General features: G+C 59.1%; 58 protein-coding genes, 1 tRNA gene and 1 pseudogene (2 of these 60 cut by a window edge). 30 read left to right on the plus strand and 30 right to left on the minus strand.

The window, feature by feature from the left end:
- The 4 genes from gcvT to ACLH1U_RS07360 form a co-directional block, all read left to right on the plus strand.
- On the plus strand, positions 1 to 174 hold the 3' end of the coding sequence (gene gcvT, locus ACLH1U_RS07345) for a glycine cleavage system aminomethyltransferase GcvT (RefSeq protein ID WP_169319587.1). It extends 921 nt beyond the left edge of the window; the window shows 174 of its 1,095 coding nt (coding positions 922-1,095); its start codon lies off the left edge, out of view; the stop codon is at positions 172 to 174.
- Positions 175 to 198: 24 nt separating this feature from the next.
- Positions 199 to 588: a glycine cleavage system protein GcvH gene (gene gcvH / locus ACLH1U_RS07350; RefSeq protein WP_023290979.1), complete on the plus strand. Its 390-nt coding sequence runs from the start codon at positions 199 to 201 to the stop codon at positions 586 to 588.
- Positions 589 to 733: 145 nt separating this feature from the next.
- Positions 734 to 3,607, plus strand: coding sequence for an aminomethyl-transferring glycine dehydrogenase (gene gcvP / locus ACLH1U_RS07355; RefSeq protein WP_023290978.1), 2,874 nt, complete (start codon positions 734 to 736; stop codon positions 3,605 to 3,607).
- 61 nt (positions 3,608 to 3,668) lie between these two features.
- Complete coding sequence (locus ACLH1U_RS07360) at positions 3,669 to 4,412, plus strand: SDR family oxidoreductase (protein WP_023290977.1); 744 nt, start codon at positions 3,669 to 3,671, stop codon at positions 4,410 to 4,412.
- 116 nt (positions 4,413 to 4,528) lie between these two features.
- Here the strand turns inward: ACLH1U_RS07360 and ACLH1U_RS07365 are convergent, their stop codons facing one another.
- The 6 genes from ACLH1U_RS07365 to ACLH1U_RS07390 all read right to left on the minus strand — a co-directional run bounded on the left by ACLH1U_RS07365 (position 4,529) and on the right by ACLH1U_RS07390 (position 10,458).
- Entirely contained in the window at positions 4,529 to 5,032 is a 504-nt protein-coding gene (locus ACLH1U_RS07365; protein ID WP_032454037.1) for a protein disulfide oxidoreductase, read from the minus strand.
- Complete coding sequence (locus ACLH1U_RS07370) at positions 5,022 to 5,633, minus strand: DsbA family protein (RefSeq protein WP_023290975.1); 612 nt, start codon at positions 5,631 to 5,633, stop codon at positions 5,022 to 5,024. Before ACLH1U_RS07370 ends, ACLH1U_RS07365 begins: the two co-directional genes overlap by 11 nt.
- A gap of 1 nt (position 5,634) precedes the next feature.
- Positions 5,635 to 7,644 (minus strand): protein-disulfide reductase DsbD family protein, encoded by a 2,010-nt coding sequence (locus ACLH1U_RS07375; RefSeq protein WP_411299158.1) that lies wholly within the window; start codon positions 7,642 to 7,644, stop codon positions 5,635 to 5,637.
- A 49-nt stretch (positions 7,645 to 7,693) separates the two neighbouring features.
- Positions 7,694 to 8,053: a hypothetical protein gene (locus ACLH1U_RS07380; RefSeq protein ID WP_023290973.1), complete on the minus strand. Its 360-nt coding sequence runs from the start codon at positions 8,051 to 8,053 to the stop codon at positions 7,694 to 7,696.
- A 124-nt stretch (positions 8,054 to 8,177) separates the two neighbouring features.
- On the minus strand, positions 8,178 to 9,611 hold the full coding sequence (locus ACLH1U_RS07385; protein WP_411299159.1) for a 6-phospho-beta-glucosidase: 1,434 nt from the start codon (positions 9,609 to 9,611) through the stop codon (positions 8,178 to 8,180).
- A 118-nt stretch (positions 9,612 to 9,729) separates the two neighbouring features.
- Positions 9,730 to 10,458 carry a MurR/RpiR family transcriptional regulator gene (locus ACLH1U_RS07390; RefSeq protein ID WP_032454033.1) on the minus strand — a complete coding sequence of 243 codons (729 nt, stop codon included), beginning with the start codon at positions 10,456 to 10,458 and terminating at the stop codon, positions 9,730 to 9,732.
- A 50-nt stretch (positions 10,459 to 10,508) separates the two neighbouring features.
- Here ACLH1U_RS07390 and yqfB point away from each other — a divergent pair, with 50 nt between their 5' ends.
- Together yqfB and trhA are read left to right on the plus strand one after the other, a co-directional pair.
- Positions 10,509 to 10,820: a N(4)-acetylcytidine aminohydrolase gene (gene yqfB / locus ACLH1U_RS07395; RefSeq protein WP_411299160.1), complete on the plus strand. Its 312-nt coding sequence runs from the start codon at positions 10,509 to 10,511 to the stop codon at positions 10,818 to 10,820.
- 163 nt (positions 10,821 to 10,983) lie between these two features.
- Complete coding sequence (gene trhA, locus ACLH1U_RS07400) at positions 10,984 to 11,643, plus strand: PAQR family membrane homeostasis protein TrhA (protein WP_008806429.1); 660 nt, start codon at positions 10,984 to 10,986, stop codon at positions 11,641 to 11,643.
- Between the two features lie 155 nt (positions 11,644 to 11,798).
- Here trhA and ygfZ read toward each other — a convergent pair whose 3' ends face one another.
- Complete coding sequence (ygfZ, locus tag ACLH1U_RS07405) at positions 11,799 to 12,782, minus strand: tRNA-modifying protein YgfZ (protein WP_023290969.1); 984 nt, start codon at positions 12,780 to 12,782, stop codon at positions 11,799 to 11,801.
- A gap of 245 nt (positions 12,783 to 13,027) precedes the next feature.
- Here ygfZ and sdhE point away from each other — a divergent pair, with 245 nt between their 5' ends.
- Together sdhE and ACLH1U_RS07415 are read left to right on the plus strand one after the other, a co-directional pair.
- On the plus strand, positions 13,028 to 13,294 hold the full coding sequence (gene sdhE, locus ACLH1U_RS07410) for an FAD assembly factor SdhE (RefSeq protein ID WP_002916312.1): 267 nt from the start codon (positions 13,028 to 13,030) through the stop codon (positions 13,292 to 13,294).
- Positions 13,275 to 13,685, plus strand: a complete 411-nt coding sequence (locus ACLH1U_RS07415; RefSeq protein ID WP_023290968.1) for a protein YgfX — start codon at positions 13,275 to 13,277, stop codon at positions 13,683 to 13,685. The genes sdhE and ACLH1U_RS07415 overlap by 20 nt, the downstream gene beginning before the upstream one ends.
- 6 nt (positions 13,686 to 13,691) lie before the next feature.
- On the opposite strand, the gene fldB is transcribed toward ACLH1U_RS07415, so the two are convergent.
- Positions 13,692 to 14,213 (minus strand): flavodoxin FldB, encoded by a 522-nt coding sequence (fldB, locus tag ACLH1U_RS07420; RefSeq protein ID WP_004205324.1) that lies wholly within the window; start codon positions 14,211 to 14,213, stop codon positions 13,692 to 13,694.
- A gap of 100 nt (positions 14,214 to 14,313) precedes the next feature.
- On the opposite strand from fldB, the gene xerD reads away from it, so the two are divergent.
- The 5 genes from xerD (at position 14,314) to lysS (ending at position 20,396) form a co-directional block, all read left to right on the plus strand.
- Complete coding sequence (gene xerD, locus ACLH1U_RS07425; protein WP_004144729.1) at positions 14,314 to 15,210, plus strand: site-specific tyrosine recombinase XerD; 897 nt, start codon at positions 14,314 to 14,316, stop codon at positions 15,208 to 15,210.
- A gap of 22 nt (positions 15,211 to 15,232) precedes the next feature.
- A complete protein-coding gene (dsbC, locus tag ACLH1U_RS07430) occupies positions 15,233 to 15,946 on the plus strand; it encodes a bifunctional protein-disulfide isomerase/oxidoreductase DsbC (RefSeq protein WP_002916301.1) in 714 nt (237 codons plus the stop codon).
- A gap of 5 nt (positions 15,947 to 15,951) precedes the next feature.
- Positions 15,952 to 17,685, plus strand: coding sequence for a single-stranded-DNA-specific exonuclease RecJ (recJ, locus tag ACLH1U_RS07435; RefSeq protein WP_032454029.1), 1,734 nt, complete (start codon positions 15,952 to 15,954; stop codon positions 17,683 to 17,685).
- 85 nt (positions 17,686 to 17,770) lie between these two features.
- Positions 17,771 to 18,869, plus strand: a protein-coding gene (gene prfB / locus ACLH1U_RS07440) for a peptide chain release factor 2 (protein WP_101862173.1) whose coding sequence is annotated in 2 segments (ribosomal slippage) — positions 17,771 to 17,845 and positions 17,847 to 18,869 — 1,098 coding nt in all. Because the reading frame shifts where the segments join, the coding sequence is not laid out codon by codon here.
- Between the two features lie 9 nt (positions 18,870 to 18,878).
- Positions 18,879 to 20,396, plus strand: coding sequence for a lysine--tRNA ligase (gene lysS / locus ACLH1U_RS07445; RefSeq protein ID WP_008806422.1), 1,518 nt, complete (start codon positions 18,879 to 18,881; stop codon positions 20,394 to 20,396).
- Between the two features lie 204 nt (positions 20,397 to 20,600).
- Here the strand turns inward: lysS and idi are convergent, their stop codons facing one another.
- The gene (idi, locus tag ACLH1U_RS07450; RefSeq protein WP_032454025.1) at positions 20,601 to 21,155 is read right to left on the minus strand and encodes an isopentenyl-diphosphate Delta-isomerase; all 555 of its coding nucleotides are present in this window, start codon (positions 21,153 to 21,155) and stop codon (positions 20,601 to 20,603) included.
- A 315-nt stretch (positions 21,156 to 21,470) separates the two neighbouring features.
- Here idi and actS point away from each other — a divergent pair, with 315 nt between their 5' ends.
- Both actS and ACLH1U_RS07460 read left to right on the plus strand, forming a co-directional pair.
- Complete coding sequence (gene actS / locus ACLH1U_RS07455; RefSeq protein WP_023290963.1) at positions 21,471 to 22,184, plus strand: amidase activator ActS; 714 nt, start codon at positions 21,471 to 21,473, stop codon at positions 22,182 to 22,184.
- A gap of 80 nt (positions 22,185 to 22,264) precedes the next feature.
- Positions 22,265 to 22,338 (plus strand) — tRNA-Gly (locus ACLH1U_RS07460).
- 167 nt (positions 22,339 to 22,505) lie between these two features.
- Here ACLH1U_RS07460 and ACLH1U_RS07465 read toward each other — a convergent pair.
- On the minus strand, positions 22,506 to 23,894 hold the full coding sequence (locus ACLH1U_RS07465) for an MFS transporter (RefSeq protein ID WP_411299195.1): 1,389 nt from the start codon (positions 23,892 to 23,894) through the stop codon (positions 22,506 to 22,508).
- A gap of 129 nt (positions 23,895 to 24,023) precedes the next feature.
- On the opposite strand from ACLH1U_RS07465, the gene ACLH1U_RS07470 reads away from it, so the two are divergent.
- A complete protein-coding gene (locus ACLH1U_RS07470) occupies positions 24,024 to 24,953 on the plus strand; it encodes a LysR family transcriptional regulator (protein ID WP_101862168.1) in 930 nt (309 codons plus the stop codon).
- A gap of 351 nt (positions 24,954 to 25,304) precedes the next feature.
- Here the strand turns inward: ACLH1U_RS07470 and ACLH1U_RS07475 are convergent.
- Positions 25,305 to 26,006: pseudogene (locus tag ACLH1U_RS07475) on the minus strand (carboxymuconolactone decarboxylase family protein); the annotation flags it as partial.
- 203 nt (positions 26,007 to 26,209) lie between these two features.
- Between ACLH1U_RS07475 and ACLH1U_RS07480 the strand changes: the two are divergent.
- Entirely contained in the window at positions 26,210 to 26,473 is a 264-nt protein-coding gene (locus ACLH1U_RS07480; RefSeq protein WP_101862167.1) for a hypothetical protein, read from the plus strand.
- 3 nt (positions 26,474 to 26,476) lie between these two features.
- Here ACLH1U_RS07480 and ACLH1U_RS07485 read toward each other — a convergent pair whose 3' ends face one another.
- Positions 26,477 to 27,049, minus strand: a complete 573-nt coding sequence (locus tag ACLH1U_RS07485; RefSeq protein WP_085551383.1) for a DUF1349 domain-containing protein — start codon at positions 27,047 to 27,049, stop codon at positions 26,477 to 26,479.
- A gap of 18 nt (positions 27,050 to 27,067) precedes the next feature.
- On the minus strand, positions 27,068 to 27,361 hold the full coding sequence (locus ACLH1U_RS07490) for a YciI family protein (RefSeq protein ID WP_048298243.1): 294 nt from the start codon (positions 27,359 to 27,361) through the stop codon (positions 27,068 to 27,070).
- A gap of 216 nt (positions 27,362 to 27,577) precedes the next feature.
- On the opposite strand from ACLH1U_RS07490, the gene ACLH1U_RS07495 reads away from it, so the two are divergent.
- From ACLH1U_RS07495 to ACLH1U_RS07515, 5 genes are all read left to right on the plus strand, one after another.
- A complete protein-coding gene (locus ACLH1U_RS07495; protein ID WP_032454019.1) occupies positions 27,578 to 27,907 on the plus strand; it encodes a metalloregulator ArsR/SmtB family transcription factor in 330 nt (109 codons plus the stop codon).
- A 52-nt stretch (positions 27,908 to 27,959) separates the two neighbouring features.
- The gene (locus ACLH1U_RS07500; protein ID WP_072420566.1) at positions 27,960 to 29,252 is read left to right on the plus strand and encodes an arsenic transporter; all 1,293 of its coding nucleotides are present in this window, start codon (positions 27,960 to 27,962) and stop codon (positions 29,250 to 29,252) included.
- A 9-nt stretch (positions 29,253 to 29,261) separates the two neighbouring features.
- Positions 29,262 to 29,684, plus strand: coding sequence for a glutaredoxin-dependent arsenate reductase (arsC, locus tag ACLH1U_RS07505; RefSeq protein WP_032454017.1), 423 nt, complete (start codon positions 29,262 to 29,264; stop codon positions 29,682 to 29,684).
- A gap of 473 nt (positions 29,685 to 30,157) precedes the next feature.
- Positions 30,158 to 31,711, plus strand: coding sequence for a peptide MFS transporter (locus ACLH1U_RS07510; protein WP_032454016.1), 1,554 nt, complete (start codon positions 30,158 to 30,160; stop codon positions 31,709 to 31,711).
- Between the two features lie 184 nt (positions 31,712 to 31,895).
- Positions 31,896 to 32,195, plus strand: a complete 300-nt coding sequence (locus ACLH1U_RS07515; protein WP_004205347.1) for a DUF1889 family protein — start codon at positions 31,896 to 31,898, stop codon at positions 32,193 to 32,195.
- Positions 32,196 to 32,445: 250 nt separating this feature from the next.
- Here ACLH1U_RS07515 and ACLH1U_RS07520 read toward each other — a convergent pair whose 3' ends face one another.
- Genes ACLH1U_RS07520 through ACLH1U_RS07535 form a run of 4 tightly spaced genes read right to left on the minus strand, consistent with a single transcriptional unit; the run spans position 32,446 to position 37,145 of the window.
- Positions 32,446 to 33,894 (minus strand): MdtP family multidrug efflux transporter outer membrane subunit, encoded by a 1,449-nt coding sequence (locus ACLH1U_RS07520; protein WP_032454015.1) that lies wholly within the window; start codon positions 33,892 to 33,894, stop codon positions 32,446 to 32,448.
- Entirely contained in the window at positions 33,891 to 35,828 is a 1,938-nt protein-coding gene (gene mdtO / locus ACLH1U_RS07525; protein ID WP_048298233.1) for a multidrug efflux transporter permease subunit MdtO, read from the minus strand. Before mdtO ends, ACLH1U_RS07520 begins: the two co-directional genes overlap by 4 nt.
- A gap of 12 nt (positions 35,829 to 35,840) precedes the next feature.
- Positions 35,841 to 36,866 (minus strand): multidrug transporter subunit MdtN, encoded by a 1,026-nt coding sequence (gene mdtN / locus ACLH1U_RS07530; RefSeq protein ID WP_023290946.1) that lies wholly within the window; start codon positions 36,864 to 36,866, stop codon positions 35,841 to 35,843.
- Between the two features lie 6 nt (positions 36,867 to 36,872).
- Positions 36,873 to 37,145 carry a YtcA family lipoprotein gene (locus tag ACLH1U_RS07535; RefSeq protein WP_032454006.1) on the minus strand — a complete coding sequence of 91 codons (273 nt, stop codon included), beginning with the start codon at positions 37,143 to 37,145 and terminating at the stop codon, positions 36,873 to 36,875.
- A 224-nt stretch (positions 37,146 to 37,369) separates the two neighbouring features.
- On the opposite strand from ACLH1U_RS07535, the gene yjdI reads away from it, so the two are divergent.
- Positions 37,370 to 37,600 carry a 4Fe-4S mono-cluster protein YjdI gene (gene yjdI / locus ACLH1U_RS07540; protein WP_004205354.1) on the plus strand — a complete coding sequence of 77 codons (231 nt, stop codon included), beginning with the start codon at positions 37,370 to 37,372 and terminating at the stop codon, positions 37,598 to 37,600.
- Positions 37,601 to 37,611: 11 nt separating this feature from the next.
- Positions 37,612 to 37,884: a GNAT family N-acetyltransferase gene (locus ACLH1U_RS07545; RefSeq protein WP_105490971.1), complete on the plus strand. Its 273-nt coding sequence runs from the start codon at positions 37,612 to 37,614 to the stop codon at positions 37,882 to 37,884.
- Positions 37,885 to 37,940: 56 nt separating this feature from the next.
- On the opposite strand, the gene ACLH1U_RS07550 is transcribed toward ACLH1U_RS07545, so the two are convergent.
- From ACLH1U_RS07550 to fimB, 10 genes are all read right to left on the minus strand, one after another.
- Positions 37,941 to 38,156, minus strand: a complete 216-nt coding sequence (locus ACLH1U_RS07550) for a hypothetical protein (protein WP_368764148.1) — start codon at positions 38,154 to 38,156, stop codon at positions 37,941 to 37,943.
- Entirely contained in the window at positions 38,153 to 39,058 is a 906-nt protein-coding gene (locus tag ACLH1U_RS07555; protein ID WP_275256842.1) for a fimbrial protein, read from the minus strand. The genes ACLH1U_RS07550 and ACLH1U_RS07555 overlap by 4 nt, the downstream gene beginning before the upstream one ends.
- Positions 39,059 to 39,075: 17 nt before the next feature.
- A complete protein-coding gene (locus tag ACLH1U_RS07560) occupies positions 39,076 to 39,561 on the minus strand; it encodes a fimbrial protein (RefSeq protein WP_072199039.1) in 486 nt (161 codons plus the stop codon).
- Positions 39,562 to 39,588: 27 nt separating this feature from the next.
- A complete protein-coding gene (locus ACLH1U_RS07565; RefSeq protein ID WP_023290941.1) occupies positions 39,589 to 40,116 on the minus strand; it encodes a fimbrial protein in 528 nt (175 codons plus the stop codon).
- A 10-nt stretch (positions 40,117 to 40,126) separates the two neighbouring features.
- Positions 40,127 to 42,739, minus strand: a complete 2,613-nt coding sequence (locus tag ACLH1U_RS07570; RefSeq protein WP_121936590.1) for a fimbrial biogenesis usher protein — start codon at positions 42,737 to 42,739, stop codon at positions 40,127 to 40,129.
- An 81-nt stretch (positions 42,740 to 42,820) separates the two neighbouring features.
- Entirely contained in the window at positions 42,821 to 43,504 is a 684-nt protein-coding gene (locus tag ACLH1U_RS07575; RefSeq protein ID WP_369821209.1) for a fimbria/pilus periplasmic chaperone, read from the minus strand.
- 70 nt (positions 43,505 to 43,574) lie between these two features.
- On the minus strand, positions 43,575 to 44,111 hold the full coding sequence (locus ACLH1U_RS07580) for a fimbrial protein (RefSeq protein ID WP_049013341.1): 537 nt from the start codon (positions 44,109 to 44,111) through the stop codon (positions 43,575 to 43,577).
- 71 nt (positions 44,112 to 44,182) lie between these two features.
- Positions 44,183 to 44,731 (minus strand): type 1 fimbrial major subunit FimA, encoded by a 549-nt coding sequence (gene fimA, locus ACLH1U_RS07585; RefSeq protein ID WP_004205364.1) that lies wholly within the window; start codon positions 44,729 to 44,731, stop codon positions 44,183 to 44,185.
- Between the two features lie 479 nt (positions 44,732 to 45,210).
- Complete coding sequence (fimE, locus tag ACLH1U_RS07590; protein ID WP_032454002.1) at positions 45,211 to 45,819, minus strand: type 1 fimbria switch DNA invertase FimE; 609 nt, start codon at positions 45,817 to 45,819, stop codon at positions 45,211 to 45,213.
- 453 nt (positions 45,820 to 46,272) lie between these two features.
- Positions 46,273 to 46,878 (minus strand): type 1 fimbria switch DNA invertase FimB, encoded by a 606-nt coding sequence (fimB, locus tag ACLH1U_RS07595; protein WP_023290937.1) that lies wholly within the window; start codon positions 46,876 to 46,878, stop codon positions 46,273 to 46,275.
- A 168-nt stretch (positions 46,879 to 47,046) separates the two neighbouring features.
- On the opposite strand from fimB, the gene ACLH1U_RS07600 reads away from it, so the two are divergent.
- Positions 47,047 to 47,307, plus strand: coding sequence for a hypothetical protein (locus ACLH1U_RS07600; protein WP_032428979.1), 261 nt, complete (start codon positions 47,047 to 47,049; stop codon positions 47,305 to 47,307).
- A 348-nt stretch (positions 47,308 to 47,655) separates the two neighbouring features.
- Here ACLH1U_RS07600 and ACLH1U_RS07605 read toward each other — a convergent pair whose 3' ends face one another.
- Complete coding sequence (locus ACLH1U_RS07605; protein ID WP_180265212.1) at positions 47,656 to 47,901, minus strand: hypothetical protein; 246 nt, start codon at positions 47,899 to 47,901, stop codon at positions 47,656 to 47,658.
- A 399-nt stretch (positions 47,902 to 48,300) separates the two neighbouring features.
- Between ACLH1U_RS07605 and ACLH1U_RS07610 the strand changes: the two genes are divergently transcribed.
- A complete protein-coding gene (locus tag ACLH1U_RS07610) occupies positions 48,301 to 49,257 on the plus strand; it encodes a nickel/cobalt transporter (protein ID WP_044524643.1) in 957 nt (318 codons plus the stop codon).
- On the opposite strand, the gene ACLH1U_RS07615 is transcribed toward ACLH1U_RS07610, so the two are convergent.
- On the minus strand, positions 49,254 to 49,760 hold the full coding sequence (locus ACLH1U_RS07615; RefSeq protein ID WP_023290934.1) for a MarR family winged helix-turn-helix transcriptional regulator: 507 nt from the start codon (positions 49,758 to 49,760) through the stop codon (positions 49,254 to 49,256). The two genes, ACLH1U_RS07610 and ACLH1U_RS07615, sit on opposite strands and share 4 nt — an antisense overlap.
- Positions 49,761 to 49,841: 81 nt before the next feature.
- Here ACLH1U_RS07615 and ACLH1U_RS07620 point away from each other — a divergent pair, with 81 nt between their 5' ends.
- Complete coding sequence (locus ACLH1U_RS07620; RefSeq protein WP_023290933.1) at positions 49,842 to 50,738, plus strand: EamA family transporter; 897 nt, start codon at positions 49,842 to 49,844, stop codon at positions 50,736 to 50,738.
- 95 nt (positions 50,739 to 50,833) lie between these two features.
- Here ACLH1U_RS07620 and ACLH1U_RS07625 read toward each other — a convergent pair whose 3' ends face one another.
- Positions 50,834 to 51,043 (minus strand): DUF1471 domain-containing protein, encoded by a 210-nt coding sequence (locus ACLH1U_RS07625; protein WP_002916131.1) that lies wholly within the window; start codon positions 51,041 to 51,043, stop codon positions 50,834 to 50,836.
- Positions 51,044 to 51,748: 705 nt separating this feature from the next.
- On the opposite strand from ACLH1U_RS07625, the gene mrkA reads away from it, so the two are divergent.
- The 3 genes from mrkA to mrkC form a co-directional block, all read left to right on the plus strand.
- Positions 51,749 to 52,357, plus strand: a complete 609-nt coding sequence (mrkA, locus tag ACLH1U_RS07630; protein ID WP_000756959.1) for a type 3 fimbria major subunit MrkA — start codon at positions 51,749 to 51,751, stop codon at positions 52,355 to 52,357.
- Between the two features lie 95 nt (positions 52,358 to 52,452).
- Complete coding sequence (gene mrkB, locus ACLH1U_RS07635) at positions 52,453 to 53,154, plus strand: type 3 fimbria chaperone MrkB (protein ID WP_023290932.1); 702 nt, start codon at positions 52,453 to 52,455, stop codon at positions 53,152 to 53,154.
- Between the two features lie 11 nt (positions 53,155 to 53,165).
- Positions 53,166 to 54,931, plus strand: the 5' portion of a protein-coding gene (gene mrkC / locus ACLH1U_RS07640) for a type 3 fimbria usher protein MrkC (RefSeq protein WP_411299161.1). 721 nt of this gene lie beyond the right edge of the window; only the first 1,766 of its 2,487 coding nucleotides appear in the window; it begins with the start codon at positions 53,166 to 53,168; the stop codon falls past the right edge of the window.

The raw sequence follows: 54,931 nt of genomic DNA on the forward strand, positions 1-54,931 counted from the left end.
AAAGAAGGCATTATCACCAGCGGCACCTTCTCGCCGACCCTGGGCTACAGTATCGCGCTGGCTCGCGTGCCGGCCGGGATAGGCGACACCGCGGTGGTGCAAATTCGTAACCGTGAAATGCCGGTAAAAGTGACTAAACCTGGTTTTGTACGCAATGGCAAAGCCATTGTGTGATTTCCCTTTTTTGGAGATGAATTGATGAGCAACGTACCAGCAGAACTGAAATACAGCAAAGAACACGAGTGGCTGCGTAAAGAAGCGGACGGCACCTATACCGTCGGGATCACCGAGCATGCGCAGGAGCTGCTGGGCGATATGGTATTCGTTGATCTGCCGGAAGTGGGCGCCACCGTTGAAGCGGGCGCCGATTGCGCGGTTGCCGAATCCGTGAAGGCGGCTTCCGATATTTATGCCCCGATCAGCGGTGAAATCGTTGCCGTTAACGAAGAGCTGAACGACTCGCCGGAACTGGTCAACAGCGACCCGTACACCGACGGCTGGATCTTCAAAATCAAAGCCAGCGATGAAGCGCAGGTTGCCGCGCTGCTGGATGCGACCGCCTATGAAGCTCTGTTAGAAGACGAATAAATACGTTTCATCCTTCACGCTGCAGGGGCGTTGGCTTCCTGCCGCGCGAATGATTTTGCGTATTCCGGCCCGGTAAGCATCAGCGTTTGCCGGGCAAACCAGTCAGACAATCACGATTCACCGCACGTTTCAGGAACCATCGCTCATGACTCAGACTTTAAGTCAGCTTGAAAACCGCGACGCCTTTATCGAACGTCACATTGGCCCGGACGCTCAGCAGCAGCAAGAGATGCTGAAGACCGTCGGCGCGGATTCGCTTAACGCCCTGATCGGCCAGATTGTGCCGCAGGATATCCAGCTGGCGACCCCACCGCAGGTGGGCGACGCGACAACCGAATTCGCCGCGCTGGCAGAGCTGAAGGCGATCGCCGGTCGCAACAAGCGCTTCAAGTCTTACATCGGCATGGGCTACACCGCCGTGCAGCTGCCGCCGGTTATTCAGCGCAACATGCTGGAAAATCCGGGCTGGTATACCGCCTATACCCCTTACCAGCCGGAAGTCTCCCAGGGCCGTCTGGAATCGCTGCTCAACTTCCAGCAGGTTACGCTGGATCTCACCGGGCTGGATATCGCTTCCGCTTCGCTGCTCGATGAAGCGACCGCCGCCGCCGAAGCGATGGCAATGGCCAAACGCGTCAGCAAACTGAAAAACGCCAACCGTTTCTTCGTCGCCGCCGATGTCCATCCGCAAACCCTGGACGTGGTGCGCACTCGTGCGGAAACCTTCGGTTTCGACGTGATCGTCGATGACGCCGACAAAGTGCTCGATCACCAGGATGTCTTCGGCGTGCTGCTGCAGCAGGTGGGCACCACCGGCGAAATCCACGATTACAGCAAACTGATCGCCGAGCTGAAAGCGCGCAAAGTGATTGTCAGCGTCGCTGCCGACTTTATGGCGCTGGTGCTGCTGACGGCGCCGGGCAAGCAGGGCGCGGATATCGTCTTCGGCTCCGCCCAACGCTTCGGCGTGCCGATGGGCTATGGCGGCCCGCACGCGGCCTTCTTCGCGGCGAAAGATGAATTCAAACGTTCCATGCCGGGCCGGATTATCGGCGTATCGAAAGATGCGGCGGGGAATACCGCGCTGCGCATGGCGATGCAGACTCGCGAACAGCATATCCGCCGCGAGAAAGCGAACTCCAATATTTGTACCTCGCAGGTGCTGCTGGCCAACATCGCCAGCCTGTACGCGGTATTCCACGGCCCGGCGGGTCTGAAACGTATCGCAGGCCGCATTCATCGTCTGACCGACATTCTGGCCGATGGCCTGCAGAAGAAAGGGCTGAAGCTGCGTCATGCCCACTACTTTGACACCCTGTGCGTGGAAGTGGCGGATAAAGCCGCGGTGCTGGCGCGTGCCGAAGCCCTGCAGATTAACCTGCGCAGCGATATTCACGGCGCGGTGGGCATTACGCTCGATGAAGCGACCACCCGCGAAGACGTGCTCAACCTGTTCCGCGCCATCGTCGGCGACGATCATGGTCTGGATATCGATACCCTGGATAAAGACGTGGCGCTGGACAGCCGCTCCATCCCGGCGGCGATGCTGCGCGACGATGCGATCCTCACCCATCCGGTGTTCAACCGCTACCATAGCGAGACCGAGATGATGCGCTACATGCACGCCCTGGAGCGTAAAGATCTGGCGCTGAACCAGGCGATGATCCCGCTGGGTTCCTGCACCATGAAGCTGAACGCCGCGGCGGAGATGATCCCCATCACCTGGCCGGAGTTTGCTGAGCTGCACCCGTTCTGCCCGGTAGAGCAGGCGGAAGGGTATCATCAGATGATCGCTCAGCTCTCCGACTGGCTGGTGAAACTGACCGGCTATGACGCCGTCTGCATGCAGCCGAACTCCGGCGCGCAAGGCGAATATGCTGGCCTGCTGGCGATTCGCCACTACCACGAGAGCCGCAACGAAGGCCATCGCGATATCTGCCTGATCCCAAGCTCCGCGCACGGCACCAACCCGGCTTCCGCGCAGATGGCGGGTATGCAGGTGGTGGTGGTCGCGTGCGACAAAAACGGCAACATCGATCTCGCCGACCTGCGTGAAAAAGCAGAGCAGGCGGGGGCGAATCTCTCCTGCATCATGGTCACCTATCCGTCGACCCACGGCGTATATGAAGAGACCATTCGCGAAGTGTGCGAGATCGTGCACCAGTTCGGCGGCCAGGTTTACCTTGACGGCGCCAACATGAACGCCCAGGTCGGGATCACCTCTCCGGGCTTTATCGGCGCTGACGTTTCGCACCTCAACCTGCATAAAACGTTCTGCATTCCGCACGGCGGCGGCGGCCCGGGTATGGGCCCAATCGGCGTGAAAGCGCACCTGGCGCCGTTCGTGCCGGGTCACAGCGTGGTGCAGATTGAAGGGATGCTGACCCGTCAGGGCGCGGTTTCCGCTGCGCCGTTCGGCAGCGCGTCCATCCTGCCGATCAGCTGGATGTATATCCGTATGATGGGCGCGGAAGGGCTGAAGCAGGCGAGCCAGAATGCGATCCTTAACGCCAACTACATCGCTACCCGTCTGAAAGACGCCTACCCGGTGCTCTACACCGGTCGCGATGGTCGCGTGGCGCACGAATGTATTCTCGATATTCGTCCGCTGAAAGAAGAGACCGGCATTAGCGAGCTGGATATCGCCAAGCGCCTGATCGACTTTGGCTTCCATGCGCCGACCATGTCCTTCCCGGTTGCCGGTACGCTGATGGTTGAGCCGACGGAATCGGAAAGCAAGGTGGAGCTGGACCGCTTTATCGACGCGATGCTGGCGATCCGCGCGGAAATCGACCGCGTCAAAGCCGGTGAATGGCCGCTGGAAGACAACCCGCTGGTGAACGCGCCGCATACCCAAGGTGAGATCGTTGGGGAATGGAACCATCCGTACAGCCGCGAGCTGGCGGTATTCCCGGCGGGTCTGCACAACAAATACTGGCCGACGGTGAAACGCCTGGACGACGTGTACGGCGACCGTAATCTGTTCTGCTCCTGCGTGCCGATGAGCGAATATCAGTAACATGCGGAATTAGCTATACTTTTAAAGGCGCTGCGGCGCCTTTACTTTTTGGGAGAGAAGCATGGGGATAGCACTGATTAGCGGCGCGAGCCGCGGAATAGGCCGGGCGACGGCGCTGCTGCTGGCGCAGGAAGGGTATACTGTCGCGGTCAATTATCATCACAATATTAACGCTGCCACCGAGGTGGTGAATACCATTGTTGCCGCCGGCGGCAAAGCCACGGCGCTGCGGGCGGATATCAGTGATGAAGCGCAGGTGATGGCGATGTTTGAGGCGATTGACCGCATGGGCGAGCCGCTGACGGCGCTGGTCAACAACGCCGGGATCCTCTTTACCCAGTGTACGGTGGAGAGCCTGAGCGCCGAGCGCATTAACCGCGTGCTGGCGACCAACGTGACCGGCTATTTCCTCTGCTGCCGCGAGGCGGTCAAGCGCATGGCGCATCAGCATGGCGGCAAGGGCGGGGCGATAGTTAACGTGTCGTCGGCGGCGTCGCGCCTTGGTTCGCCGGGAGAATATGTAGATTACGCCGCGTCGAAAGGGGCGGTGGATACCCTGACCACCGGGCTGGCGCTGGAGGTGGCGGCGCAGGGGATCCGGGTAAATGGCGTGCGCCCTGGGCTGATTTATACCGAGATGCACGCCTCCGGCGGCGAACCGGGGCGCGTGGATCGGGTGAAGCATTCGCTGCCGATGCGGCGCGGCGGTCAGCCGGAAGAGGTCGCTCAGGCCATTGCCTGGCTGCTGAGCGACAAAGCGTCCTATGTGACGGGCAGTTTCCTCGAACTGGCGGGCGGGAAATAACCCGCTGATGTCAATTGCCCGGCGGCGCTGCGTTTGCCGGGCAGGGGGGTAAGGCGAACGGTAGGCCGGGTAAGGCGTAGCCGTGACCCGGCATAAAGCCCGGTAAAGTGGCTGGCCTACCAGGAGGCCAGCCACAGCCGTAGACGCATTCCCCAGCCGCTGGTCCAGCCGGTGGTGACCGACTTCACCTCGCCTCGATAAATCACCACCAGCGTTGGCGTCACCCGAATGTCCCACTGCCGCGCCAGCTGGCCGCTCGGGTCATTCACCGTCGGCAGCGCCAGTTTCTTTCTGGCAAGCCACGTCTCCAGCGCGGCGTTATCGCCGGATCGCAGGGCCACGGTCAGCACATTGCCGCCATCGGCGGCAAGCGATGCCACCGACGGCGTGGTGTAGCGACAGACCCCGCACCAGGTGGCCCAGACGTACAGCAGCAGCGGCTTTTGCTGGCTCATGGCGTTCAGATCCACCGCCCTGCCGTCGAGGGTGTGCAGCGATGTGGCGCTGACGTTTTGCGGCAGCGCGGGCTGGCGAAAATAATCCACCGCCAGGCCCACCGCCGCGCCAATCAGCAGCCACACCGCCAGCTCACGCAGCCAGCGCCTGAGCTTACTGGCCACGGGCTTTCGCCAGCTGCTCTTTCACCAGCCCCTCCAGTTCGTCAGCAGGGATCGCCCCGGCGACCATCTGATCGCCGATGATGGTCGCCGGCGTGCCCTGAATATTCAGCACCTGCGACAAAATCAGGTTCATCTTCAGCGAATCCATGGTCTTGTCATCAAGACTGACGCTGTCGGTGGCGGTTTTCTTCTGCGCCGCGGCGATGCTGGCGTCATCGTGATAGCCTTTTTTCGCCATCAGCCGCTGATGCAGCGCCCAGAACTTATCGGGCTGCTGGCGCCAGGTAGAGAGCGCCGCTTTGGCGGCATTGACCGAACTTTGCCCCTTGAACGGCAGCAGCTTCACGATCAGCTGGATGTCCGGGTTATCGTGGACGATTTTTTCCAGCATCGGATCAAACTGTTTACAGTAAGGACAGTTGTAATCGGTAAACGAGACGATCGTCAGCTTCGGCGCTTTGGCGCCGGTGCGCGGGCTGTTCGGATCGTTAAACAGCAGCTGCGCCAGCTGGTCATTACCGTTTGCTGGTGGTTCTTCCGCCGGGGCGGCGAAGCTGAAGGCGGATACGCACAGCAGCAATAAGGCGGTGATAGCTCTCATGTTAGTTTCCTTTGGCGGCGGACAGGGTGGCGAGGAGGTGGTCGCGATCTAACAGCGCAGGCAGGATCTCTCCCTGCGGCAATCCCGGTCCGTAAATCTGGTTAAACGGCACCGCGGCGCTGCCGCGGTCGGTTAAAAACTGACTAATCGTGGCGGAGGGGCGGCTCCAGTCGCCGCGCAGGGCGACCACGTCCGGCGCTAACAGCGCCTGCTGGACGTCATCGCGCAGCAGCACGTTGTATTTATTGGCTTTACAGGTCACGCACCAGTCGGCGGTGACATCAATAAACACCCGCTTATGTTCCGCCAGGGCGCTGGCGATAGCCTGCTCGCTGAGCGGCTGCCAGTTAACCCGGTCGCGGCGCGGGCCCTCGCCGTCAGGCCGGGAGACAAAGGCGACGGCGCCGGCCACCACGATGGCCAGAGCCCCTGCGCGCAGCGCGGTCCGCCAGCGGTAGCGCCAGGCGGTGGCCAGCAGCAGGGCTACGGTCAGTATCACCAGCAGGGTAAGCACCGGGGTACGGCCGATGTGGATCGTCAGCAGGCTGACCAGCCATAGCGCCGAGCCAAGCATCATCACCCCCAGCGCCACCCGCAGATGATTCATCCAGCGGCCTGGGCGCGGAAGGCGTTGCGCCAGCCCCGGCCAGGCGACGATCAGCAGCCACGGCAGGCTCATGCCGACCCCCATGGCGAAGAAAATCCCCCACAGCAGCGGCAGCGGCGCCACCAGCGCCACCGACACGGCGGTGCCGAGGAACGGCGCGGTGCAGGGCGTCGCCAGCAGAGTGGCGAAGGCGCCCTGCCAGAAATGGCCCATTAAGCCGTTGCCGCCTCGGGTGGCGAGGAAGGTGCTGGCGGCGGAGGAGAGGCGGATTTCGAACAGCCCCAGCAGACTGGCGCTGAACAGGACCATCACCAGCGCCATGGCGCCGATAAACCACGGGTTCTGGAACTGGATCCCCCAGCCGAGCGCCTGATTACCCAGGCGTAGCGCGGTCATCATCAGCGCCAGCGCCAGGAACGAGACGACGATCCCGCACGCCGAGGCGAGGAACTGTCGGCGCACCGCGCCGCGTTCGCGATGTTCGGTTTGCACCAGCGAGCCGAGCTTCATCGCCAGCACCGGCAGGACGCAGGGCATTACATTGAGGATAAGCCCCCCGGCCAGCGCCATCAGCAGCACCCAGCCTAACGCCGCTCCCGGCGCGGCGCTGCCTGCGCTGATAGCGAGCTGGCTTTCCTGCGCCTGGCCGCTATCCGCCAGCACCAGCGACAACGTTTTACCGCGTAGATCCGGCGCCGCTTCGCCCCAGCTATCGGTGATCGGCACGCTGGCGGTCAGCGTATCGCCGCGGGTGGTAAAGCTCGGCTTGCCGAAATCGACATCCTCCATGCCGTCGATAAACAGCGCTGGCTGCTGCCAGCCGGCATCACGGCGGGCGGTCACCGTCAGTTTGCCGCTGACGTAGCTGGCGCTCAGCTGCGAAGTCAGGCCATCGCGCAGCGGCAGCGTGCCCATCGCACGGGTGTAATCGTAGGCAAAACCCTCCCCTGGCGGGGCCGTCATATCCAGCGAAAAGGGATAATCAGTGAGAATGCAGACATTGCTGCAGGTGGATAATGTCAGTACGCCGCTGAGCGTCGGCGGTATCTTCCCGCGCAGGGTCATCGGGAAGCTGACGTCGCCGTGATACCCCTGAGTGGAAATGCCCGCAACGTCGAAACGCTGCGGCGTCGGCCAGCGCCAGTCAACCGCCAGCGGCGTGCCCCAGGCGATAGCCGGCGCGATGCCGCCTTCCCCTGGCGAGCGCCAGTAGGTTTTCCAGCCTTTTTCCAGCGCCACGTCTAAAAGCAGGCGGGTATCGCCATTGCTCTCGGTTTGCGCCCGCAGGCGCACGCTGGCGTGTTGATTATCGGCGGCGCGTAGCCAGCCGCTGTCGGCGGCCTGGCTGACGGGCAGCCATAGCCAAAGCAGGCAGACCAGTAGTCGCCTGAATAACATAGACATAAATTTGCTCCATAAATGATGAATTAACCTGAACTGTCAGGAAAATCACTCACTCACGGAAGACGCATAATCGCAGATGCACCCGCAATCGGGGCGGGGAGATAACGCGGGGAGGCCACTGGCGTTCGATACGCGGCGGGATCGCCGCCAGCACCGCCAGCAGCAGGGTGATAGCCAACAGCGCCCCTTCGAACAGCATCGGCGGGACGGCCATCAGCGACTTGGCGCTGAGCTCGCACGGCGTGACCGGCGCGTCGGCCTTATCCTGGGTTTGCTGTAGCGACGGGCTGTCGGCAGCGAGGTTCATGACCAGCGCGTGCATCCCGGCCATTCGCTGGGCGGTGCAGACCAGCACCACCAGACAGGCCAGGAGGACAAAAAGAATGGCTTTGCGTTGTCGCTTAATCATGAGCGCCTCAAATATTCACGAGGCCTATCTTATCGGGCGAACGCGTTTTGGCAATGGTAAAGCTGTAAAGAAGTGTCTGGCGGATAAGCGATTTGCCCTCCCCCGGCCGGGAGAGGGCAGTCAATTACAGATTCTCACCGTTGCTGGCGATGACCTCTTTGTACCAGTTGAAGCTCTTCTTGCGCGAGCGGGACATATCGCCGGTGCCGTCGTCGTGTTTGTTGACGTAGATGAAGCCGTAGCGTTTGCTGTACTGGCCGGTGGTGAAGGAGACGCAGTCGATGCAGCCCCACGGGGTATAGCCCATCAGATCGACGCCGTCGTAGGTGACGGCTTTCATCATCTCTTCGACGTGGGCGCGCAGGTAGTCAATGCGGTAGTCATCGTTGATGCTGCCGTCGGCTTCGACTTTGTCGTAGGCGCCAAAGCCGTTCTCGACGATAAACAGCGGCTTCTGGTAGCGCTCATACAATTCACACAGGGAATAGCGCAGACCGACCGGGTCAATCTGCCAGCCCCAGTCGGAGGCTTTGACGTGCGGATTCGGCACGCTGCCTTCGAAGCCGGAAATGGCGTCGCCGGTACCGCCTTCGGCTTTCACCGCGTTGGTCATGTAGTAGCTGAAGCCAAGATAAGCGCAGGTGCCTTCGCGCAGGATCTGCGCGTCGCCATCTTCCATCTTGATGTTGAAGCCGCGGCGCTCCCACTCATTCAGCACATAGCTCGGATAGTAACCGCGGAGCTGAACGTCGGTAAAGACGTAGCGCTCGCGCATCGACTCCTGAGCAAACATCACATCTTCCGGTTTGCAGGAGTAAGGGTAGAGGGCGACCATCGCCAGCATGCAGCCGACCTGCATGTCCGGGTTAATACCACGCGCCGCTTTCACCGCCAGCGCGCTGGCGACGAACTGATGGTGCAGCACCTGGTACATGGTCTCTTCCGGGTTGTCATGCTCGGTATAAACTACCCCGGAGCAGCAGTAGCCGAACAGCGGCGCGCGCCAGTTACGCTGGTTATTGATCTCGTTGAAGGTCATCCAGTATTTCACTTTGTGCTTATAGCGCTCGAAGACCACTTCGGCGAAGCGCACAAAGAAATCGACCACTTTACGGTTGGTCCAGCCGCCGTACTGCTGCACCAGGTGCAGGGGCATCTCGAAGTGGGAGAGGGTGATCACCGGCTCGATGTTGTACTTCAGCAGCTCGTCGAACATGTCGTCGTAGAACTTCAGCCCCTCTTCATTCGGCTGGGTCTCGTCGCCCTGCGGGAAGATGCGGGTCCAGGCGATAGAGGTACGGAAGCATTTGAAGCCCATCTCGGCGAACAGTTTGATGTCTTCTTTGTAGCGGCCGTAGAAATCCACCGCTTCGTGGTTGGGGTAATATTTGTCGGCTTCAACCTGGTGGGTGATTTCACGCGGCACGCCGTGCGCCCCGCCGGTCAGCACGTCGCAGATGCTCGGGCCTTTGCCGCCCTGATCCCAGCCGCCTTCAACCTGATGCGCGGCAACCGCGCCGCCCCATAAAAAATCTTTCGGAAGGGTTAATTTTTTCATCCTGGCTAATCTCTCTAATAACTATTGCTCTCGAGTCTAGCAAAGTGAAATTGAATGTCACGATATAACAAATTACGCCAAACGTAATATGTTACATCGAAAAAACAGGCTGTTATTTTTAGCTGATTTTGCGCGCTAATTTACGTCCGAGCGTTTCGAGAATATAGATCACTGGAATTTGCGTCGTAATATCGTAGACACCGCCAATGCGCGTCTGCGGCACGTGCCAGGAGAGATTGAAATCGGCCAGTTTGGCCAGCCGAGAGTGTTCGTGACTGGTAATGGACATCACCTTGCAGCGGTGCAGGCTGAACTGGCTGGCGAAGCGCAGGATCTCTTCCGTCTCGCCGGAGACGGAAAGCACGATTGCCAGCGCGTTACGGGCCATATCGTTAGTCACCGGAAAATAGGGGTCATCAATATGATTACTAAATTTCCCGACGTTGGAGAAGAAGCGGGCGCCATATTTCGCCAGCGCGCCCGAGGTGCCTGCGCCGACGAAAATAATACGTTCGGAGGCGAGAATAATATCGACGGCCTGCTCGAGTAATTCATCGAACTCGTCATTATTAACGCTTTTAAAAAAGCTCATGATTTCGCTGGCGCCGATATTTGCCTGTTGAGGCTCGTTCTGCTCAAGATATAATTTAAAGCGCACGCGAAATTCAGAGTAGCCCTCGCACTGCAGTTTGCGGCAGAAGCGCAACACGGTGGTGGTGGAGACGCCGGCGGCTTCGGCCAGTTCGCGGATGGTCATGTACATCACTTTGTCACGATTCTTAATGACGTAGTGGTAGACCATCATCTCAAGATTATTGAGACTGGCGACAGCGGCGTGGGAGAACATACTCACAGTGGCGAACTCACAATTCATAATGACCAGGACGGAATTATATCATGCAGGCTAATGACATTACCTTTTTTCAGCGCTTTCAGGAGGACATCCTCGCCGGGCGCAAAACGATCACCATTCGCGATGCGGCGGAGTCGCACTTTAAGCCCGGCGATGTGCTGCGCGTCGGGCGCTATGAAGACAACGGCTATTTTTGCACCATCGCCGTGACCGCGACCTCGACGGTGACTCTCGACACGCTGACCGACCAGCATGCTCAACAGGAGAATATGACCCTCGGGCAGCTGCGTCAGGTCATCAGCGACATCTATCCTGGCGAGAACCAGTTTTATGTCATTGAATTCAAAAAACTTTAAGACAATCAGGAACAGCTGTGAGTTGAAATAAAATTGTAACTTTATGATTTTAATGTGTTTACAAATATACATCGTTTTATTTTAGCTAACAGGTGTTCACTGGAATCATTCTCAGTTACCCTAAGTGGGCAATGAAAGCGTTCTTGTTTTCACGGAGTCAAATATGGTGCGCAAACCATTAATCACTCAGGGATATTCTCTGGCAGAGGAAGTTGCCAACAGCATCAGTCACGGGATCGGGCTGGTGTTCGGTATCGTCGGCCTCGTGCTCTTGCTGGTGCAGGCGGTGGACACTAACGCCAGCGCGACGGCGATCACCAGCTACAGTCTGTACGGCGGCAGCATGATTATGCTGTTTCTCGCCTCCACGCTCTATCACGCGATCCCGCATCAGCGGGCGAAACAGTGGCTGAAAAAGTTCGACCACTGCGCCATCTACTTGTTAATCGCCGGGACCTATACGCCGTTTTTGCTGGTAGGGTTGAACTCGCCGCTGGCGAAGGGGTTGATGATCGTCATCTGGAGCCTGGCGCTGCTGGGGATCCTGTTTAAGCTGACCATCGCGCACCGCTTTAAAATCCTGTCGCTGGTGACCTATCTGACCATGGGCTGGCTGTCGCTTATCGTGGTCTATCAGCTGGCGGTAAAGCTGGCGGTGGGCGGCGTGACGCTGCTGGCGGTCGGCGGGGTGGTGTACTCGCTCGGGGTCATCTTCTACGTCTGCAAACGCATTCCCTATAACCACGCTATCTGGCATGGCTTCGTGCTCGGCGGCAGCGTGTGTCACTTCCTGGCGATCTATCTGTACGTCGGCCAGTCCTGATAAACATCCCACGGTGGCGCTGCGCTTACCGTGGCTACGGTTATCTGCGGCCTGGTAATCCCACGGTGGCGCTACGCTTACCGTGGCTACGGTATTTGCAGTCAAGTAGCCCGGCTAAGGCGCGAGCGCCGCAAGCCGGGAGTCATAACGCTTTATTACGCGTCTTCCAGCGAATAGGGCAGCGGTTCGATGCGCAGGCTGCCGGCATCGTCGCGCACGCGGAACACGCTGTCCGGCTCCATATCGTTATTCATCACCACCTGCACCAGCAGCTGGCCATCATCCAGCTGAACCGCCGCAAGCACCGTACCGGTGCGGCGCCAGTTTTCGCCCATCTTCAGCTCCAGATCTTCTCCGGCCTCCGGCACCCGGCTGGCGGTACCTGACAGCGTCCACAGCGCGCGCTTATTGGCGCCGCGGAATTTCGCCCTGGCGACCATTTCCTGGCCGGTATAGCACCCTTTTTTGAAGCTGATACCGCCCAGCGCCTGCAGGTTGGTGGCCTGCGGAATGAACTGCCCGCTGTTGGCGCTGTCGATAACCGGCAGACCGGCTTCAATATTCAGCGCCAGCCACTGCTGGCTGTTGTTGAGCTGCGCTTCGCCGCGCAGCGCGTCGGTGACGCGATTGGCGGTGTCGACATCGGTCACCAGCAGGAAGCGTTCGCCCGGGTGTTCAAACCACAGCAGGCTGGTGGCGCCTTCGCTAATCACCGGCGTCGCGGCGTCGGGCAGGGCGGCGAACAGCGGCGCCAGCGCGGCGCGCGCCTGGAAGCCGGCCACCCCCAGCAGAACCAGATCGTCGTTGGCGGCGATGGTGACTTTGGAGAAGACGGCATATTTTTTCAGCTCGGTCAGCTGCGCGTCGCGCAGGCTGCGGCGCTCAATCCACGCGAAGCCGCCGTCGCGGCGGAATACGCGCAGGTTGCTCCACATCTTGCCTTTGGCGTCACAGTGGGCGGCAAGCAGATGCTGGGCATCGGTGAGACTGCTCACATCGGCGGTAATCTGCCCCTGCAGATATTTTTCGCTGTCCGGTCCGCTAATTGTCGCCAGCGCCCAGTCATCCAGGGTCATCAGCGTTAACGGCAGACGAGCGGAAGAGGAAGGCTGACGCGGAGGAAAAGGTGTAAAAGCCATAGTCATATCCTGAATCGCTTAACGCAGTGTGTGTGACCAATGGTAAAAGAGCTATAGTGCATTGCAAGCGCTTTCAACAGGCCATTTGTGCGCTGACGTTTGGCGACGGCCTGACGCGGGAAAACAATAAGCCCATCATTATTTTATGGTTTTTATGGAAGGATGCTCGCATTCAGCGATATTCCTGTAAAGTTACGGCAGAAAACGGGTTAAACTAACCTATATTTTGCTGCTGGAAGGTCAACATGGACATTAACAATAAAGCACGTATCCACTGGGCATGCCGCCGCGGGATGCGCGAACTCGACATCTCCATCATGCCGTTCTTTGAGTATGAGTACGATACCCTCAGCGACGCTGACAAACAGCTGTTCATTCGCCTGCTGGAAAATGACGATCCGGATCTGTTCAACTGGCTGATGAACCACGGCAAACCGGCCGATGCGGAGCTGCAGCGGATGGTAACCTTAATTCAGACACGGAATCGGGAACGTGGTCCTGTGGCAATCTGATCTCCGTATCTCCTGGCGCGCGCAGTGGTTTTCCCTGCTGCTCCACGGCGTTGTGGCGGCGCTGGTGCTGCTGGTTCCCTGGCCGTTAAGCTACACCCCGATCTGGCTGCTGCTGCTGTCGCTGGTGGTCTTTGACTGTGTGCGCAGCCAGCGACGGATCCATGCCCGTCGCGGGGAGATAAAACTGCTCACCGATTCCCGGCTGCGCTGGCAAAACGCCGAATGGGAGATCCTCGGGACGCCGTGGGTCATCAACAGCGGTATGCTGCTGCGTTTGCGCCATGTCGATACCCGACGCGGTCAGCATCTGTGGCTGGCGGCGGACAGCATGGATCCCGGAGAGTGGCGGGATCTGCGCCGGCTGGTGCTGCAAAAACCGGCGCAGGAGTAAGCGGCGTCAGGAGAAGTGTTCGGCCATTTCGCCGAGGATCTGCTCGCACCAGCTCTGGATGCGCTCGTCGCTCAGGTCGTACTGGTTGGTTTCATCCAGCGCCAGGCCAACGAACAGTTGGCCATCAGCGATCACCGGTTTCGGGCTGGTGAACTCATAGCCTTCGGTTGGCCAGTAGCCGACAAACTTCACGCCTTTGGTCGCCAGCTTGTCATGCAGCATGCCCAGCGCGTCAAGGAACCATTCGCCATAGCCCAGCTGATCGCCCATGCCGTACAGCGCGACGATTTTGCCCTCCAGGTCCAGGGTGTCCAACTGGTCCCAAACCGCTTCCCAGTCTTCCTGAATTTCGCCGAAATCCCAGGTCGGGATGCCGAGGATCAGTACATCGTACTGGCTCATCAGGGCGGGGGAGTCATCTTTCAGATTGTGCAACGTCACCAGCTCAGGGCCGATGATATCGCGGATTTTCTCCGCGGCCATTTCGGTGTAGCAGGTACTGGAGCCGTAAAACAGACCTATATTCATCGCGTAAACATCTCGATTCTTGCTGTGAATGGCGGGCAGTGTACCAGAAAGGCGTCCTCTTAAGGCATAATGAGAGCGTTTAACGAACAAAGAGGCCGATGTGAAACAGGATCTGGCACTAATCGAACAGTTTCTCGATGCCCTTTGGCTGGAGCGCAATCTGGCGGAGAATACGCTCAGCGCCTACCGTCGCGATTTGACGATGCTGGTGGAGTGGCTGCACCATCGCGGCCTGTCGCTGGCAAGCGTCGGCAGCGACGACCTGCAGGCGCTGCTGGCCGAGCGGCAGTCCGGCGGCTATAAAGCCACCAGCACCGCGCGCCTGCTGAGCGCCGTGCGTCGTTTCTTCCAGCATCTGTACCGGGAAAAAATTCGCCCGGACGACCCCAGCGCGCTGCTGGCCTCGCCGAAGCTGCCGCAGCGGCTGCCGAAGGATCTCAGTGAGGCGCAGGTTGAGCGTCTGCTGCAGGCCCCGCTGGTGGAGCAGCCGCTGGAGTTGCGCGACAAAGCGATGCTGGAGGTGCTGTATGCCACCGGCCTGCGCGTCTCGGAGCTGGTGGGGCTGACGATGAGCGACATCAGCCTGCGACAGGGCGTGCTGCGGGTGGTGGGCAAAGGCAACAAAGAGCGGCTGGTGCCGCTGGGGGAAGAGGCGGTACTGTGGGTGGAAAATTACCTCGAGTATGGTCGCCCCTGGCTGCTGAACGGCGTGGCGTCGGATGTCTTATTTCCCAGCCAGCGCGCCCAGCAGATGACGCGTCAGACCTTCTGGCACCGGATTAAACACTATGCCGTGCTGGCGGGGATCGACAGCGAAAAGCTCTCCCCGCACGTGTTGCGCCATGCGTTCGCCACGCATTTGCTCAATCATGGCGCCGACCTGCGCGTGGTGCAGATGCTGTTAGGACACAGCGATCTCTCCACCACGCAGATCTACACCCACGTGGCGACCGAGCGTCTGCGACAACTTCATCAACAGCACCACCCGCGGGCGTGAGTGCTGAACAAAAGGACTGAGTATGAAAAAAGGTTTATTGATGTTCACCCTGCTGGCGGCTTCCCTTTCCGGGGCGGCGCATGCCGATAGCGCGGCAATTAAACAGTCGCTGGCGAAGCTGGGTGTGCAGAGCACCGATATTCAACCGTCGCCGGTTTCCGGGATGAGCACGGTGCTGACCGACAGCGGCGTACTGTATGTCACCGACGACGGCAAGCACATCATCCAGGGGCCGATGTACGACGTGAGCGGCGCGCAGCCGGTCAATGTCACTAACCAGCTGCTGCTGGGTAAACTGAACGCGCTGAGCAACGAAATGATTGTCTACAAAGCGCCGAAGGAGCAGCACGTCATTACCGTCTTCACCGACATCACCTGCGGTTATTGCCACAAGCTGCATGAGCAGATGAGCGACTACAACGCGCTGGGGATCACCGTGCGCTATCTCGCCTTCCCGCGCCAGGGACTGCAGAGCCAGGCGGAGCAGGATATGAAGGCCATCTGGTGCGCGAAAGATCGCAACAAAGCGCTGGATGACGCTATGAACGGCAAGGGCGTGCAGCCGGCGAGCTGCAGCGTGGATATCGCTAAACACTACACCCTTGGCGTGCAGATGGGCGTCAACGGTACCCCGGCGATGGTCCTCAGTAACGGCATGGTGCTGCCGGGCTATCAGGGGCCGAAAGAGCTGAAGGCGTTCCTCGACGAGCATAAAAAACAGACAAGCGGTAACTGATTCGCGTGAAACAACAGATACAACTACGCCGCCGCGAGGCGGTTGACGGCGTCGATTTACCCGCCGATCTGCCGCCGCTGCTGCAGCGGCTGTATGCCAGCCGCGGGGTGCGCAGCGCCCAGGAGCTGGAGCGCAGCGTCAAAGGCATGCTGCCGTGGACGCAGCTCACCGGCGTTGAAAAAGCGGTCGGGATGCTGCACGACGCTTTCCAGAAAGGGTTGCACATTGTCGTAGTCGGCGATTTTGACGCCGACGGCGCCACCAGCACCGCGCTCAGCGTGCTGGCCCTGCGCGCGCTGGGCTACGGCAACGTCTCCTACCTGGTGCCGAACCGTTTTGAAGACGGCTACGGCTTGAGCCCGGAAGTGGTCGATCAGGCCCACGCCCGCGGCGCGCAGATGATCATGACCGTCGACAACGGGATCTCGTCCCATGCCGGCGTCGATCATGCCCATGCGCTGGGGATCCCGGTGCTGGTAACCGATCACCACCTGCCGGGGGAGACGCTACCGGCGGCGGAGGCCATCGTTAACCCTAACCTGCGCGATTGCGACTTTCCGTCGAAATCGCTGGCCGGGGTCGGGGTGGCGTTCTATCTGATGCTGGCGCTGCGCACCTTTCTGCGTGATAACGGCTGGTTCGATGCCCGCGGCATCGCCGCGCCGAACCTTGCCGAGCTGCTGGATCTGGTGGCGCTTGGCACCGTTGCCGACGTCGTGCCGCTGGATGCTAACAATCGTATTCTCACCTGGCAGGGGTTAAGCCGCATTCGCGCTGGCAAATGTCGGCCCGGCATTAAGGCGCTGCTGGAGATTGCCAACCGCGATCCGCAAAAGCTGGCGGCCAGCGACCTCGGTTTTGCCCTCGGGCCGCGCCTGAACGCGGCGGGGCGGCTGGACGACATGTCGGTCGGCGTCGCGCTGCTGCTGTGCGATAACATTGGCGAAGCGCGCGTGTTAGCCAATGAGCTTGACGCGCTCAACCAGACGCGCAAAGAGATCGAGCAGGGGATGCAGGCGGAAGCGCTAACGCTCTGTCAGCAGCTGGAACGCAGTAGCGATACCCTGCCCGGCGGGCTGGCGATGTACCATCCGCAGTGGCACCAGGGGGTGGTCGGCATCCTCGCCTCGCGAATTAAGGAACGTTTCCACCGGCCGGTGATCGCCTTTGCGCCCACCGGCGACGGCACGCTGAAAGGCTCCGGCCGCTCCATACAGGGGCTGCATATGCGCGATGCGCTGGAGCGTCTCGATACGCTCTATCCGGGGCTGATCCTGAAGTTCGGCGGCCACGCGATGGCGGCAGGATTATCGCTGGAAGAGGCGCGCTTTGAGGAGTTTCAGCAGCGCTTTGGCGAGCTGGTGACCGAGTGGCTGGATCCCGCGCTGTTACAGGGCGAGGTCGTTTCCGACGGGCCGCTGGCGGCGGCGGAGATGAGCATGGAAGTGGCGCAGATGCTGCGCGATGCCGGGCCGTGGGGACAGATGTTCCCGGAACCGCTGTTTGACGGCCGTTTCCGCCTGCTGCAGCAGCGGCTGGTGGGTGAGCGTCACCTGAAGGTGATGGTCGAACCGGTTGACGGCGGCCCGCTGCTGGACGGTATCGCCTTCAACGTGGATACTTCCATCTGGCCCGACAACGGCGTGCGTGAAGTCCAGTTAGCCTACAAGCTCGACATCAATGAGTTCCGCGGCAACCGCAGCCTGCAGCTGATCATCGATCACCTCTGGCCAAATTGACAACAGTGTATGAATAAGGGCGCGAATCCGGTAGAATTCCGCTCTTATCACCGCATTTTGACAAATCCATTAAAAGAAACCGACCATGTTTGAAATAAATCCGGTAAAAAACCGCATTCAGGACCTCACGGAGCGCTCCGACGTTCTTAGGGGGTATCTTTGACTACGATGCCAAGAAAGAGCGTCTCGAAGAAGTAAACGCCGAGCTGGAACAGCCGGACGTCTGGAACGAACCTGAACGCGCTCAGGCGCTGGGTAAAGAGCGTTCTTCCCTGGAAGCCATCGTAGATACCCTGGATCAGATGTCCCAGGGGCTGGAAGACGTTGCCGGCCTGCTGGATCTGGCCGTGGAAGCGGACGACGAAGAGACCTTCAACGAAGCCGTCGCCGAGCTGGATACGCTGGAAGAGAAGCTGGCGCAGCTTGAGTTCCGCCGCATGTTCTCCGGTGAATACGACAACGCCGATTGCTACCTCGATATTCAGGCAGGCTCCGGCGGCACCGAAGCCCAGGACTGGGCCAGCATGCTGATGCGCATGTACCTGCGCTGGGCGGAAGCGCGCGGCTTTAAGACCGAGATCATCGAAGAGTCCGAAGGTGAAGTCGCGGGCATTAAATCCGTGACCATCAAGATCATTGGCGATTACGCTTACGGCTGGCTGCGTACCGAAACCGGCGTTCATCGTCTGGTGCGTAAGAGCCCGTTCGATTCCGGCGGCCGCCGTCATACCTCCTTTAGCTCTGCGTTCGTTTACCCGGAAGTTGAAGACGATATCGATATCGAAATTAACCCGGCCGACCTGCGCATCGACGTTTACCGCGCCTCCGGCGCCGGTGGGCAGCACGTTAACCGTACAGAATCCGCGGTGCGTATTACCCACATCCCGACCGGGTTGGTGACGCAGTGCCAGAACGACCGTTCGCAGCACAAGAACAAAGACCAGGCCATGAAGCAGATGAAAGCGAAGCTTTATGAGCTGGAGATGCAGAAGAAAAATGCCGAGAAGCAGGCGATGGAAGACAACAAGTCCGATATCGGCTGGGGCAGCCAGATCCGCTCTTACGTGTTGGATGACTCGCGTATTAAAGATCTGCGTACCGGGGTGGAAACCCGCAACACTCAGGCGGTGCTCGACGGCAGCCTGGACCAATTTATCGAAGCAAGTTTGAAAGCAGGGTTATGAGGAACCAACATGTCTGAACAACAAGCACAGGGCGCTGACGCGGCAATTGACCTTAATAATGAACTGAAAACCCGTCGCGAGAAGCTGGCTGCGCTGCGTGAGCAGGGCGTCGCTTTCCCGAACGATTTCCGTCGTGACCATACCTCTGACCAACTGCACGCTGACTTCGATGCCAAAGAAAACGAAGAGCTGGAAGCGCTGAACGTTGAAGTGGCCGTGGCTGGCCGCATGATGACCCGCCGTATCATGGGTAAAGCGTCCTTCGTCACCCTGCAGGACGTTGGCGGTCGCATCCAGCTGTACGTAGCGCGCGATGACCTGGCGGAAGGCGTTTACAACGACCAGTTCAAAAAATGGGATCTCGGTGACATCATCGCCGCCCGCGGTAAGCTGTTCAAGACCAAAACCGGTGAGCTGTCTATCCACTGCACCGAGCTGCGTCTGCTGACCAAAGCCCTGCGCCCGTTACCGGACAAGTTCCATGGCCTGCAGGATCAGGAAGCGCGCTATCGTCAGCGTTACCTCGACCTGATCTCCAACGATGAATCGCGCAACACCTTTAAAGTGCGTTCGCAGATCCTGGCGGGTATCCGTCAGTTCATGGTTGGCCGCGGCTTTATGGAAGTGGAAACCCCGATGATGCAGGTGATCCCGGGCGGCGCCTCCGCGCGTCCGTTCATCACCCATCATAACGCGCTGGATCTGGACATGTACCTGCGTATCGCGCCGGAACTGTACCTCAAGCGCCTGGTCGTGGGCGGTTTCGAACGCGTCTTCGAGATCAACCGTAACTTCCGTAACGAAGGGATCTCCGTTCGTCATAACCCAGAGTTCACCATGATGGAACTCTACATGGCCTATGCGGACTATAAAGATCTGATCGAGCTGACCGAATCCCTGTTCCGCACCCTGGCGCAGGACATTCTCGGCAACACCGAAGTGCCTTACGGCGACCAGGTGTTCGACTTCGGCAAGCCGTTTGAAAAACTGACCATGCGCGAAGCGATCAAGAAATACCGTCCGGAAACCGAGATGGCGGATCTGGATAACTTCGATTCCGCGAAAGCGATCGCTGAGTCTATCGGCATCAAAGTGGAGAAAAGCTGGGGTCTGGGCCGTATCGTGACCGAGATCTTCGAAGAAGTGGCGGAAGCGCACCTGATCCAGCCGACCTTCATCACCGAATACCCGGCGGAAGTTTCTCCGCTGGCGCGCCGTAACGACGTCAACCCGGAAATCACCGACCGCTTTGAATTCTTCATCGGCGGCCGTGAGATCGGTAACGGCTTTAGCGAGCTGAACGACGCCGAAGATCAGGCGCAGCGCTTCCAGGACCAGGTTGATGCGAAAGCCGCGGGCGACGACGAAGCGATGTTCTACGATGAAGACTACGTGACCGCGCTGGAGCACGGCCTGCCGCCGACCGCCGGTCTGGGTATTGGTATCGACCGCATGGTGATGCTGTTCACCAACAGCCACACCATCCGCGACGTGATCCTGTTCCCGGCAATGCGTCCGCAGAAATAATCGCGTCTTGTGAAATGCAAAAACCCGGCTTGCCGGGTTTTTTTATGTCTGACGTGAGGCCTGAAGGCTGGCGTAGCGCGGCTGGCGGCGTAAATGCCTTAACCGGGCTACGCAACAGCGCAGAACCGTAGGCCTGTGCAAGCGTAGCGCCGCCAGGCATTAATGACAGGCACAGGGCTGCGCCTGGCCTGGAGAATAGTCAGCTTACCCGCGCACACGCGCAACAAAGTCGGTCAGCGCCTGGCGAGCGTCCCGATTTTCCGCTTCCAGCACCATCCACGGGCTAAACGCCCACGGCGTGGCGGCCAGCGCGCTTAACATCGTTGCCAGGTCAACCCACTGATAATCCATGACTTCATCGTCGTTAGGCAGCACTTCGCTCACCACGCGCGCGGCATACACCGGGCATACTTCGTTCTCAACGATGCCGTTCGGGGCGACCGCCCGGTAGCGGAAGGCCGGGTGAACCGGCACGATGTCGGCGATCTCCACGCCGAGTTCGAAGCGACAGCGGCGCGTGACGGCCTGCTCGAAGGTCTCGCCCTGCTGGGGGTGTCCGCAGACGGAGTTGGTCCACACCCCGGGCCAGGCTTTTTTGCCCAGCGAACGGCGGGTGACCAGCAACTGCCCCTGCTGATTAAACAACCAGCAGGAAAACGCGAGATGTAAAGGGGTATCAAGCGTGTGGGCGGCATACTTCTCCAGCATACCGGCAGGTTGATCCTGCTCATCCAGTAAAATGACGTGTTCCCCGGCCATGACGACTCCTGAAAATAAAAAATGACCCGGCACAAACCCGCCGGGTCATGTACTCAGGCCTCTAGGGTAGCCCATAAATGGGAGAAAGGCATTACCAAAACAAGCCCTGGAGTCCGCTCTGTGAGCGGCAACGCGTCATGGCGGGTAAGTCCACCACGACGTGCGGCTCCAGCAGCAATTGCTGTCCGTCGCGGGCCGGATGCGATGGCGGGGGGCTATTGGTTTCGCCATCAGGGATGACGCCCTGCGCCGCGGACTGGTATGATATTCGCCCTGGTTGCGAGGTAAGTGGTTGTGTTAAGTGCAGGATGCCTGATGATGAAACGCGTTTTTATGACACTGATGCTGGTGGTAAGCCTGGCGCTGGCCGGCTGCTCCAGCAACTCCGATTCCGGTACGACCTACACCGTCAAACGCGGTGATACCCTGTATGGCATCTCCCGCACCACCGGCACCAGCGTTCGCGATCTGGCCCGCCTGAATAACATCTCCCCGCCTTACACCATTGAGGTGGGGCAGAAGCTGAAGCTTAACGGCAGCAGTTCAACGAAGACAACGAAGAAAAAATCTTCCTCCACGCGCACGGCGGCGGTCACGCCTTCGTCCGCGGTACCTCAGTCCTCCTGGCCGCCGGTGGGACAGCGCTGCTGGCGCTGGCCGACCAGCGGCAAAGTGGTCCTGCCTTATTCCACCGCCGATGGCGGCAATAAAGGCATTGATATCGCCGGGACTCGCGGCCAGCCCGTGTACGCCGCCGGGGCGGGCAAGGTGGTCTACGTCGGCAACCAGCTGCGCGGCTACGGCAACCTGATCATGATTAAGCACAGCGAGGATTACATCACCGCCTATGCCCACAACGATAAGCTGATGGTGAATAACGGCCAGAGCGTGAAGGCCGGCCAGCAAATCGCCACCATGGGCAGTACGGATGCCGACTCAGTGCGTCTGCATTTCCAGATCCGCTATCGGGCGACGGCCATCGATCCGCTGCGCTACCTGCCGCCGCAGGGCAGTAAGCCTAAGTGCTAAAAGGTTATTTTATCGCCAGTCAGCATCCGGCGGGCTTGTCACAGGGTGCGTAAGGGCTATAATGCTTTTCGCACCTCTTCGCGGGCGTAGTTCAATGGTAGAACGAGAGCTTCCCAAGCTCTATACGAGGGTTCGATTCCCTTCGCCCGCTCCAAACTCAAGTCTTCTGACGTCTACCCAACTCAATTTTCCCTTGATAAATAAGAAGTTATAGCATTCTGTTAGTCTATTGAACTCCGACGGAGGACTCCTCTTTGGTTGCGGGATCGGCGTTTTGCGTTGCTGGCGCTGGAGTAGTAGCGTTTAGTGATATTTTCGCACTTATCCTGTTTCCGCAGGATGAGTGATTTTACGCAACCGGCTCGCGCTGACGACGACCGATACCGCAGAGGCCGCGGCGGCGCTCCACAGCGCAACATGAATTGACCTTTCATCTGCTGCCAGCAGAACGCCTACGGCGGCGGCTCCCAGGCACTGCCCGAAAGTGCGCATAATGGATAAAACACCGGACGCATAACTCGCGTGCTCACGAATAACGTTTGAGAGCATTTCTCGGTTATTGGGACTCTGAAAGCAGCCAAACCCTATTCCGCACACCAGACTTCGCAGGCAGATATCCCACATTGAAGGGCAGGCGGGTAACGTCGCCAGCAGGATCAAACCGACGACAAAAATCACCAGCCCCAGGGTGGATATCGCCGGGGCTGATATCGTGTCCGCCCAACGGCCTGCATGCGGCGCAATCAGCACGATCCCTAACGGCCACGGCGTAAACAGCAGGGCAGACACTACCGGACTGTAGCCGTATTCGCTCTGAAACAGGAAGGGTAGCGCAATAAAGGTGATCCCCTGGCTGACAAAAGCAATCATCGACGTGAAGGCCGCGAGGGTAAAACGTTCATTTTTAAACATGCTCGGCGGCAGTAAGGGATGACCCGTGCGGCGGATTTGCCAGATAAAAGCCATGCCGCTCAGCGCAGCGAGAGCCATCCAGCAAAGGCTGCCGAATTGAGAAGTAGCGTTCTGTAGGCTGTTCGCCGCCATGATCGTCGAACCCAACAGCAGCGCCGACAAAATGGCGCCCAGGGTGTCGAAGGGCGCCTGCATACGAATCGTATCCCGCGGCAGCGCTCTGACCGCCAGCAGTAAGGCGAGGGTGCCGGGAAGAACGTTTATCGCAAACAGCCATTGCCAGCTCAGGGTGTGAAGGATCGTACCGCCCAATACCGGGCCGATAGCGGAGCTGGAGGCAATGAGCAGGGCATGGAACCCCAGAATGCGGCCAAGTAATCGTCCGGGAAATACGGATCTGAGTATTGCGGGGGCAATACTCAGCGTCGCCGCGCCGCCGATCCCCTGAAGCACGCGCATACCGATAAGCACTTCGGGCTTATTCGCCAGCGCGCAACCCAGTGATGTCAGGGTAAAGGTCGTCAGGCCCGCCAGAAATACGGGGCGATAACCCAGACGGGCCGCAAGCGCCGCGAATATCGCCAGCGTCATCGCAGCTGCCAGCAGATATCCGTTGGCGAACCAGACGGCAATACCGGCAGGTACCTGCATCTCCTGAGCCATTGAGGGCAGGGCAATGTTGATCATGGTGCCATCAAACACGCCCATTAAGGTGGTGGTCATTATTGCGGCCATCACCCGTGCGCGCGCCGGGCCAGGCAGCCCTTCGTCGCCGGGTTGGCTGGAAAAGAGCGTCATCATTTGTCCTCTGAGAAGAGTGTATGGATGACAAAACTATAAAGATGGCTTTTATTGGGCGGAAGGCGCACTATTTTCACTTTATTGTTGCATCAAACGCCTTATCTTAATGTGCTGGGAGAAAGGGTAATGTCTGATCCCGATTTTAATTTGCTGGTAGCACTCGACATATTGCTGAGTGAAGCGAGTGTCGCAGGTGCGGCACGTCGTCTGAACCTCAGCACCTCGGCCATGAGCCGGACATTATGCAGGTTACGCGATGTCACAGGAGACCCGATCCTGGTGCGCGCCGGGCGTAACATGGTACTGACCCCGTGGGCCGAAGCGACCCGGGATCGCGCCAGGCGTGCAGTGCACGATGCCAGGGCAGTATTGCAGCCCTCAACTGAAACGTTCTGCGCGCGAAGTCTGGCGCGTCTTTTTACCATCAGGGCAAACGATGGTTTTGTGGTGGCGTTTGGGCCTGCGCTCATCGCAGCGGTTGCCGACGCCGCGCCGGACGTCTGTATACGCTTCGCGCCCAAGCCGGAAAAAACCTCGCGCTATCTTCGGGAAGGGCTGGTTGATCTGGAGATTGGCGTTCAGAGTAATATGGGGCCAGAAATACGGCTGCAGCGACTGTTTGAGGATCGGTTTGTTGGCGTCGTGCGTAAAGGGCACCCGTTGGCTAAGCAGGCAGAAATAGGCGTGGGTGATTATGTCGCCTGGGGCCATGTGGTAGCGTCACCCGAGGGCGCGTTGCACGGATCCGTTGACGATGCGCTGGCCGAACTGGGGACAAAACGTAAAATTGCGAGCGTCGTACCGGGATTTCCGACAGCACTGTCCGTGGCGTTGGAATCGGATCTTATCGCCATGATACCCGCACTCTATTTACTCAATCAGCAGGTAACGGACCAGGTACACGTTTTCGAGCTGCCGTTCAAAAGCCGTCGTATTACGGTATCGCAGATGTGGCACCCAAGAATGGAACGCGACCCCGGTCACCGCTGGCTGAGAGAGCAAATTCTTGCGATATGCGGTGTGGCCAGGTCAGTCATGACTAAGGAGCCGGTATAGCGATTGCTATAACATCAACTTATATTAAATTAACAACACAATACATTGATATTTAAGATAAAATAAATTAAGTGTAGTAGCTGAATTGAGATGGCGATCTCTGACCAAATAGACATGTCCGCGCTACAGTCTCGCCACAGCGATCGCGGCTTTCAAAGGATGAGACTCATGACGGCATACGGAACGGAAATTTTCTCAATGAGCGATGTGAACAGACTCACGATCGAAGTCTCCACGCGTCGATAGACCGTTTATGTCCTTTCCGCGAGATTTAATCGAAAGCCCTCGTGCTACCTTTAAGCTAACTATTAACGATAAATAAAGGACAGCTTTCCTGTCCTTTATCCTTTTTTATTCAGCTTTGCTCTCGCGCGATCGCAACACCTCACCGACCACAGGAGCAGCGGTAAACGCATTTGGCCATCCCGCGTAGAACGCCGCCTGGGCGACCACTTCTCCGGCCTCTTCAGCCGAAAGCCCATTATCCATCGCTCTGTTTAGGTGGTAGCCAATCTGCGCGCTCTGTCCGGCGGCGATTAACGCGCTGACCGTCACCAGGCTTCTGTCGCGGGGCGTAAGCGCGGGCCGTTGCCAGAGGTCGAGAAACAGCGGGTCGGCGGTAAATTTAACCAGGCCAGGCGAAATGGGACCGACATTTTTCTCCACGGTGTCTGCACGCTGTTTCTCTACCTGTTCATTGAGAGGCAGCAGCGTTGGCGAGGCGGCGGGCAGGGCCTCTGTCGTGATGCCGCGGGCTGCAAAGATCGCTTTGGTCACCCTGACGGCTGACATCGCATTGGGCCAACCTGAGTAGAACGCCAGATGGGTAATGATCTCTGATACTTCCGCTGGCGTCACGCCGCTATCGAGAGCGACTTCAATATAGTGCTTAAGCTCGCCTGGCTGGTTGTGGGCAATCAGCATGGCCACAGTCACGATGCTGCGGTCGCGGGCAGACAGGGCGTCACGTTGCCAGAGGTCGTTGGTAATCGCTTCACGGCCAAAGCGTGCCAGCGCCGGGGAGACCGCGTGAATGTCAGCGTCCGAAAGAGTGAAAGCCCTGATTGATTTTCTGATAGCGCATACCGCGGAATGAAGGCTGTTTTGCGTGCGAAATGTCTGAAGGCGCCGGCCCTGTCTTTCCCTCTGCCTTAACCCTATACTCCCTGCGGATAAAGCGGTTTTTTATCGCGGTGCAACGGCTTATCCCATTGTCAACGCGATGGGCGGGGAATTTCACTAAGGGAGAGGCAGCAATGGGCAGACGCTTAATGGTCTGTGTGTTCGCGCTGGTGGCGTTTTCAGCTACTGCAGCGCATGGTCATCACGGCCAGTCGGTAATATCGGGCGCCGACGGCGGCAACGGTTCGGACGGCGGCAGTAGCGATAACTCCTCGGGGCGGGCAGGGTGCCCGGGCGGCACCGATCCCGATGAGCATGGCCATTTTTACCTGCCCGGCACCCGCGAACCCTGCAATCCTGGCCCCCAGGATGAAGAGAAAGTCGGGTCTTCCCACTAGCGTTCAGCTCAGATCGTGCAGCGCCTTGTCCAGCGGCGGGGAAAGCTGAATATCCAGAAACGCAACCGCCAGTCCGCCGCGCTCCGGTGAGCAGCACATGACGCCGGCTTTCACCGGGCCTGGCGGAAAGTAGCCCAGACGCAGCAGCGGCCAGCGCTCGCCGTCAGTCGAATATTGCAGCCTTAACGCATCGCCTTTGCGGGTCAGACGCAGCCAGAAGGTGCGTGGGTCGCCGGGAAAAAGCCCGGTGGCCCAGTCGGAGTGATTCAGCGTCAGTACGCTGCCGATGGCCGGGGCATCGTCATTGAATTCAATTCCCGCCTTCAGCCAGGTCTGCTCGTCCGCCATCATCATCAGCCCGGCCTGGTCGTAAAGCGTGGTGAAATCCGCACAGATTTTTGCCTGCAGGGTAAAATCGCCCTCCACCTCAGCGGCATAAAGATGGCCGGAGAAGCGCTCGAAGCCATACCAGGTATGACGCCAGAAATCGGTATGCTTATCGGTGACCACCGTCAGGCTGTCGGCATCGCGGCGCCACTCGGCTGGTTCATTAATCCAGTGAAAGGATGGCTGCATGTTTCCTCCGGAACAGGCTTATAACAGCGACTGCAGCGCGGGGGACGCCATGCTGGCCTCAAAGGGGATAATCTCCGTATGGGCGAGACCCAGCTGCTGGAAGGGATCCTGGCTCAGACGCGATTCCAGAATTTCCCGGCTGTCGCATTTCGCCAGAATCACCCCGCCGGTGCGGGGAATACGGCGGCCGGAGGTGAGAAAGAGGCCGTCAGCATAGCCTTTTTTGAGCCATTCGACGTGGGCGGGGATCGCGCTGTCAATCTCTTCGAGCGGTTTTATATACGTTAAAACAACCACATAAATCGTACTCATCCTGAAAACCCTGTCAATCCGATGGGATCTTCAGCCTGACACATTTCGATGATGGTTAAAAGAAAACGCGGCATTTTTGCGTGCTATTGAGCAGGAGGCACATGTTGCAACGGTATGGAGATTTATCGCGGCTGTGAAAACACATATGTTTTTTCGAATGCGTATTGATCTTTGTTCGTGGTCCCGTATGCTGTCCGTCACGCTTGAGGAGAAACCATGTCTTTATTGCCCCTGCAACTGTTCAAAAACCTCGCCGATGAAACCCGGCTGGGGATCGTGCTGTTGCTCAAGGCGCGGGGAGAGCTGTGCGTGTGCGATCTCTGTACGGCACTCGCCCAGTCCCAGCCCAAGATCTCCCGCCATCTGGCAATGCTGCGGGAGAGCGGGCTGCTGCTGGATCGAAAACAGGGTAAGTGGGTCCATTATCGCCTCTCTCCGCAGATGCCGGCCTGGGCGGCGCAGGTGATTGAGCAGGTCTGGCTAAGTCAGCAGGACGAGGTGCGGCTGATGGTCAGCAGACTGACTGGCGGGCCGGGTTGTCGGTAAAAAATTTATCTTAACATATATGATTTTTCGAATGTGATTGGTGGGAGGAAGAATGTTGCTGGCAGGTGCGATTTTTGTCCTGACCCTGGTGCTGGTGATCTGGCAGCCGCGGGGTTTAGGGATCGGCTGGAGCGCGGCCTTTGGCGCGGCGCTGGCGCTGGCCACCGGTGGAGTACAACTAGCCGATATCCCGGTGGTGTGGCATATCGTCTGGAATGCGACCGCCACGTTTATCGCCGTTATCATTATCAGCCTGCTGCTCGACGAATCCGGCTTTTTTGAATGGGCCGCGCTACACGTTTCCCGCTGGGGAAGAGGGCGGGGTCGTCTGCTGTTTACCTGGATTATCCTGCTCGGTGCGGCGGTGGCGGCGCTGTTTGCCAACGACGGCGCGGCGCTGATCCTCACGCCCATCGTAATTGCCATGCTGCGGGCGCTGGGGTTCAGTAAGGGAACGATGCTGGCCTTTGTCATGGCAGCCGGGTTTATTGCCGATACCGCCAGCCTGCCGCTGGTGGTGTCGAATCTGGTGAATATCGTTTCGGCAGATTTCTTTGCCATTGGCTTCAGGGAGTACGCTTCGGTGATGGTACCGGTCGATCTCGCGGCGATCCTCTCCACCCTGGCGATGCTGCACCTGTTCTTTCGCAAGGATATCCCGCCGGCCTGGGATATGGCGTTACTGAAAGCACCGGCCACGGCGATAAAAGATACGGCGACGTTCCGCACCGGCTGGGGCGTGCTGCTGTTGTTGCTGGTCGGCTTTTTCGTTCTTGACCCGCTGGGGATCCCGGTCAGCGCCATCGCGGCGCCGGGAGCGGGGATCCTGTTTGCTGTCGCGAAGCGCGGGCGGGTGATAAACACCGGCAAGGTGCTGCGCGGCGCCCCATGGCAGATTGTGATCTTCTCGCTGGGGATGTATCTGGTGGTGTATGGCCTGCGAAACGCCGGATTAACGGATTATCTGACCACGGTGCTGAACATGCTGGCGGAGCGCGGGCTCTGGGCCGCGACGCTGGGCACCGGTATCCTGTCGGCCTTCCTCTCTTCGATCATGAATAATATGCCCAGCGTGCTGGTCGGCGCCTTGTCGATCGATGGCAGCGCGGCAACAGGGACGATCAAAGAGGCCATGATATATGCCAACGTCATCGGCTGCGATCTGGGGCCCAAAATCACGCCGATTGGTAGCCTGGCCACGCTGCTCTGGCTGCATGTGCTGACGCAGAAGCACATCACCATCGGTTGGGGGTATTATTTCCGCTGCGGCATCATCATGACCCTGCCGGTGCTGCTGGTAACGCTGGCCGCGCTGGCGCTGCGTCTCTCCTTCAATCAGCCATGAGAACGTGCTATGAGCATCACCATTTACCATAACCCTGAATGCGGCACCTCGCGTAATACCCTGGCGCTGATCCGCAACAGCGGCGCTGAGCCCACCATTATCTATTATCTGGAGACGCCGCCGTCGCGTGATGAACTACGCCAGCTGATCGCCGCGATGGCGATCCCGGTGCGGGCGCTGCTGCGGCAAAACGTCGAACCCTACGATGCGCTGGGCCTGGCGGAAGACCGGTTTACAGATGACCAGTTAATCGACTTTATGCTCCAGCATCCGATCCTGATCAACCGTCCGATCGTGGTGACGCCGCGGGGCACCCGGCTCTGCCGCCCGTCAGAGGTGGTGCTGGAGATCCTGACGGCGCCGCAAAAAGGCGCCTTCGTGAAGGAAGACGGTGAGCGCGTCATTGATCGGACGGGGCAGCGTGTGAAATAGCGCGCAAAATGGCGCCGGCTGTAGCAGCCGGCAAGCCATGTGCATCCTGCCTCGCGGGAGGCTCTCCGGGTGTGAAACACCTGGATGGCTGAACAATATTCTCCCTTAGCGCTATTTCTGCCTCCTCAGCCCCGTTTCCCTTACTTTTCCTGTCGTTATATGCCCTGCCTGCACCGACGGTTTTTGTCTTTTGTTACTCAATCAACTTACTGTTTTTAATAAATAAAATTATGTATTCTTTACAATGGCATAATGTCAACGCCGTTTGCGCTTTTGCGAACATTAAATCTATAAAACTAGATGTTTGTCGACTTTTCATCTAAAAAGGGAAGGTAAGGGGCTGGACAAAACCACTGCATGGTTATCAAATGGTTAAAAATGCTCGCTTCTGATGTTAAGACAAACAAATTATAAATCGTCAGCCCGCTTTATACGGTTAACTTGCGCTGCGGCGCACCTTATCTGGAGAATTTATGCATTCCTCTGTTAATAAAAACGAAAGCCGTACCTTTTTCGGCCATCCTTATCCGCTGGGCTCCCTGTTCTTCACCGAAATGTGGGAGCGCTTCTCGTTTTACGGCATCCGCCCCTTACTGATCCTGTTTATGGCGGCGACGGTTTACGACGGCGGAATGGGGTTGGCGCGGGAGAACGCCTCGGCGATCGTCGGGATTTTTGCCGGCAGTATGTATCTGGCCGCGCTGCCGGGCGGCTGGCTGGCGGATAACTGGCTTGGCCAGCAGCGCGCCGTCTGGTACGGCTCGATTCTGATCGCCCTCGGGCACCTGTCGATCGCCCTGTCGGCATGGCTGGGCAACGACCTGTTCTTTATCGGCCTGATGTTTATCGTCCTCGGTTCCGGGTTGTTTAAAACCTGTATCTCGGTGATGGTCGGCACTCTGTATAAAAAAGGCGACGCGCGCCGCGACGGCGGTTTCTCGTTGTTCTACATGGGGATCAACATCGGCTCGTTTATCGCGCCATTGATCTCCGGCTGGCTGATTAAATCCCATGGCTGGCACTGGGGCTTCGGCATCGGGGGGATCGGGATGCTGGTGGCGCTGATCATTTTCCGTGTCTTTGCCGTGCCGTCGATGAAGCGCTATGACGCAGAGGTCGGCCTCGATTCCACCTGGAACAGCCCGGTGGCGAAAAAGAATGGCGTTGGGGCGTGGCTGCTGGCGCTGGCGCTGGGAGTGGCTGTGCTGGTCACGCTCATTAGCCTGGGCACGATCGTGATTAACCCGGTGGCGGTGGCCAGCGTGCTGGTCTATGTGATTGCCGCTTCCGTAGCGCTCTATTTCATCTGGCTGTTCGTCTTCGCCGGCCTGAGCCGTAAAGAGCGGGCGCGCCTGCTGGTGTGCTTTATTTTGCTGGTTTCGGCGGCCTTTTTCTGGTCGGCATTTGAACAGAAACCGACCTCATTTAACCTGTTTGCTAACGACTATACCAACCGGATGATCGGCGATTTTGAGATCCCCGCGGTCTGGTTCCAGTCGATTAACGCCTTATTTATCATTCTCCTCGCACCGGTATTCAGCTGGGCGTGGCCAGCGCTGGCGCGTAAAAACGTTCGTCCGGGCAGCATGACCAAATTCGTCATTGGCATCCTGTGCGCGGCGGCGGGCTTTGGCCTGATGATGCTGGCGGCGCAGAACGTCCTGAACAACGGCGGGGCCGGTGTGTCGCCGCTGTGGCTAGTGGGCAGCATCCTGATGCTGACGCTCGGCGAACTGTGCCTGAGCCCGATTGGCCTGGCGACCATGACCCTGCTGGCGCCGGAGAGAATGCGCGGCCAGATGATGGGGCTGTGGTTCTGCGCCAGCGCGCTGGGTAACCTGGCGGCGGGCCTGATTGGCGGTCACGTGAAGGCCGATCAGCTGTCGCTGCTGCCGGACCTCTTCGCCCGCTGCTCCATCGCGCTGCTGATCTGCGCCGCCGTGCTGGCCGTGCTGATTGTCCCGGTCCGCCGGATGCTGGAGAACAGTCAGTCCAGCGGTGCGCAAAAATCCGTCAGCAACGCCTGACGCGATCCTCAGGCCGGTCCCGCGGGACCGGCTTGTTTTTTGTCCAACCCCCGCCCCGGCAGTGCAAAATCCCCTTTTCTGAATGCGCGATGTCCCATAACGTGAGCGTGTTCTTTGAAATCACGTCGCTTTCCGGTCCATAGTGTAGTCAGGTTTACTATGTGGTTAATATAAGGACACACCTATGCCAGCAGTCATTGATAAAGCATTGGATTTCATTGGTGGTATGAATACGTCTGAGCCAGTACCACAGTCTATGGATGAAAGTACCGCGAAGGGAATTCTCAAATATTTGAAAGAGCTGGGCGTGCCAGCCAGCCCGGCCGACGTCGCTGAGCGCGGTCAGCAGCAAGGCTGGAGCGCCGGGTTTACCGACAAAGTGGCGGAGTGGGCTGAACGGGTCGCCGCCGGCGAACGGCTGGTGATTAAGCATCCGGAATTCTTTTCCACCTACATGCGGGAAGAGCTGCGCGCCCTGGTGTAATCGCCGCGCATCAACCCCGCGTCTTCTGTTTAATGCCTTCCCCACCGGGGAAGGCATTCTGGCTGATGACAAACCTGTTTCATTATTGTGCCCGCATTTCTGCCGGGTGGCGGCTTTCGCCTTACCCGGCCTACGAAAGACGGCAATATCAAACCGCTATGCGGTTGGCCGTAGGCCCGCGCAAGCGCAGCGCCGCCGGGCAATCCCTGAAGACGGTTTAATGGCTTCCCCTCCGGGGAAGGCATTTTTGTTACTGGCCGCGGTAGCCGCCGCCCAGGGCTTTGATCAGGGTAATGTCGGTGCTCAACCGCTGGGCCTCAATATCCAGCAGCAACAGCTGCTGGGCAAGGACCGCCCGCCGGGCCTCTTCGGCGGCGTAGCGGCTGAGCAGGCCGCGCTGATAATGGGCGCGAGCGCTGTCGGTGGTGGTCTGCGCCGCGGTGACCTTCAGCTGCTGCAGCGCGCGCTGCTGATTCAGGTCGTTAAGCTGGCTGGAGCTGATGGCGACATCGCGAACCGCGTCCAGTACCGCCTGGTTGTACTGTTTGATCAGAATATTGCTGGCGGTGCGCACCGACTGCAGATTGGCGTTCAGACGACCGCCGTCGAAGATCGGCAGATAGAGCCCAGGCAGCAGGTTGATCTGCTGGAAAGAAGACTTAAACAGATCCCCGACGCTCAGGGCGTTATAGCCCCAGAACGCTTTGATATCAAAATGAGGATAAAACGCCGCTTTCGCCGCGTCGACCTGGCTCAGGGAGGCGGTCACATACCCGCGCAGCGCCTGCAGGTCCGGGCGGCGGGCCAGCAGCTCGAAAGAGAGCGACGGCGGCAGCGTCTCCTGGAGCGCAGGCAGCGCCACCGGATGGATCGCCGGCATGCTCTGCGCATCGGCGCCGATCAGCGCCCGCAGGGTTTCACGATACTGGGTCAGCGTCCCCTCGGCGCTGATGATCTGCTGGCGGGCGGCGAGCTTTTCGGCCTGGGCGTTGGCCACATCCACACTGTCTTCCACGCCGCGTTGGGTCCGGTGCTCGTGGGCCGCCACCGAGAATTGGGCAATGCCTTCCAGGTCCTGCAGCAGCGCGATTTTCTGGAACGTCGCCTGCATGGCGAAATAGAGCTGCGCCACGCTGCTGGCGATGTCGAGCTCAATGCCGGCGGTCTCCGCCAGCCGGGCGTTTTTCTCGCCAATGGCGGCGGCAACCCGGGCGCGATCGGCTCCCCAGAGATCGATATTCAGCTGCGCCCCGACGCCAACGGTGTTCAGCGTATACCAGGGACCGTTCTTATCCACCGGCAGGGAGTAGGAGTAGGGCCAGCTAAAGGATTTGTCGGTGATCCGCAGGCGATTTTGCGCCGCGACGGCGGTGGCCTGCAGGCCCATCGCCGACTGGGCGAGTTCCACCGTGGACTGCGACTGAGAGATGCGCAGCCGGGCGGCCTGCATGGTCGGCGAGTTCTGCAGCGCCCGGTTGATCAGCATGTTGAGCTGAGGATCCTCATAGGCCTCCCACCAGCGGGCTGCCGGCCAGTCGCTATTCGCCAGGTGGATCACCTGCGCCAGCTGGGCCTGCTGCGGATTGACGATGGCGACCTGGGCTGGCTCGTCCTGGATCAGCGCGCAGCCGCTGAGCAACGTCAGCGTCAGGGTAAGGAGAGTGCCGCGCAGCCGCGCGGAGAAAGGAAGGATCATCATGACGTTTTAGCCTGTTGCTCAGTCGCTATCGGTGTCGGGCCCCAGTCGGGCAGGGCGGCCAGCGCGGCGGCCAGCGCCGGGCCAAAGGGGTTAGTCAGGTCGGCGGCTAGCTGCTCGGCAGGCGCTGTCGCCTCCTGTTCGATACGTTCGGCGTAGCGCCGCAGCTGTTCGGCGCAGCGGGTCAGGGTCGGGTCTCCCGGCGCGGCGTTGAGCCGGTACCCTTCGCTAAGGCGGGCGATCTCCTCGGCCCGGGCGAGGGTGGCGCGCATCGGCCAGTCTTTCGCCTGGGGCCAGGGGTGGGCATACGTGCCCAGCGGTTCGGCGCGAACCCGATGGATCAGCGCTTCGCTGTCGGTGAAGGCGACAAACAGAGGGGCCAGCGGCACCGCATCGTGCGGGGCGGCGAGGCAGTCCGCCAGCCGGCGATAGAGTCCGGCGAGGCGCGATTTCAGCTGCGGCGCTTCGCTGTCCGGCCAGAGATACAAATGGACAATGGAGGAGACCAGCACCCCGAGCAGAATGCCCAGCACCCGGTCCCGCAGCTCGGTGAGGTTTGTCAGCGGACCAAACCAGCTGAGGAAGGCCAGCGCAAAAGTGAAACCAATCTGGATCCCGGCGTAGGCGATACGCTCCGAGCCGGCGGCAATCCAGGCCGCCAGCGCCAGCACCGGCAGGGACATCGCCAGCAGCCCCGACAGCGAGTCGGTCCAGGGCTGGACAAAGACGATTAACAGCAGCGCCAGCAGAGTGGCGAGCAGCGCGCCGCCGATGCGCAGCCACGTCTTCTGCATCGTGGCGCCCAGCCCGGGCTGGGCGACGATCACGCAGCTCAGCATAATGGTGTGCAGCCCCTGCCAGTCGGCAGCGGTATAGAAGACATAGCAGATTAGCGTCGCCAGCAGGGTCTTGAGCGCAAAATGGAGATACGCCGGGTTGCGCCAGGCGTCCGGCGCCAGCAGAGGCGGTTTTTCCACCTCGCCCTGCGGCAGGGCCACCGGCTCACCCTGGGCCAGCTGCTGCAGAAGGGCAGCCATCTCCTGCAGAACGGCGCGATTGGCGCCGCGGCCGCTGAGCGCCAGGGGGGGAATGGCGCCGTCAAACGGCCCCTCGCTAAGGGCGCTCTTCAGCTGGAGTACCGCCTGCGACAGCAGCAGGCGATCGTCGCTATCGGCCTCGTCCGCTTGCAGCAGCGCCGCCAGCTGGTAGCAGCGCAGGGTGGCGGCCAGCCGCGAGCGCCAGGCCTGCGGATCGGCGGCGATCTCCGGCGTCGCCCGGCAGGCCTGGGCGAACAGCGACTGCAGCTGGTTGAACTGCGCGGCGGTCTCGCCGAAGGTCGGTGGCGTTTCTCCGCCCGGGGTCGCCAGCCGGCTGGCGACCGACTGCAGCATCTCCGCCAGACGCGCCTTAAACTGGTTGCCGGGAAAGGCCTGCTGAAAACAGGCGTTGACCAGCAGGGTGACAAGGATCGCGGTGTTAATCGCCACCCACAGCCAGAGCAGCAGCCGCACCAGGATCTCGCTCTGGCTGGTCATCGACGGGAAGGTTTGGGCGTAAATCACCGCCAGCGCCACCACGAAAAAGGCCAGTCCCAGCTTGCCCAGCACCCGCATCAGATAGATGGCGCAGAAAAAGAGCGCCACGGAGGCCGCCAGGCGGATCAGCGGGTAGTCATAGGTCCACTTGATGATCAGCAGCACGCCGCCGAGCGCCACGCTGACGGTGACAAAAAAGACCACGCTGACTAACTTAATCATCAACACGTTAGGCTGGCTGACGTAGAACACGACGATCAGCGCGACGGCCAGGAAGGGGATCTGCAGGGTCATGAACAGGGTGATGAGCACCGCACAGCTCAGCGTCAGGCGCAGCGTGTAGCTGGCGCGTCCCGGCGCGTCGCGCAGTTCCTGGCGTAAAAAATGGGCGAGAGGAAACATCGCGTCGCCCGGCTACGGCTGCAGCACGGCGCTGGCCGAGGCGCCCATGCGGAACAGAGCCGGATCGGGATCGCTGACGGCGATTTTCACCGGGAAGCGCTGCGAGACGTGGACCCAGTTAATGCTTTTCTGGATCAGCGGCAGGCCTTCGATGACGCTCCCGCCTTCGGGCAGGACCCCGGAGCCGACCGAATCCACCACCCCGTTAAAGGTCCGGTTGTGGTTGGTCATCACGGTGATCCGCGCCGCCACGCCGGGGCGCACGTTGTTCAGATCGGTCTCGCGGAAGTTCGCGATCACATACCAGCGGTCGTCATCCAGCAGGGTGAAGACCGGCTTCAGCGCCGAGGCGTACTGGCCGACGGTGGTTTTCAGCGCCACTACCACGCCGTTGAACGGCGCGCGCACTTCGGTAAATTCCAGATGCAGTTCGGCGAGGGCGATTTGCGCCAGGATCCCGGCGCGTTGCGCCACCATGGCATCCACGCCGGTCACGGCCGCCGAGGCCTGTCTGGCCTGCAGCAGCGTGGCTTCCAGCTCCGCCCGCGCCGCTTTCTCGGCGGTGCGCGCCTGATCGAGATCTTCCTGCGAGGCAAACCCCTGCGGCACCAGCGGTTCAAGGCGGATGCGCGTGGAGGTGGTCTGCTTGACCAGCGCTCTGGCGCGCTCGACGGCGGCCGCTACCGACTGGGCGTTATACTCCTGCGCTTTGATGGTGCGCTGGGTCAGCATAATCTGCGCGTCGAGGGTCGTCAGCCTGGCTTTCGCGTCATCGAGCATCGCCTGATAGGGACGGGGGTCGATGCGGAACAGCAGATCGCCTTTTTTCACCCGCTGGTTATCGCGGATGGGCATCTCCACGATGCGTCCGCTGACCTCGGGCACCACATCGATGGTATCGGCATAGACATAGGCGTCATTGGTCTCCGGCGACGTTTGCAACTGCCAGATAACCAGGATCAGCGCCAGGATGGCGGCGAGGACCAGCGCCAGCAGAGGCCATTTCTTGCGTAACAGGGGAGTGCGGGAAGTAGTCATAAGCGATCAGTGAACAAAAAACAGAAACCACAGCAGCGTGGCGAACAGGAACATCAGCGCGACATAGCTGAAGACCAGGGGAGAAAAGCGCGGCTGCCAGCCGTTACGGGTAATCAGGATATGGCAGGGGATGAGTAAAAACGCGCCGCCCAACAAGCAGAAAAACCAGCCGGGGAACGCGGCGCCCAATACCGGGATCGCTGGTGAGAGTGAGCAGCCGGTGAGCGGCAAGACGAGCAGTAGCCGCGCCGGGCGGGCTATGGTGGCAATATGATTCAATGGAACATCCCTGAGTGCTCTTACCAGTGTGTCATGAGTGTAATCGCCTCGTTGCGGGAATGAAAGTCAACCGTTCGTTGACTGCGGGATCCGTGCGCGCCGGAAGAGCGGGAGGATGCGCCAAATCCCTCTCCTGAGGCCCATTACCGACTTGCGCATAGTCAGCCGTCACGGGGAGGACTATGCTTAGCCTGAAAGTCATAAAACAAGACCGAGGCAATGTCATGGATAAGGAATTACTGGAAGCCGGCTACCGGGCCTACACCGGGGAGAAAATCGACGTCTACTTTAATACGGCGATCTGTCAGCATTCCGGGAACTGCGTGCGCGGCAGCGCGAAGCTGTTCAATCTCAAGCGTAAGCCGTGGATCATCCCGGATGAAGTGGATGTCGCGACGGTGGTGAAGGTGATCGATACCTGCCCGAGCGGCGCTCTGCAATATCGTCATAAATAAGCGAGGAGAAGATGGACATACTGGAAGGGCACAACAAATTTTATGTTAACGACGCGCAGGGTAACCAGGTCGCGGAGATTGTTTTTGTTCCCACCGGCGAACACCTCAGCATTATCGAACATACCGATGTCGATCCCAGCCTGAAAGGCCAGGGCGTGGGGAAACAGCTGGTGGCGAAGGTGGTGGAAAAAATGCGCCAGGAGCAGCGGAAGATTATTCCACTCTGCCCGTTTGCCAAACATGAATTCGATAACACCCGCGAATACGACGATATTCGCGCCTGACGTACCGGCACCGGTGTAAACCGGTGCGCTTTTCACTCGCCAGCGCATCCGCGCCATTAGTCACTCATCGCTTCCCCCCATGCCTGTTCAAACGCCGACCGTGAGTTTGCTGATGAACGAGGCGGCTGCCTGTGCGGAAAGCGAGGGACCATATGCGGGTGATATTCCACCCGCTTTTTTACCCCCGCCAGCCGCTTCGCCGCGTTCAGCATCCGCTGGTTCAACCCCCGGGCGGCCAGCGAGCAGGAAGAGAGGATGTCATCGGTCATCATTGATAGACAAAGGTAATGCCGATGATCGACTGCACATTACCGGCGGTCACCTGGCCTGTGGTCCGGGCGTAGGTCGCCGTCAGGCCGAGATTGACCGGCGAGGTTCCGACGGTGCCCAGCGAGACCGTGCTGTTCGCCGGCACGGCGCTGCCGTTGCGGGTCAGCTGAACGCCTATCCCCTGCGCCGGTGAGGCGGAGGCGGTATTGGTGAAGATCGCGTTGGCGCTATCCGCGGTGGTGCCGGAGAGGTAATACCCCAGCTGCTGGCTTTGCGCGCAGTGCACGGTGAGCGGCACGGCCATGGAGCCCGGGTAGTCGGGGAGGGTGACGGTGACATCGCGGGCAGAGACATCGCAGCCGCCGGTGGGGACCACCACGTCGTTATTGGCGTAGATGTTCCAGATGAACTGGAAGGAGTCGCTATTGTAGTTGTTGGTCTGATGCAGGATCAGCACCGCGATTAACGATCCTGCGGCGATCGCCACCCCGCCTGCGGTGCTGACCGGCGTCAGATACAGGACGGCGGGCCAGGGCTTATCGGTCCGTGAATCGTAAATCACCCGTGCCGTTTCCGTGGTGGTCGGGAAGGGGTAAGAGGTGCCGTTATATTTCACGGTGCCAGAGAAACTCGACAGCACGCCGCCATAGGCGGATCCGCGCTGCAGGGTCACGTAGTCAGTGATCGTTTCCGGATAGTCGTTATGGCAAAAAATCTGCGTGGAGAGGTCGACCACCAGGTTTTGCCCGACGTTGACCGCCGGGGTCAGGTTAACGTAGACATTGGCTGAGCCGCCGCCGATGGGGATCGTCGCGCCGGTGGCCGTTTTGCAGGCGAAGGACCAGGCGTTTATCGACCAGCCCAGCAGCAACAGGGTGGTGAACAGAGGGATAATTTTTTTCATCATGATGCTCTCCTGGCTCAGGCGTAGGTATAGGTGACGTTAATCACCGCCTGAATGGTGCCTTGCGTGGCGCCGCCGTTGACCGACAGGGCCCTGACCTGCAGCGGGAAGCGGGCGGACTGGCTGGCCTCATCCACCTGTACCGACTGGCTGCTGCCGTTGTTCAGCGTGGCGCCGTCCTCGCTCTGCAGTTCGAGCTGAATATTGCCTGCCGTCCCCTGGTTTTTGTAATAGCCGGTGCTGTCCGCGGTCCCGCTGAAGGTGGCCTTCACCCGTGAGGTACCGACGGGGCAGTTGCTGAGATCCAGCGCCACGCTGTGCCAGGCCGATGCCGAGCCCGCGCCGATCAGGCTGAAGGTGTAAAGATCGCCCAGCTCGACGGTGGCATTGACGGTGGAGACCGTGCAGGGTCTGGCCACCACCTTCCCGTTGACGGTGAGGGTGACATCGGCCGCCCGCAGGGAAGGGCTCGCGGTTAACAGGCCGGCCAGCAGCCAGCCCACGTGGGTCCATTTCATTGCAGCCTCCGCTTACTGAAATTCCAGGGTGAATGTCGCTGTCGCATTGACATGCCCGGCGGTGACGGGCACCTGGGTGGCCATCAGACGGGCGTAAAAGTTCAGGATGTTGGTCTGGCCCGGCGTCAGCGTGGTCCAGGCGATGGCTGACGACGGGGCATTGACGGGCAGCCGGGACTGCTGCTGGTCGAGAATCTCCACCCCCATTCCCGCCGCCGCCGAGGCGCCGGCGTCGAGTTTTAACAGGCTGGTATTGACGCTGTCCGCCACGCCGGTGAAGCCGACCTTCACCGCGGTGACGGAAGTGCCGCAGGGCGACAGCACGATACGGAACGGCACCGGCGGGGTCGTCGCCCCGACGGCGTAAAACTGCTTCGCGGCGTTGTCCTGCAAATCGACGGTGAACTCCTTCGACTCTCCGGCCACCGCGCAGGCGTTGTCGCGCACATAGCCGCTGATGGCGATCGTGCTGTCGGCAGCGAAGGCCAGCGGCGCGGCCAGCGTGAGCAGGGCGCCCAGCAGATACTGCGGTGTTCTCATCATCATCTCCTTAGCGACACGCGACGGACAGCTGGCTGAGCGCCTGCTGCCGGCTCTCCGGCGGCAGACGATAATCGGCCACGCACTGGGCGTCGGCGCCATCGCCCCATTTCACCCGCACCTTACCCGCCAGCGGCATCCCGCTGAGGTAGACCTGACCGTTATCCGCGACGATGCTGCCGCTCCGGTTGCTGTCGCTGGTGGCGAGGGCGCCAAACGGCACCGGTTTGCCGCGATGGGTCAGCGTCATCAGGATCTTCATCCCCACCTGGGCGTTAAAGCTGGCGCGGACGATCGCCCCATGAGTAGGCACCACGCTGACCACCGCATCGTCAAGGTCGACATTGTCCGCCAGGGTATTGGTGTCCAGCGCGACCCGGTTTTCGCGATACTCGGTGGCATACGGCAGGACGGCATATCCGCGCCAGTCGGTGCGTACCCCGGTCTGGTTTTCCACCTTCACGCCGCCGGCACCGGGGGCTTTCACCAGCACCACGGTATCGTTCAGCGGCTGGCTCAAGGTGATGCCGTTGGCGTGCGCCAGCACGCCGCCGCTGACCCCGTAGTAAAGCTGTTTAAAGCCATCGCTGCGGCTGTAGCCGACGTTGGCGTTGCCGTAGCCGCCGCGGTAGTTGAGCGCGGTATAGCCGGTGCTCCCGTTGTCGCCGTTGCCGCCGCCGGCATAGCCGGTTTGCACGCTATAGCTGAGGTTGTTGTCATCCAGCAGGGTGCCGTACAGGCCCGCCAGATTGGTCATGCGGCCATTGAGATCGTGCGACAGGCTGTAGCTGGCGCTGGCGTGCCGCCAGACCGAACGGCTATCGGAGCGCAGCCAGTGGCTGAAGGGGATATTGACGTTAACCGCCAGCATCTGATCGCGTCCCTGCTGCCAGGCGTTTTTCGTCAGGCTGTAGCTTAGCGACCAGTTGATATCGTCTACGGCGGCGTTGAGGCCGGCCTGCAGTTGCTCATCGGCATCGTCGGTGCCCCAGTAAGTCTGGTGGCTGCCGCTCAGATAGAGGGTGGCGGTGCGCCCCAGCTGTTGGGTCACGCTCAGTTGCACCTTGCCGCGTTTGCTGTAAGCCAGATTGTAGTAGTCGGTAAATTTGGGTTTCACCTGGATAACCCCGTCCTGAGTTTCCACGCTGTAGCCGCTCATCCGGCGGTAGGTGGTATCGGCAAAGTTATAGTAGCCGCGGGTGGAGTAGCGGTAGCCCACCAGCTGCAGGTTGGTGCCGGTCTCATCCAGTGACTTGTTATAGAGAAAGCGCACCGACTGTCCCTGATGCTCGCTGTCGTCAGGCAGGGTGGCGTTGGCCTGGGTGATATCCAGCGACAAGGCGCCGAAATAGCCCATGTTTTTCCCCACCCCGAGGTTAAAGGCGCGATAGCGGTCCGCCATCTGGGCGCCGCCGTACAGGGTCCAGCCGGCCGGCAGGCCATGCATGGCCGTGCTCTGGAAAAAATCGGGCGTTTCCTGCTGGCTGTTGCCGCTGCGGTACTCCCCGGCGGAGAGGGCGAAGCGGGTATGGCCTTCGCGCTGCAGCACCGGCACCGTTGACCAGGGCACGCTGAAGACCTGGCGGGTGCCATCCGCTTCTTTAATGGTGACCTGCAGATCGCCACCGTTGCCCGCGGCGTAGAGATCGTCGATGGTAAACGGCCCCGGCGGCACCGTGCTCTGGTAGATTTCGTAGCCGTTTTGTTTGACTGACACCTGCGCGGTGCCGCGGGCGATCCCGTGGATCACCGGCGCGAAGCCTTTCTGGCTGTCCGGCAGCATATTGTCATCGGAGGCCAGCTGCGCGCCGCGGAAGTTGATCCCGTCGAAGACATCGCCGTTGGTGTAGCTATCCCCGAGGGTAAGCCGCGACCGCAGGGGAATGATGTCCCGCTCAAGCCAGCTGTTGACGTGCTGCCAGCGGTTCTCATTGGATGAGGCGCTGCCGCCGCTGCTGTAACTCCAGGTGCTGTTATCGCGCAGGCGCCAGGCGCCGAGGTTCAGCCCGCTCTGCAGATTTAGATAGGCGTAACGGCTGTTCCCCCCGGTGGCGTTATGAACGTTATTGCCGGTGAAGTTATAGTTAATCAGCCCGGCGGTGATGCCGTTATCCCATAGCTCCGGCGGAATATAGCCGCGGGCGTGGCTGCCCATAAACGCCTGGGGTACGGTGAGATACAGGCGCTGCTGGCCGACATCGAAGCGGGTGGTGGCTTCGCTGATGAGCGTCGTTAGCGGCACGCAGGCCTTACTGTCCAGGGCCGCCATGCCCGTCACCCGTCCGGTATCCACCCCCATGCTCGCCAGCTGGCCGCGGGTCAGGCAGGGCGACAGGCCATGGCCCTGCGCGTCGGCCTGGAAAGTAACGTCCCGGGTAGTCATATAGCCGTTATTGAGGTAAATATCGACGCGATAGGTGCCCGGCGGGACCTCCTGGCCTTTTTCAAATCCCGACAGGTCTGCCACCGCCGCCGGATCGTCAGCTAAAAAGCGGGGGTTAAAATAGAGGTCCGCCTGTGCGGCAAACGGCTGCGAGCAGAGCCACAGCGTCAGCGCCGGCGTAATCAGGCGCCGGGCGCTTGGGCGACCCCCATGGTCCAGTCCATATTTTCGATGTGACATAATCCCTCCGGTCCGACGTTGCCCGGCAGTCAGTGCTTCTGGTCATGCGCAGCGTGGCCCGCGCGGCGGGGCACACCAGAGTTAACGCAGTACGCCATTCATTTTCGGCGTCAGCGCGCCGTAATCGTTAATGGTGCGATAGGTGATGGTGCTGCCGGCATCCGCGGGCAGCTTGACGCTGGTTTTGCCCATCGGCGGCACCAGGGCGTTTTCCAGAATGCGCGTTCCGGCGTTCAGTTCGGTCACCGTCAGGTAATAGGGGGTGGGATTAGTCAGCGTTAGCGACGATCCGTTGCGGCTAAAGGTCAGCTTGTCCGGCGCCTGATCCGGGGGCAGGGCCAGTTTTGCCGGTCGGTAGTAGAGCTTGATGCGGCTGATAATCGCCAACTGGAGGGTGTTGTCGCTGAGCTTCGATTTATCCATTGAAGGAATGGCCTTCACGTTCATCCAGAACAGGCTTTCCCGATCCTGCGGCAGCTGGTTATTGGTCGCGTCGATAATGCGCAGGGTGTTCTCTTTTTTGCCCTGCATGGCAAACAGGGGGGGAGTGATAACAAACCGGCCGTCTCGCTGCCCATCGGCATTTTCCACCCATGACTGAATAAGCCAGGTGCTGTTGTCGTCGTTATTGGTGACCGCCAGCTGGACCTGTTTCTGACCCGCCGGGTAGATGACCCGGGTCGCGCCCAGCGCGACGCCCGCGTGCGCGCTGGCGCTCAACGCGCCGGCGGCGAAAAGCGCACATCCCGTCAGTATGCCGCGTATCGTCGTTGCCGTTTTTCTCACATTATCTTCTTGTCTGCTCACGGTGTTGTCCTGCTGGTCTGCGGGTTGATTACTGGTAGGTTAATGAGAACCAGGCCTGGGCGTTGGCCGCCCCGCCGGTGACCTGGCGTCCGGTCGCCCGATATTTGGCGACGAAATTTAGCGTCGTCGGTCCGCGGTAGAGCGGCACCCAGCGATCCGGCGGACGATTGAGGGGCAGCTGCTGGCCCTGACTGTCGAACAGCGCAATGCCTATCCCGCTGGCGATCCCCGGGCCTTCGCCCACCGACAGCACATCGGGGTTTTTGCCGTCAGCCACGCCGTGAAATGCCACCCCGACATGCTGGCTGACCGCCGTACTGCAATCCTGTAAATGAATCGCGAAAGGGATCGGGTTGCTGTCTTCGCCCACGTCGTGAAATCGGTTACTGCTGATCTGTCCCAGATGGACCGTCATCTGCCGATCGCCGGCTTCAACGCGGCAGGAACTGGCCATGATCAGGCCCTGAAAGCGCATGCTCCCTCCCGGCAGCGTGACGTTCCACTGATTACCGGCCAGCGCCAGCGGAGGCAGCAGCAGTAGCAGACCCGATTTCATTCCCTGCATCGTTTCACCCCGGTTGCAAAATTAAGCGCGGGCCCTCCTGGCCCGGATGGCTTCCTTGCCTGATGGTTGCCTTACTCGTACTGCACTTTGAAGGTGGCGTCCGCGTTCGCGATACCGGCGGTCGCGGCGCCAGTGGCGTAGTAACGCGCCTGGAACGGAATGATGTTGGTGCCGTCATTCAGGGTGGTGGCTGCGCTGAAGGTGGCGCCGTCCAGCGCCAGCGGCGTGCCGGTGTTGTCGAGGATCTGTACGCCGACGTTGGTCGCGCTGCCGGCGGCAGAGTTTTGCAGCGCCAGAACGGTGGTATTGCTGCTGTCGATAGCCGTACCGGCGAAGGCGACGGACGCTTTGGTTGCTACCGTGGTGTCGCAATCATCCAGCTGAATGTTGAAACCGACGGACGAACTGGTGCTCCCCGCCGTGGCCAGTTTCGCGGAACGCACCTGGCCCAACTGGACGGTTTGATCGATAGAGCCGGCATCTACCGCACAGGCCGCGTTAACGACTTCCCCTTTAAAATGGACGGTCCCGCCGTTAACCGTGGTGGTATCGGCCAGGGCCGCCGCGGAGCTCAGAGACAGGGCTGACACAACAATCATTGCCAGTGTTTTGATTTTCATACTGTTTTCCTTTGAACGATGTCGAAATAACGAACCGGATTGGCAGCCGTTGTGCCTTCCAGGCATTTCAGATTTCAGCCGAGTGGTCCGGCTGCCGGCTCTGCACAGTTTTCGCCCAACCGATGAGACAATTGGGGCCATTTTGACTCGTTGAGATAAATGAACTGAATGCCGTTTAATTACGCCTGTTTTATGGTGTTAAATTCTGATAAATGTGGTTTGTGTGGATATTTCATCTGTGGTTGTTGGCGGAGTGCGAAAGGAAGAGCGATGCCGCTGGCGAAGGCGCGTCGATGCCCCGGGAGGTCAGGGTGAGAAAAGTGCGTAATTGATGTTTTAAAAATGATTTAAAATCAGATGATTATGAATTTTTTTGCAGAAATATGGCGTGGTGAGTTGCAAAATATGTCAAAACATTTTTATGATATAAACAGTTTGGCCCCAATTGACCTGTTCACGGTTTATTTTTTTAATTAAATTCAATCGGTTGTATCAATTCCCGCTTCCGCATTGTTTTCTCCAATAAGATTATTTCTTTCCCATATTCCGGCAAAACGCGCCGCATTGCTGGCGGTGTAGCGCACCGTGTGTCGAATATTACGATGACCGAGATAATCCTGGATCAAACGGGTATCTGTCCCTCTTTCCGCCAGTTCGTAGCCGCAGGCGTGACGCAGCATATGGGGGTGGGTCTGCGTTACGGTACCTGCCTTTTCCCCGGCGGCGCGAATAATACGATATGCCTGCTGGCGTGAGAGCGGGGTACCGCGACGGGAGATAAACAGCGCGTCGGTTTTGGCCGCCGCTTTCCAGCCGGCGCGGACCTGACTCCAGCGCTCAATAGCCTCACGTTCATCAAAGCGCAGCGGGTGAATAGTCGAAAAACCGTTCTTCAACCGCCGCACATTGACCCGGCCTTCCCGTAGATCCAGATCGTGATAGTGCAGATCCAGCAGTTCGCTGATGCGCATCCCGTGGCGAAAGGCGAGCAGGATGAGGCAGTAGTCCCGCTCGCCGGTGGCGCCCTGACGCGCGGCCTGCATCATAGCCTGAACTTCTTTGGCGGTAAGAAAACGACGTCGGTTCACAATAGTTGCTCCTGAAAAAGATGTGAGGGGTCGTCATGGCGAAACCATACGCCATGACGGAAAAGATCCGGAATGCGAGAACGGTACAAGGTGAAGGCGATTAACCACGCATAGATAGCATATTATATTTACAGCCAGTCAAAATATCGCCTGGCGATAATTCTTAATTTTAGAGATTTTAAGTAAGGCCACAATAGATCTGCTCGGGTTTCATAGCATGTGCATAAAATAAAAGGTTTTTTTCAAACGATAGATTTTAAAAATAGCGGGATGGATTTTGAGCCAACAATAAATAGTCACGGCAAAACCGGAATTTATGCAGGGTTAATTGAACGAGGTGACCGCAGGATTAAATAAGAACTTGCGGGAACAGTAATCATAATTAACCGAGGGTTAATTTATTGATATTTAATTTCCCCGCAACGCGGTACAACGCCATCCGTGGCGTCAGGCTTACTGAAGCAGCGACAGGCGCTGTTTGTCGCGCGTATTGTCCCAGATACCATAGAAGCGTCCCGCGTTGCTGGCGGTATACCAGACGGTATGGCGAATATTGCGGTGTCCGAGATAGTCCTGGATCAGGCGGGTATCGATACCCATATTGGCCAACGCAAAGCCACACGAGTGACGCAGCATGTGCGGGTGGATCTCCAGCGGCAATCCCGCCTGGTCGCCAGAAGAGGCGATAATCTGATAGAACTGCTGGCGGGAAAGAGGATTGCCTTTGCGGGAGAGAAACAGCCACTCGCTGGCGGCCTGCGGCCAGGTGTTGCGAATGGCCAGCCAGCGCTTTAGGGCGTGGATCTCTTTATTCAGCAAAGGGTGGGTGGTCGAGAACCCCTTTTTTAGCCGATGGATATAAACGCAGCGGGAAGCAAGGTCGATATCGGATATTCGCAGGCGACAGATCTCGCTGGCGCGCAGACCATGGATGAAGCACAGCAGCGTCAGGCAATAATTACGTGCGGCGTAGGGACCGCTATCGGCGGCTTTTAGTAGCGACTCGATTTCATTCTGAGTCAGGAAGTTCCTTTTTTTAATATCGGCGTTATTCGTCATGGTGTTCCCTTTTATGGCAGGCAAATATTACGCTTTCCAGGCCTGCGCCAGGTCATTGTTAAATGCGACTGCCTTTTTATTTTTAAACAGCGTGCTGATAACGTTTTTATTTGCTACGGGTGCACGCAGTATCATGGGCTATCGCCATCCCCTGCGATAAGACGCCGCATGCTGAAGGGTAAAGAAAGGGTTAGCTGGTTGAACTGGCGAATCTTTCCTGGAGGTTTCCACGTCCTGTACATCCCTGATCCTCTTGATGATGCCCACGTGATGATGAAGGCACTGGCTTCCGGCCACGGCAAGGCGGCCATCAATGCCGTCATGATTTATTTCCCGGCTGTCGGGGCGGCACGGCGTCAGCCAGCCGGCCGCCCGTATCTCAGCGACGGGAATGGCATGAGTAATTTCTCAGACAGAATACAACCTTGAACCGTCTGGATAGCATTCACTGCAAAACTACAACAGTGATTAAACCATACTGCAAAAAGCCTGGGGATAATAGCCATTGTCTCTGTAAGGGCACTTTACGTCTTATTTAAAGGGTTGAGCTTAATCTTAATAGTGCAGTGGTAGCAGCGGGCGGTAATCGGCGGTAGCGGTGATATCAGGCTGTGGGTATTAGTAGCCATGGACTGCGGACCGGTTGCGGGTAATATTCTGCTGCAAGCTAAGAATAAAGAGCAGGCAGAGCTGGACGCGACGGTCCGGCGTCACAGGCGGAGTGAAAGGCTCCGGTGGCAGAAGACCTCGATCTGACATTCGCCGGAGCAGGCTGACTTACCATTTTTCGTCGCGGGCTTCCTGACGACCTTCGCGGCGGTTTTCCCGCTTATCGTGACGGCAGCTGGCGTTGCTTTGATTGTTGTTGCTGACGCACTCTTGCTTGGTTTCACGGCCCTGCTCGCGGCTATCCTGGCGGATATCGCGGGCGACCTGGCGCTGGTCGCTGCGCCAGGTCGCCTGCGCCGAAAGCGAGGGCGTCAGCAGCGCGACGCACGCCAGGGCGAGTAAACATCTTTTCATCGGAGTGGTCCTGTTAATGCATGTATTAAATAAATAGCAGTTAATGAATATTCGTGCCTGATGCGCAGGATGATAAAGTACATAAAGAGCCGGGATAGCGATAACTGATTTATTTTTATCTGTTTTTAGGCGTGTAACGACTGCTCTTATATGTTATTCAGGGTGCCAGCATTAAAAACAAACGTCTGTGGTATGCTGAAGAGAGTAAAGTGCTTTGTGCAAAGATAGGGCAGAGGGTAGGTACAGGAGCCCGCTGATGCTGATAATGCGGAGCCTTGTGACCTCGAGCATTGACGAGAAAAACGCCGACAAATCATCCATCCTTGAAAACAGGCACTATTGTTCGCCGGGCATGAGATTGTCGTCCGGTGGTTCATCTCTTTTCACCATGGCATAACGATGATGATTCCGATTGCGCAGCGCGACTGGCGCCTGCTGGTCGCCGGGAGCGGCGGCCTTCTTCTGCTGGCCGCCGGCGTCACCTTGCACAGCCACTGGAGCGACTTTCTCCAGTGGTGCCTCGCCACGCAAATTACCCTGCATCGCTATCTGGTGATGTACCTTTTGCTGCTGAACAACCATCAGTACAGCGGCGGCGTCTGGCTGCTGGTGGGCGCATTTCTTTACGGCGTGCTGCACGCTATCGGACCGGGCCACGGTAAGTTTATCGTCACCACTTACCTGAGCACCAACCAGGAGAGCCTGACCGCGGCGCGGGTGGTGCCTTTTCTCGGCAGCCTGCTGCAGGGCGTGAGCGCCATCCTGTTTGTCTATATTCTCGCGGTGGGGCTGAATCTGGCCGCCGGCGATCTCAGCGCCAGCCGCTGGTACGTCGAGAAGATCAGCGCCCTGACCATCGCCGCCTTTGGGGTTTACGTTATCTGTCGCGCGCTGCAAAGCCTGCGGCCGGGTAAAACAAGGATACGCGCCCTGAGGCCGGCGCATCAGCATGATGCCGCGTGCGGCTGCGGGCACCACGGCGTGGGGCAGGACCTGCAGGGCGCCGACTGGAAGACACGCCTGGGCGTGGTGCTGGCTATCGGCGCCCGGCCCTGCAGCGGAGCGATTATGATCCTGCTGTTCGCCAACGCGCTGGGGATCGTCAGCTGGGGCATCGCCGCGGTGATGACCATGGCGCTGGGCACCGCGCTCTCGATCCTCGGTCTATCGCTGGCGGTGCACTATGCCCGTCACCGTACCGTCAACCGGCTGACGGCGACCAGCCGTCCGCGGCCCTGGCTGGTGCCGCTGGTGAAGATCCTCGGCGGGCTGGCGCTGATCCTCTTTGCCGCCGGGTTGTTTTTCACCGTGGTGCCGATCAGCGCTAACGGCGACTTTATCGCCGCGGGCTGTTAACGGCTTTCCAGAAGGCGCATCAATATCCGCAGCGCCTGATCCAGCTGCTGGCGCTCGCCATCGCTGAGCCCCGCCAGCAGTTGCCGTTCATTATCGACATGGGTCTCCACCGCCTCATCGATGCGCTCACGTCCGGCGGGCGTCAGGGCGACCAGCATACTGCGGGCGTCTTCCGGATTGGGCAGGCGGGTAATAAACCCGCGTTTTTCCAGCGCCTTCAGGCGATGGGTCATGGTGCCGGAAGTGATCATCAGCGTGGAGAAGAGCTGGGTCGGCGAAAGAATGAACGGCGCCCCGGCGCGGCGCAGCGTCGCCAGCATGTCAAACTCCCAGCGCACCAGTTCGTGGCGCGTAAAAGCCACTTCCACCTGCGGCTCCAGCAGCATGGCGCACCGTTTCAGACGGCCAATCGGCCCCATTGGGCTGCAGTCGAGGTCCGGTCGCTCCCGTTGCCACTGGGCGAGAATCCGATCAACGGCGTCGATCGGCGGTGATTTGTCCATGAGTGCTCACTTGTCTTGATATCAAGATAATTGCGGGTACATACTTGAGGCACCAATTTAACTTGAAGTGAAGATAAAATCATGGCTTTTCTCTCGCGTAGTCTGATGCTCGACCTGCTGCTCACGGCGCTGGCGCCCGCTATCTGGGGGACGACCTACATCGTCACCTCCCAGTTTCTTCCCCCTGACCGGCCGTTTATTGCCGCACTGCTGAGGGTGTTGCCGGCAGGTATCGCCCTGCTGATCTGGAGCCGCCGCTTTCCGCAGCGCGGCGAATGGCTAAAGCTTATCGTTACCGGCATCTTAAATATTGGCGCGTTTCAGGCGCTGTTGTTTATCGCCGCCTATCGCTTACCCGGCGGGCTGGCGGCAGTGATTGGCGCGATCCAGCCGCTGCTGGTGATGCTTCTCGCCTGGTGCGTAGACCGGCAGCGCTCGCCCTGGCTGGCGGTATTCTCAGCCCTTGCCGGCATACTCGGTATGGCCATGCTGCTGCTGTCGCCGCGCACCGTCCTCGACCCGCTGGGCATCGGCGCGGCGTTTCTCGGGGCGATCAGTATGGCGCTGGGCACCTGGCTCTCCCGCCGCTGGGCGCTCTCCCTGCCGATCGTCGCGTTAACCGGCTGGCAGCTGGCGATCGGCGGGGTGGTGCTGGCGCCAGTGGCGCTGATCGTTGACCCCCCTTTGCATCAGGTGACTGCGCTGCAGGCGGCCGGCTATCTGTGGCTGTGCGTGGCGGGCGCCATGCTGGCCTATGGCCTGTGGTTCCGGGGGATTGGCCGCCTCTCGCCGGTGGCGGTGTCGGCAATGAGCCTGCTGAGCCCGGTGACCGCCGTGGTGCTGGGGTGGATTTTCCTTGGACAAACGATCCAGGGGATGGCGCTGGTCGGGCTGATCGTGGTGCTGGCGAGCGTATTGTCTATTCAGCGTGCGCTGGCGCGCCAGGCGGCGGGGGCAAAAACGAAAAAAGCCCCATAACGGGGCTCGACATTGCTGTGTGCGGGGTAGGCGGCGGGAGCCAGACCAGCCGCCCACAGGCGGCCTGTCCGGCAGCTCCCTCTGCAACCATTCGCTTATTTAGAGAGCTCGGCGGTCATATGGACCTGGTTGCCGGTGTACGCTTCGGTGATGTGGTAGGAAGCGCCTTGTTCTTTCGCAATGGTCGCGATTTTCGCTTCTGCGCTGTCCAGGGTATCTGCTGTTACGCTCACCGGATGAGCGAAGCTAGCGAAAGAGACCAGGGAGAGCATACCGGCAGCGGCGAGTAATTTTACGTTTTTCATGGTGTTTGTCCTTTTAACTTTTATGGTGGAAAGCGTGTTTGCTTTCGATGGACTTATAATAAGTCTGCTAACTATAACGCGCGTGGCAAAAAGTGCGATTTAGATCACATTTTTATGGCGGTTTGATAATGGGGAAATGAACCTTTCTCTATTTTTTGATTTAAAAACAACGCATTAGAGATTTATTTCTGCAGGGGATATCACGCGGACTGCCTGTGCTCAGAGTGTGGAATGCGCCTCATTTACGCGGTTACCATTCATTGTGTGAATTGTTTGGGCGGTTTTTAACCGCCGTCATGGCGGATTCGGACGATTCGCAATAGCCCTCTGGCGGCCATTTCGGCATGCTGAGGTGGCCCTTTCTCTCGCGCCCTGGCGTGAGGCTTTCCGTGCTGTAAACAACCACCACCCCGTTTTCACCTATCAATAATTATTTATTAATAGCCATTGGGTATATGTTATATAACTTAATGAAACGTGAACAAATGTATATTTGTCGGCGAATAAATAGCATTCTTTGACGCCGATAGCACCAGCGAACTTATATTTTTTGGTTCGTTACCTGACGCCTTAAATATTGCGGCTCCCGGTCAGTCGAAGATTCTATTAGCAGTGGCATAAATCAGCATCGCCTGATGTTTCTGGTTCTATGCGAATTCACAGTGTGCTCATTGATTCGTAATTCACTCTGACAAGGAAATGGCAATGAAAAAGGTTCTTCTCTCTGCAGCAATGGCAACCGCGTTTTTTGGCATGACTGCTGCCCATGCAGCTGATACCAATGTTGGCGGCGGCCAGGTTAATTTCTTCGGTAAAGTTACCGATGTATCCTGTACTGTTTCTGTTAACGGCCAGGGCAGCGATGCGAACGTTTACCTGTCTCCGGTAACCCTGACTGAAGTTAAAGCGGCAGCAGCGGATACTTACCTGAAACCGAAATCTTTCACCATTGACGTCTCTAACTGCCAGGCGGCTGACGGCACCAAACAGGATGACGTAAGCAAACTGGGCGTAAACTGGACCGGCGGTAACCTGCTGGCTGGCGCAACCAGCAAACAACAGGGCTACCTGGCGAACACCGAAGCTTCCGGTGCTCAGAACATCCAGCTGGTGCTGTCTACTGACAACGCTACCGCGCTGACCAACAAAATCATCCCGGGTGACAGCACTCAGCCGAAAGCGAAAGGCGATGCTTCCGCTGTAGCCGATGGCGCGCGTTTCACCTACTACGTAGGCTACGCCACCAGCGCGCCGACCACTGTGACCACCGGTGTGGTAAACAGCTACGCGACTTACGAAATTACTTACCAGTAATTCCGTCAGAAAATAAAACTGCCCCGCGATGGGGCAGTTAATAACAATAATAAAGCGGCAATGTCCGCCGCTTGTATTTTTATTCTGAGGTCAGCATGAAGCGTATTGCCCTTTTTTTCTGTTTCATTTTTAGTTTTGCGGCCCATGCCAACAATATTATTGTTAACGGTACCCGCTTTATTTATCCAGGAAATGAAAAAGAAATAACGGTACAGCTTTCAAATAACGCCGACCGTCCGGCGCTGGCGCAGGCCTGGCTGGATAACGGCGATGCCGATGCCACACCGGATACCATTACCACCCCGTTTATTATCACCCCGCCGATTTCGCGCGTTGACGCCAAGAGCGGCCAGACGCTGCGTATTAAGCTCGGCAGCAGCGCCGGTCTGGCGAAAGATAAAGAGTCGCTGTGGTGGCTGAATCTGCTGGAAATTCCGCCGGTGGTGGCTGATCAGAAAAATGAAGGCCAGAACGTGCTGCAGCTGGCGATCCGTTCCCGCTTTAAATTTATTTATCGTCCTGCCGGGCTGGGCAACCGCGATGCGGCGGCCGAGAAGCTGACCCTGACCGCCAGCGGCAGCAGTCTCGCCATCAACAACCCGACGCCGTTCTACATTACCGTCAGCCGTATTTCCCGCGACGGCGGTAAAGCCCTGAACAGCAAAACTGTGATGCTGGCGCCGCAGTCCAGCCAGACGGTGGCGCTCTCCTCCGCCGTCAACCGCGGCGAAACCCTGACCGTTAACAACATTAATGACTATGGCGCCGATGTCGCAGTGAAAGTGGCCGTTAAATAAGGGAAAAGCTAATGAAGCAGAGGTCATTCTGCCCGGGAAGATTAAGCACCGCGATCGCCCTCGCGCTGTGCTGCTTTCCGCCATTTTCCAGCGGACAGGAAAACCCGGGAACGGTATATCAATTTAACGACGGCTTTATTGTCGGCAGTCGCGAAAAGGTCGACCTGTCACGCTTCTCGACCAGCGCGATTACCGAAGGCACTTACTCCCTTGACGTCTACACCAACGACGAATGGAAAGGGCGCTACGATCTGCGCATCGCGCGCGACACAGACGGTAACCTTGGGGTCTGCTACACCAAAGCGATGCTGACGCAGTACGGCATCGCGGCGGAAAAGCTCAATCCGCAGCTGAGCGAACAGGAAGGCTATTGCGGTAGCCTCAAATCCTGGCGCAACGAAGACAACGTCAAAGACAACCTGGTCCAGTCCTCCCTGCGGTTGAACATTTCAGTGCCGCAGATCTATGAAGATCAACGCCTGAAAAACTATGTCAGCCCGGAGTTCTGGGACAAAGGCATTACCGCGCTTAATCTTGGCTGGATGGCCAACGCCTGGAACAGCCACACCTCTTCGGTCGGCGGGTCGGATAACAGCAGCGCCTACCTTGGCGTCAACGCCGGTCTGTCGTGGGACGGCTGGCTGCTGAAGCATATCGGTAACCTGAACTGGCAGCAGCAGCAGGGTAAAGCGCACTGGAACAGCAACCAGACCTATCTCCAGCGGCCGATCCCGCAGATCAACTCCATCGTCAGCGGGGGGCAGATTTTTACCAATGGCGAATTTTTCGACACCATCGGTCTGCGTGGGGTCAACCTCGCCACTGATGACAATATGTTCCCGGACGGCATGCGCTCCTATGCCCCGGAAATTCGCGGCGTGGCGCAGAGCAACGCCCTCGTCACCGTGCGTCAGGGCAGCAACATTATCTATCAGACCACCGTTCCGCCGGGGCCGTTTACCCTGCAGGATGTCTATCCATCCGGCTATGGCAGCGATCTTGAAGTCTCGGTAAAAGAGGCGGATGGCTCGGTGGAAGTGTTCAGCGTGCCTTACGCCTCCGTTGCTCAGCTGCTGCGTCCGGGCATGACCCGCTACGCGCTCTCCGCTGGTAAAGTGGACGACAGCGGGCTACGCAACAAGCCGATGCTCTATCAGGCGACCTGGCAGCACGGGATCAATAACCTGCTGACCGGCTACACCGGGGTCACCGGCTTTGACGACTATCAGGCCTTCCTGGTGGGCACCGGGATGAACACCGGGATCGGCGCGCTCTCTTTTGACGTCACCCATTCGCGGCTGAAGAGCGATACCCATGATGACTCGGGGCAGAGCTATCGCGCCACCTTTAACCGCATGTTCACCGATACCCAGACCAGCATCGTGCTGGCGGCGTATCGCTACTCGACGAAAGGTTATTACAACCTCAACGATGCGCTGTACGCCGTCGATCAGGAAAAAAACAGCCGCAGCAACTATACGCTGTGGCGGCAAAAAAACGGCATGACCTTCACGGTGAACCAGAACCTGCCGGAAGGCTGGGGCGGGTTTTATCTCAGCGGTCGTATTTCCGATTACTGGAACCGCTCCGGGACCGAGAAGCAGTATCAGGTCAGCTACAACAATTCGTTTGGTCGTCTCTCCTGGTCGGCGAGCGCCCAGCGCGTCTATACCCCGGACAGCTCCGGCCATCGCCGCGACGATCGCATTTCACTCAACTTCAGCTACCCGCTGTGGTTTGGCGATAACCGCACCGCCAACCTGACGTCGAACACCTC

Source organism: Klebsiella sp. 1SOBk5mer, from assembly GCF_046603115.1.
Taxonomy (GTDB): domain Bacteria; phylum Pseudomonadota; class Gammaproteobacteria; order Enterobacterales; family Enterobacteriaceae; genus Klebsiella; species Klebsiella quasipneumoniae.

What these genes read in the sequence shown, in the direction of transcription:
- actS (WP_023290963.1), top strand. Translation starts at nt 21,471, where the DNA reads ATGATGAAACGCGTTTTTATGACACTGATGCTGGTGGTAAGCCTGGCG.
- ACLH1U_RS07610 (WP_044524643.1), top strand. Translation starts at nt 48,301, where the DNA reads ATGATGATTCCGATTGCGCAGCGCGACTGGCGCCTGCTGGTCGCCGGG.
- trhA (WP_008806429.1), top strand. Translation starts at nt 10,984, where the DNA reads ATGGTGCGCAAACCATTAATCACTCAGGGATATTCTCTGGCAGAGGAA.
- dsbC (WP_002916301.1), top strand. Translation starts at nt 15,233, where the DNA reads ATGAAAAAAGGTTTATTGATGTTCACCCTGCTGGCGGCTTCCCTTTCC.
- ACLH1U_RS07605 (WP_180265212.1), bottom strand. Translation starts at nt 47,901, where the DNA reads ATGAAAAGATGTTTACTCGCCCTGGCGTGCGTCGCGCTGCTGACGCCC.
- ACLH1U_RS07580 (WP_049013341.1), bottom strand. Translation starts at nt 44,111, where the DNA reads ATGCAGGGAATGAAATCGGGTCTGCTACTGCTGCTGCCTCCGCTGGCG.
- ACLH1U_RS07565 (WP_023290941.1), bottom strand. Translation starts at nt 40,116, where the DNA reads ATGAGAACACCGCAGTATCTGCTGGGCGCCCTGCTCACGCTGGCCGCG.
- ACLH1U_RS07620 (WP_023290933.1), top strand. Translation starts at nt 49,842, where the DNA reads ATGGCTTTTCTCTCGCGTAGTCTGATGCTCGACCTGCTGCTCACGGCG.
- ACLH1U_RS07380 (WP_023290973.1), bottom strand. Translation starts at nt 8,053, where the DNA reads ATGATTAAGCGACAACGCAAAGCCATTCTTTTTGTCCTCCTGGCCTGT.
- mrkB (WP_023290932.1), top strand. Translation starts at nt 52,453, where the DNA reads ATGAAGCGTATTGCCCTTTTTTTCTGTTTCATTTTTAGTTTTGCGGCC.
- ACLH1U_RS07510 (WP_032454016.1), top strand. Translation starts at nt 30,158, where the DNA reads ATGCATTCCTCTGTTAATAAAAACGAAAGCCGTACCTTTTTCGGCCAT.
- ACLH1U_RS07485 (WP_085551383.1), bottom strand. Translation starts at nt 27,049, where the DNA reads ATGCAGCCATCCTTTCACTGGATTAATGAACCAGCCGAGTGGCGCCGC.
- ACLH1U_RS07545 (WP_105490971.1), top strand. Translation starts at nt 37,612, where the DNA reads ATGGACATACTGGAAGGGCACAACAAATTTTATGTTAACGACGCGCAG.
- ACLH1U_RS07550 (WP_368764148.1), bottom strand. Translation starts at nt 38,156, where the DNA reads ATGATGACCGATGACATCCTCTCTTCCTGCTCGCTGGCCGCCCGGGGG.
- lysS (WP_008806422.1), top strand. Translation starts at nt 18,879, where the DNA reads ATGTCTGAACAACAAGCACAGGGCGCTGACGCGGCAATTGACCTTAAT.
- idi (WP_032454025.1), bottom strand. Translation starts at nt 21,155, where the DNA reads ATGGCCGGGGAACACGTCATTTTACTGGATGAGCAGGATCAACCTGCC.
- yjdI (WP_004205354.1), top strand. Translation starts at nt 37,370, where the DNA reads ATGGATAAGGAATTACTGGAAGCCGGCTACCGGGCCTACACCGGGGAG.
- ACLH1U_RS07480 (WP_101862167.1), top strand. Translation starts at nt 26,210, where the DNA reads ATGGGCAGACGCTTAATGGTCTGTGTGTTCGCGCTGGTGGCGTTTTCA.
- ACLH1U_RS07360 (WP_023290977.1), top strand. Translation starts at nt 3,669, where the DNA reads ATGGGGATAGCACTGATTAGCGGCGCGAGCCGCGGAATAGGCCGGGCG.
- ACLH1U_RS07495 (WP_032454019.1), top strand. Translation starts at nt 27,578, where the DNA reads ATGTCTTTATTGCCCCTGCAACTGTTCAAAAACCTCGCCGATGAAACC.
- mdtO (WP_048298233.1), bottom strand. Translation starts at nt 35,828, where the DNA reads ATGTTTCCTCTCGCCCATTTTTTACGCCAGGAACTGCGCGACGCGCCG.
- yqfB (WP_411299160.1), top strand. Translation starts at nt 10,509, where the DNA reads ATGCAGGCTAATGACATTACCTTTTTTCAGCGCTTTCAGGAGGACATC.
- fimA (WP_004205364.1), bottom strand. Translation starts at nt 44,731, where the DNA reads ATGAAAATCAAAACACTGGCAATGATTGTTGTGTCAGCCCTGTCTCTG.
- sdhE (WP_002916312.1), top strand. Translation starts at nt 13,028, where the DNA reads ATGGACATTAACAATAAAGCACGTATCCACTGGGCATGCCGCCGCGGG.
- ACLH1U_RS07375 (WP_411299158.1), bottom strand. Translation starts at nt 7,644, where the DNA reads ATGTCTATGTTATTCAGGCGACTACTGGTCTGCCTGCTTTGGCTATGG.
- ACLH1U_RS07500 (WP_072420566.1), top strand. Translation starts at nt 27,960, where the DNA reads ATGTTGCTGGCAGGTGCGATTTTTGTCCTGACCCTGGTGCTGGTGATC.
- ACLH1U_RS07490 (WP_048298243.1), bottom strand. Translation starts at nt 27,361, where the DNA reads ATGAGTACGATTTATGTGGTTGTTTTAACGTATATAAAACCGCTCGAA.
- gcvH (WP_023290979.1), top strand. Translation starts at nt 199, where the DNA reads ATGAGCAACGTACCAGCAGAACTGAAATACAGCAAAGAACACGAGTGG.
- ACLH1U_RS07555 (WP_275256842.1), bottom strand. Translation starts at nt 39,058, where the DNA reads ATGAAAAAAATTATCCCTCTGTTCACCACCCTGTTGCTGCTGGGCTGG.
- ygfZ (WP_023290969.1), bottom strand. Translation starts at nt 12,782, where the DNA reads ATGGCTTTTACACCTTTTCCTCCGCGTCAGCCTTCCTCTTCCGCTCGT.
- ACLH1U_RS07385 (WP_411299159.1), bottom strand. Translation starts at nt 9,611, where the DNA reads ATGAAAAAATTAACCCTTCCGAAAGATTTTTTATGGGGCGGCGCGGTT.
- ACLH1U_RS07515 (WP_004205347.1), top strand. Translation starts at nt 31,896, where the DNA reads ATGCCAGCAGTCATTGATAAAGCATTGGATTTCATTGGTGGTATGAAT.
- ACLH1U_RS07570 (WP_121936590.1), bottom strand. Translation starts at nt 42,739, where the DNA reads ATGTCACATCGAAAATATGGACTGGACCATGGGGGTCGCCCAAGCGCC.
- ACLH1U_RS07390 (WP_032454033.1), bottom strand. Translation starts at nt 10,458, where the DNA reads ATGTTCTCCCACGCCGCTGTCGCCAGTCTCAATAATCTTGAGATGATG.
- ACLH1U_RS07625 (WP_002916131.1), bottom strand. Translation starts at nt 51,043, where the DNA reads ATGAAAAACGTAAAATTACTCGCCGCTGCCGGTATGCTCTCCCTGGTC.
- mdtN (WP_023290946.1), bottom strand. Translation starts at nt 36,866, where the DNA reads ATGACTACTTCCCGCACTCCCCTGTTACGCAAGAAATGGCCTCTGCTG.
- mrkA (WP_000756959.1), top strand. Translation starts at nt 51,749, where the DNA reads ATGAAAAAGGTTCTTCTCTCTGCAGCAATGGCAACCGCGTTTTTTGGC.
- ACLH1U_RS07465 (WP_411299195.1), bottom strand. Translation starts at nt 23,894, where the DNA reads ATGACGCTCTTTTCCAGCCAACCCGGCGACGAAGGGCTGCCTGGCCCG.
- ACLH1U_RS07370 (WP_023290975.1), bottom strand. Translation starts at nt 5,633, where the DNA reads ATGAGAGCTATCACCGCCTTATTGCTGCTGTGCGTATCCGCCTTCAGC.
- fldB (WP_004205324.1), bottom strand. Translation starts at nt 14,213, where the DNA reads ATGAATATAGGTCTGTTTTACGGCTCCAGTACCTGCTACACCGAAATG.
- ACLH1U_RS07600 (WP_032428979.1), top strand. Translation starts at nt 47,047, where the DNA reads ATGCTGAAGGGTAAAGAAAGGGTTAGCTGGTTGAACTGGCGAATCTTT.
- gcvP (WP_023290978.1), top strand. Translation starts at nt 734, where the DNA reads ATGACTCAGACTTTAAGTCAGCTTGAAAACCGCGACGCCTTTATCGAA.
- ACLH1U_RS07520 (WP_032454015.1), bottom strand. Translation starts at nt 33,894, where the DNA reads ATGATGATCCTTCCTTTCTCCGCGCGGCTGCGCGGCACTCTCCTTACC.
- arsC (WP_032454017.1), top strand. Translation starts at nt 29,262, where the DNA reads ATGAGCATCACCATTTACCATAACCCTGAATGCGGCACCTCGCGTAAT.
- ACLH1U_RS07470 (WP_101862168.1), top strand. Translation starts at nt 24,024, where the DNA reads ATGTCTGATCCCGATTTTAATTTGCTGGTAGCACTCGACATATTGCTG.
- ACLH1U_RS07615 (WP_023290934.1), bottom strand. Translation starts at nt 49,760, where the DNA reads ATGGACAAATCACCGCCGATCGACGCCGTTGATCGGATTCTCGCCCAG.
- fimB (WP_023290937.1), bottom strand. Translation starts at nt 46,878, where the DNA reads ATGACGAATAACGCCGATATTAAAAAAAGGAACTTCCTGACTCAGAAT.